Genomic DNA, 57,671 nt, shown 5'->3' with positions numbered 1-57,671 from the left:
CACCCCAGCCGCATGGGCCGCCCGCAATGCCGCGATCATTTCCCGGCCGATTCGCGCCGCCTCCACCGGCGTCAATGACCCGCGCTCCTTCAGCAGATCACCCAATGTGATCGCCGGAACGTACTCCAACACGATGGATGGCAGACCTTCGTCCTCCACCACATCGTGCACCACCACCACATTGGGATGACTGATTCGAGCAGCGCTGCGAGCTTCTCGCCGCGTTCGCTCGAAAAGCATTTCCACATCCTCATCTTCGGATTGCAGATGGGGCGGGTGCAGTCGCTTCACAGCCACCAGGCGTCCGAGCATTTCGTCATCGGCCCGCCAGACGGTACCCATGCCGCCGCGGCCCAGTAGCTCGACGAGCCGATACCGCCCAGCCACCAGGCGTCCGAGGTCGGACATTGCGCGATACTCCTTGGTCATCCGTGGAAAAATTTCGCCGGTCGGCGGGGATCATGAAACGGCGACAACCTGCACCTCCGGCCGGCCTCAGGAGCGGTCGCGCCCAGAGCCGCTTTACGACCTCGCCGGCGACAACAGGGCCTACCACCTCATACGGCACGCTGCCGTCCTCGCCCAGGATTCGCTCGGGTTGAGCCAGGCCGACCCCTCCAGCGTCAGCCCGCAGGGTCTCGAGCTGAAGGGATCCGTCGCAGGCCAAGAGCAACCCCAGCTTCTTGAGGAGGGCGGTGAGCACGTCGGGTTCCGCCCTGCCGAAGTGGCCGGCCTCGAGATCGTTCCGGAGGACGACGTCCAGTGGCACAACTCCGTGCGCCTTGCGCAGCGCCAGCAGATGCGTGGGCACGGGCGCCTTGCACTTTGCGGTGCATTGACCGTGCCACCTGCGATCCCACTCAGCTTGCGGGAGGGGCGGTGCCTCTCGCGTCTGCTCGTCCAGCGCCGATTCGTACTGCGCATACAGCAGGACGGTGAGAGCCGGTGGCGGACCTGCGAGGTGACCCTGAGCAGGCTGGAGAGCTTCGGGCATGTCAAGAACCCGTACGTCACTGAATCCTCCGCGACCCAAGGCTTCAGCCATGCAAGAGGTGGCTTTGCAACGCTCCTCGTGGGGCGAGGCATCCGGATCCATGACCAGCCTGAATCTGCCGGATGGGGCGAGTCCGGTCCGCGAGGCTGAAACTGTCGACGCGACGGTGTCGGCTATGGGGTCGACGAACACCCGCGGCTCCTTGCCTCCGGAGGGCAGGACCGTGGCCGCCGGACCAGCCGGTGGTCAGCGTCAGCAGGGTGGCACGGAGGATCCGAGGCTCCAGGGCGGGGAGCCTCGCCAGCAAAGCTTTCCGTCGTCATATGCCCCTGCCGCCGGCACTCACCGCGAGAAGTGCCGCGGATCGTGCTCTTCCTGCATTCATCTTGTGTCACGCGCGAGAGTTGTCCGGCGTTCTGAAGGGTGCAGCCTCCGGATACGCGTCATCCGCCTTCTTTGCGCCGCCATCGAGAGTTCGACAAGCGCCGAAATTCAACAACACGTCATTAGACACTAGCCAGCCCGACTGGCCCGTAAATAGTACTTCTGCGCCACCTGCAGCCGGTCCCGCGCCGGAACGGGGCGTGGATCGGCCGGCAGGACGCGTGCTGTAGTCGTACCGCACAGACGGTATGCCGAATTCTGTCGTCGATGCCGGCCCGGCGGCACTTCTGACGCTGCACCAAGGGCTGTCCCCCACATAGCTGCTGGTCTGCGGTTGCAAGCGGGCAAGCTCGGTGGATTGGCTACGCGGTCAGGCCGCCTTTTCGGCCATCGTGGCCGGGCCGAGGAGTTCCTCGAGGACGTCCTCCATCGTGACGTAGCCGAGGAGCGTGCCGTCGCTCCCGGTGACCGCGGCGAGGTGGGTGCCCGCGGCCCGCAGGGCGGTGAGCGTGTCGTCCAGCGGGGTGGTGGGGCGGAGCCGGATGAGGGGGTGGAAGGCGCTCCGGGGGTAGGGACGGTCGCGCTCGGCGGCGCCGAGGGTGTCCTTGATGTGGAGGTAGCCCAGGACGCCGCCGTCGGCGCCGGTGACCGGCAGGCGGGAGTAGCCGGACGCGGCGGTGGTCCGCTCCAGCTCGTCTGGCGTGACCCGCTCGCCGACGGTGACCATGCGGCCGGCCGGTACGAGGATCTCGCCCACCGGACGGCTGCCGAGTTCCAGGGCGTCGCGCAGGCGCTCGCCGCCGGTGACGTCGAGCAGGCCGGCGGCGCTGGAGTCCTGGACCAGGCGGGCGAGTCCGTCGTCGGTGAAGACGGCCGCGACCTCGTTCTTCGGCTCGACGCGCAGCAGCCGCAGCAGGGTGTTGGCGAAGGCGTTGATGCCGAAGACCACCGGGCGCAGCGCGCGGGTGACGTTCACCAGCGGCGGGCCGAGCAGCAGCGCGGCACGCTCGGGTACGGCGAGCGCGATGTTCTGCCAGGCCGCCTGGTCGGAGAAGTCGGTGCGGACTACCAGAGTGAGGTCGGCCTGAGGCAGGCTCCCCAATGAAGGTCTCCCTGACATGTTCCGGCGGTCCGGGGTGGCCCCCGGCCGGGTGCCTCCTACGTAGGTGCGGTGAAGGTAGTGAGCATCTCCGCAACACGGAAGCCCGCCGACGAGTAGACGTGCTCACCCATCATGCTTGAGTACAGGTACGCGGTGGCGGCGCCGACCTCGTGCCCCGCGCGGACGATCTCGGTCGTGATGGCCTGCCCGTAGCCTCGTCGCCGGTGGCCCGGCAGTACGGCGATGTTGAAGACACCCAGTAGATCGCCCGAGACCGCGGCCATTCCCGTCCCCACCGGAACGCCGTCGACCCATGCCAGGTAGTGGGTGATCCCCTCCACCTTCGACAGCTCTGGGGCAGCGAACATGGCGAACGCCTCGCGCGGTACGCCGAAGCCTTCCGCGAGCGCGGTCACGTAGAGGTCGAGCTCGTCGTCGCGTACGCGAAGCATCCGCAGGGAGTCGTTCATCGTCGGCAACGGTGCTCCGGCGTCAGGCCGCCTGATCATGAGCGGTTGCGCGGTGCTGGAGGTCAGGCCGTGCCGAGCCGCCATCTCCGTGACGCGCGGTCCCGGTATGCCGCGCACCTTGATGCTCCAGGGAAGGTCCGCCAGCCCGGCGCCGGCGGCCATCTCCTCGATGGTCTCCGGGCTCGGTTCGAGGTTGGGGCTGATGACCGAGTTGAGCGAGGCTACCGGCGCACCCGAGACGGCCAGGACAGTGCCATCGGGGTGTCGTCTGTTGCAGGCGGTTGCAACGGCCGACAGCACCTCGAAGACGGTCGTGTAGGCATACACGACCGGCCGGAGAGGGTCGTTCATCGGTGTCATGTCCACTTTCAGGGAGTTGAGCGTCGGTCGGAGCGCCGCGCCTGCCGGCCAGGACTCGTGCGGGAGAGCCGCCTTGCGGCAGGACGAATGCGTCCGTCGGAGCACGAGGAAGAGGGACGGCGGTCCCCGTGGGAGCTGCCGTACGAGTCTCGGCGCGGAACCTGCTCAAACCCATCACGTGGTGCCTGGGTGCGGATAGAACGTGGGCGCCAGCAGGCCCGGATATGGCGAGGCCGGCCTACGGGTGAACGCGCTGGCAGAGAGCCGTCGTCGCGACGCGGCGCGCACCAGGTCGGATTCCTGTGTCTCGATGGGGTATGTGGTTTGGTACGCAGTTCCCGGTGCCGTGAGAAGGCCATCCGCTCCGGCCGCGGCGTTTTGTGATGGGTCTCCTGATGGGTATTCGGGTTGCGCCCAGCCTGGGTGGGGCCGACGCGCGGTGTCGTACTGGGGTATGGAGTGGCGGTCCGGGTCCAAGAACCGTTCGGGGTGGCGGGCGCGTGCCATGCTGGGCCCTTGTCTCGGCACCGGTTGTGGCGCTCGTGTTCTACGTGCTTCCGGCGACGGCTTCTTACAGTGGTCGAAACACAGGTCCCGGCGGTCCATTGACCGCCCGGTGATCAAGAGCATCGAGCCCTCCGGCAGCCAGCCAACGCTCGGGCAGAGGTGCATTCCCGCTTTCACACCACCGCACAGAGGAACAGAGCCATGCCATCGGCGGAACTCGATTTCACCAGCGCTGTCTTTGACACCGAGCACATCACCCTTGGTGGTCAGCAGGAAACGATCGTCCGAGGTGGTCGGCACCTGTTCGGACGGCTGCCCGCCGCTTTCGAAGGGGTCAACCAGATAGCCGTCATCGGCTGGGGTTCTCAGGGCCCGGCCCAGGCGCAGAACCTGCGTGACTCCCTCGACGGCGCGGTGAAGGTCGTGGTTGGTCTACGAACCGGTTCGTCCTCCGCGGCTGCGGCTCGCGAAGCAGGGTTCACCGAGGAAGACGGCACTCTTGGCGAAATGTTCGAGGTCATCGCCGCATCGGATATGGTGTTGTTGCTGATCTCCGACGCCGCCCAGGCCGAGCTCTTCCGCGGGGTGTTCCAAGCGCTGCGTCCAGGTGCCACCCTCGGGCTCTCGCACGGTTTCCTGCTGGGCCATCTCTCCGCCGTCGGAGAGGAGTTCCCTCCCGGCGTGGACGTCATCGCGGTGTGTCCCAAGGGCATGGGCCCCTCGGTGCGCGCGCTGTACGTGCAGGGCGCGACCGTCAACGGGGCTGGGATCAACGCCAGTTTTGCTGTGCACCAGGACGTCAGCGGCCGGGCAGTTGAGCGGGCGCTGGGCTGGTCGGTCGCACTGGGCGCCCCCTTCACCTTCCGCACAACGCTGGAGTCGGAGTACCTGTCCGACCTCACCGGTGAGCGCGCGATCCTGCTCGCCGGCGTGCACGGCATCGTGGAGAGCCTGTACCGCCGCTACATCAGCCAGGGGATGACCGGCGCCGACGCCTACCGCCACTCCGTGGAGAGCGTCACCGGACCGATCTCCACGATCATCTCCACCAAGGGCCTCATCGGTGTCTACGAGCACCTCGACTCCGAGGGCAAGGCCGAGTTCGCGGACGCCTACGCCGCGGCCTACCCGGTAGGCATGGAACTCATCGCCGAGATCTACGACGAGGTGAGCCTGGGGAACGAGATCCGCAGCGTCATCCTCGCAGGGCAGCGCCTGTCGCGGTTCCCCATGGGCCGGATCGACCGGGCCGACATGTGGCGGGTAGGTCAGCAGGTACGGGCCGAACGAGGCGACCATGATGGACCCCTGAACCCCTTCACCGCCGGCGTTTTCTGCGGCGTCATGATGGCCCAGGTCGACTTCCTCATGGAGCAGGACCACCCGTACTCCGAGATCGCCAACGAGTCGGTTATCGAGGCCGTCGATTCCCTCAACCCCTACATGCACGCACGGGGCATTGCGTACATGGTCGACAACTGCTCGACCACGGCCCGCCTGGGAGCACGGAAGTGGGCGCCTCGATTCGACTACCTGCTGACTCAGACGGCCTACCCTGCGGTAGACAGCAAGGAGGTCGACCCGACTGCGTTCGACTCATTCGAAGGCCACGTCGTACACGACATCCTGAGCGTTTGCGCCAAGATGCGCCCGTCGCTCGACATCTTCGTCGCCTGACGTCGACGGTTTGCCGCCTTTGGCGTGGGTCGCGGGCGGCTGTGCGGTCGCCGAGAGACCTCAGTGCCCTCGTGTTCTGCACGCAGCACACGAGGGCAAGGTGAAATAGGGCGGCGCCGCTCGGAATCGGTTTCCCATAAACGTCGGAGGGTAGCAACACCGCCATGATCCGGCGAAGGCTGGAAAGGGCTACCGATCAGCCGTGACAGGCCCGGATTTCAAAGCTGGGTGCGGTGACGGGGCAGGGGTGTGAGTATAACGATCACATCGCGAACACGACACAACACGGATCACCCACACATCGCATACCATACCCAGGTGATCGTCCGCTTAATTGTCCAGAAGGTCCGCGTAAAGCTCTCCGGTATACTCTGCGAATGACTGATCAATTGGTGGGTGGAGCGCCCCAGGACTCCGAGCTGGTACGCGCCGCCCAAGCAGGCGACGCCGGCTCCCTTGGCCTGCTTCTCGCCAGGCATCAGGCATGTATGCGTGCCGTCGCTCTGGCCGTGCTTGGCCATAGCCAGGACGCCGAAGATGCCGTGCAGGAGGCGGCGATCATCGCCCTGCGCCGCATTGGCGACGTCAGAGACCCCAACGCCATCGGCCCATGGCTGCGAATGGTGGTCCGCAACACCTGTCGCGCTCAGCTGCGGAAAATGTCGGCCACACCCATGGCCGAACCTGTGAAGGCCGTCACCCGAGAACGGTTGTGCGATCCCTCCGATCCGGCGGAGATACTCGAAGAGCATGCAATGAGGGACTGGGTTTGGAGTGCCTTGGAGGACCTCCCCCCGAACCTGCGGCTTGTGACCATGCTGCGCTACTTCACCGACGTGCGTGCCTATGACGACATCGCGGCGGTGTGTGGCACGCCGGTCAGTACGGTTCGCAGTCGGCTCCACAAAGCGCGCTCCAAGCTGCTCGATGGGCTGCTCGGCTCTGCCGACCAAGTCCACCACGATGCCACTTCTCTGACAGCGGCGCACCACAAGTTGGCGGAAGACACGTTGGCGTCCGCGCGACAAGGCAAGCTCGCCTGCGTGCTGTCCGACCACTGGTCATCGGAAGCGGACGTGATATGGCCAACCAGCAAACGGACGGGCATCGACTACCTGCAGGTCGCTTGGGACAACAACGAGGCCATCGGCGTGCAGCAGCACCTCCGGAACGTGGTGGCCAGCAGGCAAGTAGCCATCTACGAAGCCGCTCTGATCAACCCCCCGGAGGATCCTTTCCACTGTCCGCCCGGGATCGTATGGGTGATGTCCCTGGCTGGGGGACGCGTGACGAAGCTGCGCTTGTACCACACACGCGCACTCTGAAAAGATCTTCGCTCCCGGAGTGAACTTACCCCCACCGCATCATGCAGGTGTGACTGCGAACAACGACAGCTCCCGAACCTCCGACGTCCGGGAGCTGCGTGCATTGCGGCGGACTGCCCTGTGAGCAGTGTGCGTCAGGCACTGTCAGCGGATCGCACCGAAGAACCCCACACGGGCCATTTCCAAGGGCCGTCTTCACAGGGGCGTCCCGAACCAGGGGCAGCCCGAGCTGCGTCTGCACCGCCCACGCGCTCCCTGAAAAGATCTTCGCTCCTGGAGCAAACTTTTCCGCCCCCCACCGCATCATGCGGGTGTGACTGCGAACAACGACAGCTCCCGAACCTCCGACGTCCGGGAGCTGCGTGCATTGCGGCGGACTGCCCTGTGAGCAGTGTGCGTCAGGCACTGTCAGCGGATCGCACCGAAGAACCCCACACGGGCCACTTCCAAGGGCCGTCTTCACAGGGGCGCCTCGAACCAGGGGCGCGCCCCGAAAACGCTTGACGCACAGCTGGGCAAGCTGCGCGGAAGCAGTCGTGGGCCGGCGCGACAGAGAGCGTCGGAGTTCGCATTCACCGTACTGGCTGTACAGACAACTATGAGAAGAGAAACAGGCATGAGCAGCACCGTGCCGGTCCGCGAGGCCGAGCAGACCGAGATCAAGGCGTACGTGGACTTCGTCACGGGGGCGCCTGCGTCGGTACGGGAGGCACTGGGCGTCGGTTCGTTCAGCGTCGGGTCCGTGCAAGCGATGGCGATGCGCGAGGATCCGAGTGGATTCTTCAATCGGGCCGGTGGCTTCGGTACGGACGCGCCGGTCGACGTGAACGTCCTGGCGCAGGTCCGTGACTTCTACCGCAGTCAAGGCGTGTCTCAGGGCAGGTTCGTGATCGCGCCGCAGCTACTGCCGGCGGACTGGGAAACGATCGTCGGCGAACTGGAGCTGACTCCCGGAGGTCGGATCGTCAAGCTTGGCTGCGAGACGAAGAGCACACAGTCCGCCCACGACGGCATCGCGGGACTCGACCCGCGTCTACGCGTTGCCAAAGTGGAGCCTCGCCATGCCCATGAGTGGGCCACCGTCATGATCGCGGCGTTCGGTATGAGCGGGACCGGCCTGATCGACGTGGCCGCGTCGTGTGTGGGCAATCCCGATTGGCAGCAATATGCCGTGTGGGAAGGCGAGCGGATCATCGCCGTCGGAAGCCTGTTCGTCAACGGAGATTGTGCCGATATGTTCGGCGGAGCCACACTCCCGGAGAGCCGGGGCCGCGGAGCTCAGTCCGCGCTACTCGCCATCCGCGCGCAGGCAGCTCTCGCCGCAGGCTGTCGGTGGCTGGTGGCCGAGACCGGAGCGGAAGGTCCTGGCGAACACAACTCCTCGCTTCACAACATGCGGCGAGCAGGATTTGAGCCGATGTACGACCGAATCACCTGGCTGTGGCGCAAGTGACCCTGCTCCGGGGATTAGGCGGTCACGCCGAACCGCTCGAACCTCGGCATCGGCTTGCGGGCCACAGAACGCTGTGCCCGACGCCAACCACGCTGCACATGGCAACACCAGGAGAAGAGATGAGTACGAACGAGTACAGCCTGTTGGAACTGCCCGCACGACTGGCACCCTCCATCAGCGCAGCTGCCCGCCACATGGAGGCAAGCCGGGCCCTGCCCGAGAAGCTGCTTCACGAGTTGCGCGATCACGGAGCACTCCGCATGCTCACCCCGCGCGAGTACGGCGGGTTCGAAGCCACCTTGGAGACGGTGCTCAAGGTGTACGAGACGCTCGGTCGCCTGGATGCGTCGGTAGCCTGGACGGTATGGAATGCCAACTGGGGATTCCTCGGTGCACTGCTCGACCAGGCGGGCAGCGACCAAATCTGGGCAAGTGGAGATGAGCCCATCTTCGCCAACTCGGGATCACCCGGAGTCGCAGTACCCACCGACGGTGGCTATCGCGTGTCCGGCACATGGAAGATCGTCAGTGGTATCGGTCAGGCCACCTGGCTCGCCGTGGTCGGCGCGGTCGTCGAGGACGGCAACCAGCGTATGACGGATCGAGGAACGCCGGACGTCCGACTCTTTGCACTCCGCCGAGGGCAGTGGGAGATGAAGGACACCTGGAACGTCAGCGGCATGCTCGGTTCGGGCAGTAATGACGTTGCCGTTCACGACGCTTTCGTCCCGGACGAACTGGCCGCCGGCTTGGACGAGCCGGCTCGCATCAACCGTCCCCTGTACCAGGGGTTCATCCCCGCGCTCGTCCTTCCCGGGTGTACCGCCGTCGTCTTGGGCATGGCGCAGGCAGCCATCGAGGAGACGGTCGCCCTGGCTGTGTCCAAGAAGACGCCCAGCGGTCGGACACTTGCCGAATCCGCACGCGTCCAGGCGGTGATCGCCCAGTCGGAGGCCGCTCTTCAGGCAGCGCGGCTCTTGCTGCACTCGGCAGCTGCAGCGATGTACACCGATCGTGAGAGCTCTGAGCCTGTCACCCTCGGGCAGCGCGCGTCCCTTCGTGCCGCGATGAGTCACGCTGCACAGGTCAGCAGGAAGGTCTTGCTGGACATGTACGAGCTCGGCAGTTCTTCTTCCCTCTACCGAGGCAATCCCGTCGAGCGGCTCTTCCGGGACGGCATGGTCGCGCTTCAACACGCCAACCACTCCGCGGACCTCTTCGAGGCGGTAGGCCGTGTACGGTTCGGCTTCGCCCCCGGGCGACAGCTGTTCTGACACTAGCTGTACGGCCTGGAACGAATTGACCGCAGGCATCAAGGCCACAGCCGGGCGCGCCGGAACGGAGGTGCCGCCCGGCCTTGGCCTGCCCGCGTGGACCAGCCTGGCCCGGGGACGCCCTGGGCGGTGCCGGTGCCGCGAATGTCATCGGTGTGGGCACTGACTTCGCGACGGGTGGCCCAGCCGATGACCGGTTCCACCAATCTCCCATCGTCGAGGGCCTGTAGACCATCGCCAACATCAGCGAGCCTTGGTCTGAGGTCGGCACCCTCGCCGGCATCGGCCTGGCCTTCCGCACCAAGGAAGACCGCCACGACGTCCTCAACGACCTCCAGCACCGGACGGTGGCGGCCGAGGTCGTGTCTTTCCTGGAGACCCTTGCGACGACCTGCTGCCGCTGACCACGGTGCAATTCAGCGCCTGGTGACGGGCCGACACTCTCCACGAAACCACTCCACCCCGACCGCAAAATGGAAGGTTCTCGCATGGCCGCCGTCCTGTCCGTCTCCGGAAGCCCCTCCCCGACCTCCCGCACCAACCGTCTCCTGCGTCATCTGGACGATCGCCTGCGGCGGCAGGGACATGAAGTAACCCCGCTGGAAGTGCGCACGCTGCCCGCGGAGGCGCTGCTCGGCGCGGACTCCCGCCACCCCGCCATCGTAACCGTCGCGGAGCAGTTCACGCGAGCGGACGGGATCGTCATCGGGACGCCCGTGTACAAGGCCGCCTATTCGGGCCTGCTGAAGTCGCTGCTTGACCTACTGCCCCAGTACGCCCTGAGCGGCAAAACCGTGCTCCCTCTCGCCACGGGTGGCAGCATCGCCCACGTCCTGGCCATCGATTACGCCTTGCGCCCGGTTCTCAGCTCCATGGGTGCCTCCCACATCGTGCCCGGCTGGTTCACGCTCGACCGCGACATCGCCAGCGAGGAGGGCGTACCGGTCCTCGCACCCACATCCGCCGAGGCACTGGGAAACGTCACGGACCAGTTCTCCGCGGCGCTGAGCGGTCGGGCTACGACGCGCGCCTTCGTCAGCGGGTCTGCACAGCCAGTGGTGTGACTCGGGTCGTGTGAGTGACCGGTGAAGGCGGTCACCAGTAGCCGGGTAGCCGATCTGCAAAACGCGCCTTGGAGATGACCCCGTGGTAACGGGACCGAGACGGACCGCGCAGCCGATGACGGCCGACGTGGTCGCCAGCACGCTCCACGCCCGCCGGTCCGGCAGTAGACGCCGGTGCGGCAGGGAGGGGCGTCGGGCGAAGGTGTTCGCGAAACGGGGCTGGGCCTCGTCGAGAACCTATGGGTCCCGTGGGCCGGGATGGGGAGGCACGTGGTCTCCTGTCTGCTGGGGAATCTGCGCGGCGGAAGCTTACGGCGCGTGTCCGCCCATCGGTTTCGGGCAGATCAAACAGTAGTTTTGAATTTCACCAGGTGTGTCAGCGAATGATCGAATATGCGCCGACACTGTGACCAGAGGATCTCGTTCAGTATCATAATCTTTACGTCATACGCTTGAGCGAGTCCGACTGCCGTGAGGGCGGGGCGGACATTCACGCCCGGCACGATACCGGCGGAGCCGGCGGATCAAGCCCATCGTGGCGCGGACATGGCACTGTCGTCATATTCGAGGACGGGCGCTGCGGGAAACGCTGTACATAAGCATCAGTCGGCCCGTGGACGACCATGTAACTATTTTCGAACCCGTCCACGCCGTTGAGATACACATCCTCTCGGCGCACTGCTGGGGGACCCGCACAAAGGACACGCTGTGGATATCCGCGGAACTGATGGTTGGGCAGTCGCGCCGGGCGGCTGGACGGGCGGGAACGGGCGGTCCATGTGCCTGTTCCAGGTCGATCGCAACCTCGTGATCGATCAGCGCCGCGACCGAGCCGTTCCCGTCGGTATCACCGCCGCGGACTTCGCGGGCACAGCGCTCGAGCACTCCGAGGACCACGCCGGCCTCGTCGAGGACCGTTCCGTGCTGCTCGCCACGTTGAGCGCCCTCCCGTCGGCCCACCGCGAGGGCGTCGTCCGCGTCCAGGTCACGGACCTGAGCGGAGCCCACGCCGTCACCGGCATCGGCGTGCCGCGGAGCACCGTCAAGTCCCGTACCCACCATGGCGTTCGGGCCCTGAGGGCAGAACTCGCCCGCCGCGGCGTGGACGGAGTGGCCGCGTGAACGTTCCCCCCGGCTGGACCCGGCTCATCGGACTCATCGGCCTGTTGATCCTCGTCGTCGTGCTGGCGCACTGGATCGTCCGCCGCAAGGGCGGCTGGGGCGCGCTGCGCCGCTGCGTCGTACGCGAACTGACGACGACCGCCGACGCCTTCGCCACGCCCGTCTGCACGGAGCTGCGGCACCGCCGCGGCCTGCGGGTGCTCGCCCGCCTACTCCGCGACGCCTCCGGTTGGACGGACGCCGCGACCGCGCTGCGCCGCGCCGCCGCCGAACATCCCGGCGTCCGGCCGTACGCGACGCTCCTCGGCACCGACGCCGTCGGAGTCTACGTCCCCTACGCCCGCGCCGGGGAGGGCGCGCTACCCGAACCGTGGGTCCGCGACGCCGCCGAACCGCGCTTATGGTGGATCGGCCGCACAGACCTCGGTACCGCACCGGAGACCGGACGCAGCGAGGCCCCCGTCCTCGTCTGCCTCGGCCGGTCCGGCACCAATGTGTTGCTGTTCGACCTGACGGCCGTTCCCCCGGAGGTCTCCGTCACCGGTGAACCGAGCACCGCCCGCGCGGTGCTCCAGGCCCTCGCCGCCCAACTCGACGCCCGCCTGCCCGCGGGCCGCGTCGTGGTCGGCGCCGGGGTGCACCCCGAGCACCAGGGTCCCGACGACGTCTTCGAACGGCCCGGCACCCGCTACGGCGTGAGCGCCGGGGCGCCGGAGCGCAACCGGCCGGCCGGCGTGCGCCTGCTCACCCTCGGCGTGGCCCGCCACAGCACCCTGATCCTGGAAGCGGACCGGGACGGCCACCTGCGCCTGCACGGCGACTCGCCCACCCTCACGGTCGACGCGCTGCCTCTGGCCCGTGCCGTGTCCCGGCTGGTGCACGCCCTGCCGCCGGTGCCCGAGGACGACGAGGGTGCCGGCCCTCACCCGCCGAGGGCGCTCCACGGCCCGTCGGCCGACGACGACCTCGTCGAGTCCGGGTACCCGTCCACCCCCATGGGGGTCTCCGCGACCGTTCCCCGCCCCGAGCCCGGGGCGGCCCCCGCCGCCCGCGAAACCGGCGACGAGGACGACCTCGCCGAACCGACCGCATTCGGACCGGCGGGCGTGTCCGCCACCATCACACGCTCCTCGTCCTCGTGACGCCCGAACTGGGAAGACCGTGAACCTCACCATCACCACCGTCGACGGCGCGGACGGTGCGCGCCGCGACCACCTCGTAGGGCTGCCACCGCGCACCACCGTCGCGGACCTCGCCGAGGCCGTGGACGGGACGCGCACCCGTAACCTCTACCTCGACGGCCGCCGGCTCGACCCGGACGCGCCCGTCGCCTCGACGGGACTGCGCGAAGGCGGCGTCCTGGGCCTCGGCACAGCCGGAACGGACCCCGACCGGGTACGCGCCGACGCCGGGCCCGTGCTCGCCGAGGTCCACGTGGTCTCCGGACCGCAGGCCGGACGCACTTGGCTGCTCGCCTTCGGCAGCCACGAGATCGGCTCCGGACCGCTGTGCGCGATCCGCCTCGAAGGCCATGGCGTCCCCGAGGGCGGGCTGTGGGTGACGGTCGGCGCCGACGGCTCCGCACACTGGCACCGTACCCGTACCGCGCCCGGCGACGAGGTGCGCGGCCGGGTCGCCGCGCCCCCGCCGGACGGCGCCGTCACCGCGCTGCGCCGCACCCGCCCGCAGCGGGTCACCACCGAGCGGACCGCCGCCCCGGGACAGCCCGTGCCGTGGTCGCCCGGCGAGGACCTGACCGTGGGCTCCGTCCTGCTGCGGATGAGCGCGCCGGTCGAGGCCGACGCCGCCGTCAGCCGGTCCGCGGACGGCTTCGGCATCGACTACAACCGCCCGCCCCGCATCGCCCCGCACCTGGACGGCGAGCGGGTCCGGCTGCCCTCGCCGCCCGCGGCCCCGGGCAAGCGCCCCTTCCCCACGGCCATGATGATGCTGACCTCGCTCCGCACGGAGTGACGCCCGTTCCGCGGCCGGCACCGGGTGCCGGCCGCGGAACGCGCCCCGGCGACGACGAAGGGCCGGGCGGGGAACGATGCCCCGCCCGGCCCTTCGCGTGCGGCCGCTACTTCTTGAAGTTGCTCGCGACCTGGGTGTCGAAGTCCTCAGCGCCCTTGGCGATCGAGGTGAACGCCTCGCCGAAGTTCTCCAGGCCGTGGATGGCCTGGGTGAGACTGCCGGTGAACTGCTCGTAGGCGTCACGGATGGCCGGGCTGGCCTGAGGCGCCCAGCTCGGAGTCGAACTCCCGGAACGCCACGCCGACGGAGCCGAAGGCCGAGGCGAGCTCCTTCATGCCCTTTCCAGCGCGCTTCATCGTGCTGCCGGCGTTGCTGTGGAAGAGCGACGTAGCACTGGCCGCGCCCGCGTGGCCGAGGATCGACTCCGCCTCACCGTAGCCTGCGCTGAGCCGGCCGAAGGTGCCCTTGTTGATGAGCGGGTCGATCTCGCCCGCCAGGACCTCCAGACGCTGCTTGGCATCGTTGAGGACGTCGTAGTCAATTTTGATCTCGGGCACAGGGACCTCCGGACGAGCGCTTCTTCGAACTGCGGACGGCATGATTCGACGCCTATGTGCTGCGACGATCGATGCGCGGAGTTGGCCTCACGAGGTGAGCGTTTCCGCTGCTCGTCCGGAGGAGGCCGTCAGTGGACGGCGGTGACCGGCAGGTCCCGCTGCACGCCGGGGTCGCCGGCGTCGGCGGTGTAGTCCTGCTGCGCCGTCTCGTCCAGGCCTTCGGGTGCCTTGACGGCCCGAAGGACGAAGGTGAGGACGACGGTGACCACGACGTTGAGCACGAAGGCGGTCAGGCCGATGTAGCCGATCTGGCCGATAACCGGGATCGTGTCGGAGGACCCGCCGAAGTGCTTCTGGGCGGGGCTCGCGACGCCGTAGGCGACCCAGGTGCCGTAGACCATGCCGACCGCCCAGCCGGCCAGCAGCGCCCAGCGGTGGAACCAGCGGGTGAACAGGCCGCCGACCAGGGCGGGGAAGGTCTGCAGGATCCAGATGCCGCCCAGCAGCTGGAAATTGATCGCCGTCGTCTTGTCCATGGTGAGGACGAAGACCAGCGCGCCGACCTTGACCAGCAGCGAGACCACCTTGGAGACCTGGGTCTCCTGCGCGGGGGTGGCGTCCGGCTTGAGGAAGTCCTTGTAGATGTTACGGGTGAACAGGTTCGCCGCGGCGATCGACATGATCGCCGCCGGCACCAGGGCGCCGATGCCGATCGCGGCGAAGGCCACGCCCGCGAACCAGGACGGGAACATGTTCTCGAACAGCTGCGGGATCGCCAGCTGCCCGTTGTAGCCCGTGATCCCCGCCCCGACACCGCTGGCCAGCGCCATGAAGCCGAGCATCGCCAGGAGACCCAGCATCAAGGTGTAGAGCGGCAGGACGGTGGTGTTGCGGCGGATGACGTCACGACTGCGGCCGGAGAGCACCGCCGTCACCGAGTGCGGGTACATGAACAGCGCGAGCGCCGAACCCAGCGCCAGCGTCCCGTACGCCCACTGAGCGGTGTCGCCCGGCGCCAGGGATCCGCGCGGCTTGCCGGTGGCGGGGCTGACCTGGGAGTAGGCGTCGCCGGCCTTGGCGAAGATGTGGTCGAAGCCGCCGAGTTTGATCGGGATGTAGATGATCGCCACCGCGATGACGATGTAGATCAGCGTGTCCTTGACGAACGCAATCAGGGCCGGCGCCCGCAGACCGGAGGAGTAGGTGTACGCGGCCAGCACACCGAAGGCGATCAGCAGCGGCAGGTCCTTGACGAACCAGTTGGACGACTGGCCGCCGCCCACGCCCATCACGTCCAGGACGGCCTGGATGCCGACCAGTTGCAGCGCGATGTAGGGCATCGTGGCGAGGATGCCGGTGACGGCCACGGCGAGCGACAGGCCCTTGGAGCCGAAGCGTCCGCGCACGAAGTCGGAGGTGGTGACGTAGCCGTGCTTGTGCGAGACCGACCACAGGCGCGGCAGGAAGGTGAAGATCAGGGGGTAGACCAGGATCGTGTACGGCACGGCGAAGAAGCCGGCCGCGCCCGCCGCGTAGACCGCCGCCGGGACCGCCACGAAGGTGTAGGCCGTGTAGACATCGCCGCCGAGCAGGAACCAGGTGATCCAGCCGCCGAAGCTGCGGCCGCCCAGGCCCCACTCGTCCAGGTGCAGCGCGTTCTCCGCCCTGCGCCAGCGTGCGGCCAGGAAGCCCAGGACCGTCACGGCCACGAAGAAGAATATGAAGACGGCGAGAGCGACGCCGTTGACTCCGTCCTTCACTTCGATCCCTCCTTCCGTGCCCGCTCCTCACGACGGACCAGCACGTACGCGGCGTACGTCAGCCCGGAGGACAGGAACACCCACAGCATCTGGTACCAGTAGAAGAACGGGATGCCGATGAACTCCGGCGTCAGCTTCGCGTACGAGCCGACCCAGAGCATCGCGACAAAGGGGATGACGAGGCAGACACCGGCGATCACGCGGGGGGTGGTGACCACCGGTGGCCGGACCGGAGTTCCGGATGGTTCGGACATTGTTTTTCCTCGATCTTTCAGCACGTCAGAAATGCCGCGCGGGGGGACGGAAACACCCGGCCGTCATCCGATGCGGCCCGGGTGCGGGATGTCACGCGTCTCCCGGAAAACGGACGGCGGCTTCGACGCCGTGAAGGATGCCGGGGAGCGACGGCCCAACGATGGCCGGACACGTGGGAGCGGCACATGGTGTGCCAGCTTTCACCGTAGTGATTTCCCCCTCGACGCCATTGAACGAGGGCGACAATTCCGTTGATCTTCCGTGCCATCGCTCCAGCCACGCGACGCGTGTGCCGAAGGGTCAGCCGGCACTCCACTTCTGGTTGTCCGCACCCGTACAGGTCCACAGCCGCAGCGTCGTGCCGTCGCCTCCCTGCGCGTCCGTGGTCTCCACGCACTTGTGGGCCTGGAGGTTGACCAGGTCGCGGGCGGGGTTGAGCCGGAACCTCTGCGACGCGGCGCCGTCGCAGGCAACCAGTCGGACGGCCGCACCGTCGGCCGTGGATCCGCCCGCGACGTCCATGCACCTGTCCGCGATCCGGATGCTCCTGTCCTCCGCCACGATCAGCCATGACTGCCCTGCACCGGCCGTGCAGTCCCGGAGCGTCAACGTCGCGCCCTCCACGGAGCCCGCGTCGATGCACCGTTGGGACGCGTGACTGCGGATCACCACCCCCGGAACCGCCGTGTAAGAGGGCTCCGCGGAGGCGGGGACCTCGTCGTTCTCCGCTCCGGGAGCCGCCTCGGGCTCCTCGGGCTGCTCGGGATCCCGTCGGGACGGCGGGGCGACGCTCTCAGCATCTCCCGCGGACGACTGCCCCGGGGTCCTTCTCGGGGACGGTCGCGTCACGTTGAGGGGGCTCGCAGGCAGGGCGCCGCCAGGGGAGGAACCGACGCCCGGCGCGGAACCGGAGCGAGGGGCGGCCGTCGAACCGCCCGCGCCAGAGTCCGAACCCCGCATCAGAAAGGGAACCAGCAGCAGGCCTGCCACCAGGCAGGCGAGCGCCAACAACAGTCGACGAAGCCTGCGGCGGCCACCGAGGCCAGGGTCGGCGGCAAGCGGGGTCCCCTCCCGGTCGGCGTTCCCTTGCGTTTCGGCTCCGGGTACCGGATCGTCCTCGGTCGCGGGCGTCTCGGGGTACGAGGCGAAGGCGAGCCCGGCCACGAATCCGTCCGCATAGCCGGACGGTGAGTCCCCGGACGTGTCCTCGGGTTCGGCGGGCAGAGCGCCGGCCCGCCTGGCGCGCATTGTCGCGATCCGGTGCGTAGTCCAGTCAGGGGGGTTCCGACTCCCGCCGGTGTCGGCGTCGGCGATCGCGTTGGTTCCCCGCGGCCGCCGCGGCAGAGGCGTGGGGCCGGGGCGGTGCACGGCCCCTGCCTCGGCGTCCGCAGCCGTCGGCTCGTCAGGAGAGGCTGCCATTGCGTCCTTCCAGCATCAGGGGGCGAGGGGGCTCCGCCACGGGGCGGGCGCGGGCGGCGCGGCCGCTGTCCGCCTGCGCCTGCCCCGATCCCGACGTGAGCCCGGTCCGGAGACGGCCGCGCCGGACCACGAGCAGGGCATGGCCGGCCCGCCGACCACACGGCCGACAGCACCGCTCCCACTATCCCCGGGCCCGTCGCCGCCCCATAGAACGCGCGTGCCGACCTGGCGCCACCGTGCCCCGGAAACCGGCTCGCCGGCGCTTTTCCGGCCTCCGGGTGAAAGGCCGGGGACGCGGCCGCCGGGGCTCCCGCCTTCCCGCGGCGAGATCGGCTTGACCCGTCGGTACCGACGGGCCTGGCAGCTCACTGGAAAGGCAGTGAGGTCCGCGGCCTGGGACGACCCCCGCCATGCGCCAGTATGCGCGCGCGTATTCCAGGCTCGTACAGGCGAATCGGTTCATCGATGAGGTTGGTCACACGCAAGAAAGAAGTAGCCAACTCGGCGTCCTCAGCAGCAGCTGTCCGCAGTGCGTCCGAGTACTGTCCTGCTTCCATCATGAAACTGGTTCGGATTCCCTCCACTTCCGGGAACCGAAGCTCTGCTGACAGGGCGAGACCCCAGCACCGTCCGGCGATCTCGGAAGCTGCCTCTGAGAACCTGCGCTCGATGTCATCCCGTCCGTCCCGTAGGAGTTCCAGCAATGACCGCCCCTGCAGTGCTGCCACTGACATTCCCTGCCCGAAAAGGGGATTCAAGCTGCACAGGGCGTCACCCATGACGAGATAGCCGGCTGGGGTATTTTCCAGTGGCGAATAGTGGCGGCGTACGCTTGCAGGGAACCGCATTTTGACCGCATCACCAAGTGGCGTGCCGTGCCGGATGACCTCCGCCACTTCAGGCGAGGCAAGTTCGTCGGCATAGGACGCCATGCCGTCTGAATCCAACGGCGGTTGGGTACCCGCCCAGCCACCCACGGACACTATGAGCTGGTTGGCTTCCTGTGCGAGCACAAAGCCGCTGCGCAGCTGCCCTGGATAGGGTGCCACCGAAACGCCCAGCAGACGCCCGCCGATGAACTGGGGTTCACGCCGGTACAGACGCGAGACGTAGGTGATGCCTGTCCGGACCCTCTCCTCCTTCGGCCGGGGGTAACCGAGTTCAGCGAACCAGGCCGGAGTGTGGGAACCTCGGCCGGACGCATCGACGACCAGATCCCCCTGCACAACCACTTCATCGCGCGTTTGCCCGTATCGGACGCGGACGCCCGTCACCCGTGTACGCTCGCGGTCGGTCCGCAGTCCCGTGACTGTCGCGTGATCTCGTACGGTAACCCCGGGGAGCGCGCTGGTCTGCGCGCGCAGTGTGTGCTCGAGCAGAACACGACTGGCTCCGACGCCGGTCATACCCGAATGCCCAGGTCTGAGCAGGCGGCCATCGAAATACCAGTGGAAATCCTCTTGCACGTCGCCATGAAGAGCGCCGGCCCTGGCCAACTGGTGTGTGAAGCCGGGGAACAGGTCCTCGAACACGTCGCGTCCACCGGCGAGCAGGCCGTGCACCTGGCGCCCCTGAGGCACTCCAATACGCACGGTCGGCTCAGCGGGAAGATCATCGCGGTCGAGGACGATGACCTTCTCGAATGAGTCACTCAGTGCGCGCGCTGCGACGAGTCCGGCGATCGACGCTCCGATGACGATGGCGCATCCCTGTCGCGTGTGCATGGTGTTGCTCGTTCCTCATTTCTCAGTTTCACTGCATTTCTCTCCAGAGCTCTGCCAGCATTGCTCAGCAGTGAGAAGTTTTGACTGGGCAGAATTTAACAAAAGTCGACCTGACTCTAGCTGCCGCGAGCGGGTGAGAATAGAATCAGTGCGCCATCTTGGAATGTTCGCAGTGCGGGATCCGACGTTCTTGGCGGGTTCGCCGGCCGGGGCCCTTCGGGGCCCCGGCTGCGTACTGGTGAGCGCGCACATGGCGGCGTCCACCAGCACGGCGTGGGGCAGGTCTTTGTCGGCATCGGCCTGGGCCGTCAGCGCCGTGATGCCCGCTGCACGGCTCGATCCGTGTCCGCTGCCGTGTCGTTCGGCACATCAGGAGCAGCGACCGACCGGTCGAAACGAAACCGCCTACTAGCCTCGCGCTTTCACGGAGTGGGCTGTCCAGCAGGTGATCAGGAAGCAGGGGAAGTGCCTCTGACCGGCGTGAGCAGGGATTGGCCAGGCCATCACAGATTAACGGGTGCTTCTTGAAGATTGTCGTGAAGGGGCGCGAGATGCCGCTTCAGTGTCTTCGCTATGTAGACGACCCAGATGGAACAACTCGCAAGGAGCACTATGTAAAAGCTGTAGAAGCCAGAGCCGACTATCAGGCCGGCGATCGCAGGGCCGCTTGCCAGGGCCACCTGCTTCACCAGGGCGAAAGCCGAGTTGTACATTCCCATCCGATCCTCGGGAGCGAGATCGGCGATGATCGGGGACAGGGTGGGGGAGAGCAGCGTCTCACCGAACCCAAAGATGCCATACGTTGCGACGACGAGGACGGTAGCTGTCACTGCGCTGGCATGCAGTAGACCAGCCAGACCGGCAGTCAGCCAAGCCACCGTCCAGATGATCCCAGTTGCCTGTATCGCTCGGGTTCGTGGCATCCGATTCACCGTGCGAAGGACGAGGAACTGTGCAACGACGATGACGCCGGTATTGGCTGCTTCCGCGATACCGAGAGTCAGCGGCTGAACGTGGGCCGCTTCGGTCGCATAAGCAGGAAGACCTGACGAAATCTGCCCATAACCGGCGAAGAATATAACCCCGCCTAGAACACACAAACACAGCATCGCCCGGTCCGCGAAAACAATCCTCAGGCCGTCCCGAGTCGGATTTTCCCGGCGGAGTGAGGACTCAGGGGTGACTGCGCCAGTGCGGATGGTCACGGTCAACAGACTCAGAGCCAGATAAAGAACGGCTTCCACGGTGAATAGAGTCGTAAAAGTCTCCGGGCGCCCCAAATCAACTGTGGCACCTCCGACCAGTGCGCCGGCGCCCAGGCCCAGGTTGATGATGAAGGCTTGGGTCGCGAATGCCCGCGCTCGCGTCTGTGGCGTCGAAGCGAGCATCACCAACGTCGCGTTGGAGGGCTGAATCGCGGAGACGCCGGCGCCCATCATGGCCGACGCCGCAATCGCCTCAACCGCAGAAGTGACGTGGCCGAACAACAACGCGCCCACGGCAGTCGTAAAGGCGCCGGCTGCCAGCACGCGTGCCGGTCCTCGGCGGTCGATGAGCCTACCGATCAACGGCAGAAGGCAGAGTGCAGCCACGGCGAAGGAACCGGACGCCACTCCAGCTACCGCATCGCCCAGTCGCCGAACGTGAGCAACGTACACGAAGAGAAACGGTCCAGTGAAACCGGTACCGAAGGCAATCAGCACGGTCCCGGCTTGAGCGCGGCGCAACACCTTTTTCGTTGACGCTGTCACGCGTTCCCTTTCCAGTGAATGAGTCCCGGGATCCGCTTTCCCGGTAGATCAGAACGAGTCGAAATGCCACTCCGGAACCCCTTGAGGGGAACCCGGCAGCAGTACTCCGACCTGCATGTTCAGCTCCCCTCGCTGATGCCTGCAAACATCGTTGCCGATTCTGGGAACGTGACTTCAGACCGAAAGATCGCAGCGATCTCCATCGGGGCCTGGTCGAACCGGCCTGCAGCCTCATTTGTTGGACGAGCAGGTCGCCGCGTTCCGAAACCGGCCGCTGGACGTCGGCCCGTATGCGTTCGTCTGGCGACGCACTCACCCAGAAGGTCCGAGAGGGCGGTCGGACCATCAACATCCACGCTGATCACGGTCTGCGTCGACGTCGGCGGGCACCGCGAGATCCGTGGCCTGGATGTCGCCACCGTCGAGGACGGCGCCGGCCGGCTGGCGTTCCTGCGCTCGCTGATCGGCCCGCGGCCTGCTCTCACAGGTCCCGAAGCCGACCCAGCCATGGGTGGCCACGCTGCTGCGAACGGTCTTCGAACAGCCCGACGCCTGCCGCAGCAAGCCTTGATGCGGCAGGGACTGAACACTCGCCGGCATCTTCCTGGACCGCACCGCCGTGATCCGCCCTGGGCGGGGCCATCCTGGCCGAACAGAACGACGAGTGGACCGCGTCCGCGGCTGCATGGGCCGCGACCCCCTCGCCAGAGCCCCTCCACCCGAACGAGTCAGAAGCCGGCGGCACCGTCCTGCCTGCCGAACACCACTACATCGGACGTGACCCGAGCATCTTCCCTGACCTCACAAATGAGGTTCAGCATGACCGTCGACAAAAGACGGACCTTCTCACCCGGCTTCCAAGGACGGCCGCGGAACCCCGGCAGGCGGCTGCCGCCGGGACAGTTTGAGGTTTACGACTTCCCGGTGCTCTCCGCCGGCCCCACGCCCCGCGTCAGCCGCGACACCTGGCGGTTCACGGTGACGACCGAAACGGGCGCCGAGCACACCTGGTCTTGGGCGGACCTAATGAGCCTGCCCTCCGAACGGCCCACGGTCGACCTGCACTGCGTCACCAAGTGGTCGAAGTTCGACACCGACTGGCAGGGCGTCTCGCTGGATCTCCTTCTCACGGATGTCGAGACGGCCGCGGAGTACGCACTGATCCACGCTTACGGCGGCTACACGACAAACCTTCCTCTGGAGGACTTGCTGGACGGCCAGGCGTGGATCACCTACGGCTACGACGGCGAGGATTTGCCGCCAGAGCACGGAGGACCGGCCCGGCTCGTTGTGCCGCACCTCTACCTGTGGAAGTCGGCGAAGTGGGTGCGCGGGATCCAACTTCTTCTGGAGGACGAACCGGGGTTCTGGGAGAGCGCCGGCTATCACGACTACGGAGACCCATGGCGCGAACAACGGTACCAAGGCGACTAAACGACCGGCTGCGCTGGAGAACAGCCACGCTGTCCGAGCGCCGGCAGGAGACACCGGCGGCGAGCACCCTGGTCCTGGACGCCCCCGAATGGCCCGGCCATCTGGCCGGTCAGCACGTGGATGTGCGGCTGACGGCAGCCGACGGCTACAGCACCCAACGAAGCTACTCGATCGCCTCCGCACCAGGATCGGAGCAGGTCGAGCTGACCGTCCAACGCGTCACGGACGGGGAAGTGTCGCCGTATCTGGTCGACGTATTCCGTTCCGGTGACTCGGTGGAACTGCGTGGGCCGATCGGCGGATGGTTCGTGTGGCGCCCGGAACAGACCGAGCCGGTGCTCCTGGTCGCGGGCGGCTCAGGACTGGTGCCGCTGATGGCGATGATCCGCGCACGCCGTGCTGTCGGCGGCCGGGCGCCATTCCGGCTGATCTACTCGGTACGAACCCCCGAGGACCGGCTTTACCAGACCGAACTGCAGCACACGGAGCCTGGGTTGGTCGTGACATACGTCTACACACGGACCGCCCCTGAGGGTTCACGGCGTCCACCGGGCCGACTGCGTGCCGAGGACCTCGAGGCGGCGGGCTGGCCGCCCGACTTCGAGCCGACCGTCTATGTATGCGGGCCGGCCGGCTTCGTCGAGTACGCGGCCGACGAGCTTGTCGGCCTCGGCCACGCCCCTGCACTCGTCCGCACCGAACGCTTCGGACCCAACAGAGGCTGACCTTGCTGCAGTACCTCTCGACGACACCCGGCGACGCCCTGGCGGCTCCCATACGAAGGGCTTCGCTTGGGACGTGACCGCAGCTGGCACTACCCGCACTGGCTGAGGCCGTGTAGGAGGTGGTGCCCGGCTGCGGGTCCACCTTCACGACCCCGGATCGCGTCCTGGTAATGGCACCGCGCCGACGTTCACCCACCGATCGCTAACAGCCTGACATTGACGTGCAGAAAGCCGTGGCCAGCTTGAGGACCTCCGGGTCCCCCCGCAGCCGCCGATTCGCCCGGCGCAGCGCGGCCAGCTCCTCACGCTCACTGCTGGTCAGGCCGTCCCGTTCGCCTGTGTCGACCTCGGCCTGCTTGACCGAGTCCCGCACCGCGGTGTCGGTCAGGTCGAAGTCCTTGGCGACCTGACCGACCGAGCGATCCCCGGGTCGGCACAGCTCGACGCTCTCGGCCTTGAACTCCGGCGTGAACGGGCGGCGAAGGCGTGGCTTCTTCTTGCTCACGCTGTCCATGCTGGAAATCCTCGACCACCCGCGTGCCGGGCTGAGCGACAAACGGCCGGTGCGCCCCGGGGCGGGTGCCGGCGGACACAGGGCCTTGGTTGGTGGCACGGCGGAGGGGAGAAGCCGGTTCGGGTTTTCTGCTCGTGTCGGGGCCGGGTCGTTTGCCGGGGGCCGTGGGTGGGTGGATAGTGCCAGAGGTGCGTCCGGCGGTTGGGTCGACGCGATCGTGTGGTGTCCCGGTCTGCGGCAGCGGGCGGGGGTACCGGCGCCGGGGTATGCGTGATCATGTCGATCCTGCTGCTCGTCCCGATCAACAACCGGGGTAAGACGTGGATGCCTGAGAACCGGCCCGCCGACTGGTAGGAGCAGATGAACCGCTGGGACCGCTACCAGTACGTCTGCGTCGTCGCCATCATCGCCGCCTTCGCCCTGCTGGTCGCCGCTCTGGGATGAGCCCGCGGGCCGGCACCGCGTTGGCGGCGCACGCCCCTCATTGGGCCGGGCGGTAGCCGGTGCAGGGCGCCTGCTCGCTGGGCCTGCGGGGGTGGTTCCATCCAGGGGTTGGATGTCGGCTGTTCCCGGCAGGAATTGGGCGGTCAGGCGGGTGGGCTCTGCGATCTCCGCCGCTTCGCGGCCGCAGCCCTGCGCCTGTTCGCCGCCACCGCACCCTCACCCGCGCCCCCGCCGACGCCGTTCGGCTACACCGCGCCCTGCGAGTTCGAGCAGCAGCCGCGAGGCGTAGCCACCACCGACTCCGATCCGCGGTCAGTGCCCCGGCCGTAGATCGGGGACCGTCCGTCGTCGGAAGGCGCCGAGGGTCGCAGCCCGGCGACGGACATCCAAGACTCCCGCTGCCCGGAAACCCCGCCGTGCGGATGCGGGGATGGCCCTCGAGGGAACGAGCCACCGGGCAGCGGGCCAAAGCGTCGTTGGTGTACAGCCCCTCGCTCTGGGTCCACTGCGGAGGGGTTGCAGCCGCCTCATCGGCCGCGGACGCGTATGCCGTCACTGGATAGGTGCCGTCCCGGTAAGCATCACCAACTCGGGGTAGGCCAACGGCAGTACGGGCACTTCAAACGTCGTCCTGCTCACGGGATCGGCGCCGCTTCGGCCGAGGGCGGATGTAGTCGATGATGTTGTGTGCAGTCGCCACTGCGCCTGCTACGAACATGAGGGCGGAAAGCATCCGCAGCACCCCCTCGCCCCATATGGCCTGGTGGCCGAACCAAGTTAGTGCGATGCAGGTGATTAGGCCGTCGCCAAGTTTTCTCAAGCGCGGATCCATGCGCACTCCCGAGTCAGCACGCCCGCCAACCGGGCTCCTGAGTGTGGCATGGCCCCGCCCGCTTTCCTGCCACCACTCTCCCCAGCTCCCATCCCGCCACCACGTCGGCGGCCGCTTTCCCACTTGCCTTGCCGCGCCCGGCCAACGGCCCAGGAGAAACCCTCGTGTCCGAGCCTGCGATCTTTCATCCCCCGACTCCGTCTCCGGCACCGACGATCGGCAGCGTCGTGCGGTACCGCCTGTCGGCCGATGACGTCCGCGCTATCGCCCGCCAGCGGGACGAGACCGGTGCCCGCGGCAATCCTGTCTGGGCCGGCTGGCAGTACCCCGCGGTCATCGTCCGCGTCTGGGGCGACACCCCCCAGGCCGCCTGCAGCCTCCACGTCCACCTCGACGGCCCCGACCTGTCCTGGGCGACCTCCCGACACCTCGGCGACCAGAACGGCAACTGTCCTGGCCGCCGAGGCCGGGCGCCTGATGACCGCGTTCGGCGCCTACCTGGCGGAGCGCCCGGCCTGCGAGGCCGAGCTTCGCGCCCCGGTCACGCTCCGGATCCTGAAGGAGCAGGGAGACGTACGCCCGACGGAGCGGTCACGTTCGAGCTCGTCGCTGACCTGTCGCCCGTCCACGACCACGTCGCAGCACACCTGGGGGTGAGCGATGGGCGGCAGGCCAGTCGTCGGTGACGTTGTCCACTACCAGGCCTACGGCGCCCACAAGCTCTCCACGCTTGCCGGCGGCCAGCCGGCCGGGTCCACCTCCAGCCCGAAATGGACCTTCAGATGGTCGTCCTCGATGCCCGTCACCACACCATCATCCCCAGCTGCGGCAATGATGGAAAACGATCAGCTCACGAACGGGAAACGATCTCCAACCCGTCGCATCCGCACTGGTCAGACCGACTCGTGAACGGTCCGTCGCGTGGGGAGACAACGCAGGCTTGACGGTTGTGCGCACGGCGAGCCGGGTCTGGCGGGGGTGCCGTTCATGGGCATGGGTGAGTTTCCCGCCAGTTGGTGCGGAGGCTGGTGTCGAGCTGGGTCTCCCATTGCGCGAGCGTTTGGCACTGCAGTGGCGTGCGCCGGTTGAGGGCGGCGTCGGCTTGGGCGAGCGAGGCGAGGATCCTGGCGTGGATGCGGTGCGTGGGTTCCTCGGTCAGGGGTGCGCTGGCGTTGCCGTCGGGGCCTGGCCGGCGCTGTGGTGGTGTTGTGCTTTTGATTTTGGCCAGGGCGTCGCGGAATGCCGCGTTGGGTGGAACCCCTGGTGGGCTGGTGATGTGTGTCTGTTCCGGCTGTTCCGGCTGTTCCGGCTGGTGGGGCGCTGGGGGTGTGGCGGCATCGCGAAGGTGGCGGGTGATGTAGGCGGCGGGGGCGTGGGGGCGCCAGGTGAGCCACCAGGAGTGCAGTTCCGCCGCGATGTCGTGCCGGGTCAGGCCGGCTGTGATCAACGGGCGCAGGGCGTAGGCGAGGCGTCGCAGGTGCTCGCCTTGCGTCCAGGGGACGCGGGGCCGGATCCAGGCGGCGATGGCGATGCTGTGGGCGGTCTGCGCCGGCGTGAACGATGTGGTGCGTGGAGCGCGTCGTTCCGGCTTGCCGGTGTAGTTGTTCTTCTCGTCTACCTGAGCTTTCTGTCTCTTGGGGTACTGCTTACGGGAAGGGGTGCAATCGGTGGTGCGTGCTGCGGTGTGCTTGCGGGCGCCGGCCTCGGCGATGGCGCGGGCGCGGCCCTGGGGGGTGTAGCCGATCAGGCGGGCGGTGTAGCCGTGCCCGCAGATGCGGTGGCCCATGGCCTGGTCCCAGGCTGGGGGAGCGGTGGCTGCGTAGATGGTGGCGGTGCCGGACCATCCCGGACGCCCGGATTTGCGGCGCGTGTTCTTGCGGCTGCCGTGTTCGACCCATACCAGGAGCCCGAGTTCACGCAGGTATTGGACGTGCTCTGCGAGGCGGCGTTTGTCGAGGCCGAGGAGGGCTGCACGGCGGTCGCGGCCGTAGAGGACGTGCCCGTTTGGGTTCATGTCGCCGGCCAGGGATTGCGCGACCCGCAGGGTCGTTTCGTTCGCTTGGGGGTGCACTCCTTCGTTAATGGCCCACTGGGCGGCGGACAGGAAGTCACGTGCCCGCACGCTGCGGGAGGCCGTGGTGGGTATCTCCTGGTGGGCTTGCGTGAGGACGAGTTGCGTGGTGCGGCTGCCCGAGTGAGCCGCGGGGGCGGGGGTTGTGGCGGTGGTGTCGTCTGCCGGTGTGTCCTGGTGGTGGACGAGGGCGTGCTGGATCTTCAAAAGTGGCGCGCCCTCCGCGGCGCGTGAGGCAACGTCGCCGGCGGTGCGCACTGGCGGCCGCCGGCGTTGTTGGTGCATGGAAGGGAAGCCCCGCGCTTGCTGCAGGCGCAGGTGACAGGGCTGGGCGGCCGAGGTACGGGAGCCTGATCAGGACGCTGGCACCGCGTCGGGGATCACGGGGCTGAGCGGGGTCGGTCGTGCCAAGGGGGTGAACGGTGGATTGCCTGGCTGTTCCGTCCGGCGGGAATGAATGCGCAGCCTTGGGTGGTCCCCGGCTGGTGATGGGCCGTGCTGGTGCCCACAGGCGGGCTGGGGCACGGCTTCATGCCGGGGTACCGGAGCTCTGCCGGTGTTCGCATGACGCCGCCGTCACGATGCGCCGTGAGGAAGCGACCTGCAGCCCGCAGTGCGGGACAGCGCCAGAAAAGGACGTCAGCTTTTTCCCGTGCGATGGAAGTTGGTCCTGTGAGCACGTGCTGTCGGCTCGCGCGCTGCTGGGCTGGGCGCATGATTTCGTGCAGACCGGTCAGCAATGGCTCGGCGTGCAGGTATTACCTGAAGGACGTCGTGGTCGGAGACATGCATCGCTCGCCCGGAGTGCCTTTGGACACGGCGCAGGATCTGGCGGGTGTGCCACAGGGACAGTGGTTGGGCCGGGCGCTGTCGTGGGTCGGACTGGTCGCCGATGAGGCGGTCACCCAATCAGAGATGATGAATCTGTTCGGCCGAGGCCGTCACCCTCGCGCCGAGAAGGTGATCACAGACCGGCTTGCGGAAGGCGACTGACCAGCGAAGGCAGATCGGGCGGCGCGGCTGGGCTACCGGGTGCAGAAGTTCATGGCGATCGACTTCGTCTTCCGGCCGCCGGGAAGCATCCAGATCCTCTGGGCGCTGGCGGATCCGCACACCAGGCGCGTCATCGAGTTGCTTCATCTGCAGGTACTTCGCGAGGTGATGACGCGGGAAGTTGAGGAGAAGCTGCTGATCGTGCGGGTGGGGAAGGACAGCGTTCGTCAGCTGGCCCGGCCGGGCGTGATGGCGGCACGCTTTCGCCACTACGCCTCCCGGACGGGCGGGCCGCTGCTTCACGATCACGTGTTGATGTCGGTGAAGGTCAAGCGGACTGACGGAGGGTGGGGCACTTGTGTAGGTTCGCGTGCCGCGTGTCCCTTTCTCATTGACCGTGACCCACGTCCGGCCCATAGGACAGCGCGGCGAGACGAACTATCGTCTGATCGTTCACTCGTCGTGGTGCTGATCTCGGTCTCGATCTATGCAGTGCCTCCCTCCAACATCGTCCACCAAGCGCGACCACGTCGTCCACGAGTCCCGGCTTGAGCTGACACGGCTGCTCTACGCCGACTTCGATCAGGACGTGACGGCCGTCTTCGCCCGGCCGTTCCTGCTCCCACCCACCGTCGACGGTCGCCGGCGCTGCCACACACCCGACTTTCCAGGTGTCGGCCGTCCCCGACGACGGCGTCGAAGCCGTCGGCAAACGCGCCCCACTGATCTGCTGGGTCGAGCAAGAACCTTGCGACCGCAGCCTGCCGTTCTACTCATGGCGCCCTCCGGGCCGTCCCGACCATGAGCAGGTGGACACCCGATGCCGACCGCGTCGTCCCTACGGCGAACCCCATCGGCCCCAGCCGTCGTCGGCTACGTCCGCGCGGCCGTAGGACAGAGCCCCGTCCCGCAGATCAACAGGCTCATGCGGACCGGCGTCGCCGAGGCCGGCCCGCTGCCTCGCAGTAGCCGCGGAAAGGGGTGTTCCGCCGACCGTGGAGACGCAAGCCAGTAGCCTGATCGAGCGGAGTCCTGAGACATGGGGGTGGTGAGTGCAGGCGCCTGCGACCGTCGTGCAACTCGCTCTGCTCGTCCTTCTGGTGCTGCCCGGGGTCACCTATCAGTTCGTCCGGGAACGCCGCCGTGGTCCGGTGCCGGGTGAGCGTGATCTGGGTGAGCGGGTGTTGCGGGCGATCGTCGCGTCGATCGCGCTGGACGCTGTGTACGCAGTGGTGGCGGGGCCAGCGCTGGTTCGCCTGGCTCGAGGCGCCAGCGGCGGCTGGGACGGCTTCGTGGACCGGCCGCGAGTGGTCGGCTTCGTCGCCGTGGTGCTGTTCCTCGTCGTGCCGGCCATGGCGGCGGTCACCGTTTCCCTGGTGGATCGGCAGCGGCGCAAGGCTCGGTTCCTGCGCACGCCCAGCGCCTGGGACCACGCATTCCGCGACCGCGAACCATGCTTCGTGCGCGTGCGGCTCAAGGACGGCAACTGGGCGGGCGGCTGGTACGGGAACCGGTCGTACGCCTCCTCGTACCCCCACCCGGCCGAGCTGTACCTCGAATCGGCGCGCGTGATGGGTGCCGACGGGGCGTTCGGTGCGCGCGTGCGTGGGACGGCGGGCCTGCGGCTGCGGGCGGATGACTTTGACGTGCTGGAGTTCGTCGAACCCGGAGAGCCGGTGACCGTGCCGGAGGAGGAGCGATAATGGCGCACGAACCCGTGCCCCCGCCGGAACCCGATCTTTCGCCTGAAGAGTTGGCACTGCTGCAGGAGGCCGCGGAACGCGGCTACACCCCGAAACGCACGGTCGCCGAGCCGGATGAGGCGCCTGGCGGCCCGGCTGGCACCTCGAACGGCAACGAGGACTGACGGGTGGGAGGCGGGCCCGTGAACGGCCTGGCCGAGCGGTTCTGGGAGGCGTTCCACGTGGCCCGGCACAGCGCGGACCCCGCGTCGGTCGAGAAGGCGATCGACCTTGGCCGTGCCGTGCTGGCCGCGGAGGACGTGGCCGAGCGCCGCTTGGTCCTGTCCAATCTCGGGGGCCTGCTGCAGACCCGCTACCACCAGACCGGCGACTTCGAGTTCCTGCAGGAAGCCGTCCGCAGTGTCACGGAGGCTTACTTCCTGGCATACGAAAGCCCGGAGGACTCGGCCAGCTACGCCAACAACATCGGCATGCTGCTGCATACCGCGTTCCGGCAGAACCAGGACCGCGGAACCCTGGCCGACGCGCTGGAGTGGAGCCGGACGGCCGTTGACGAGGAACCGTCCACGGAGAAGGCGTTCTACCTGGGTAACCTCATTGTCGCGCTGCGGACGGCGTTCACTGTGACGCAGGACCTCGCCTCCCTGGCGGAAGCCGTGGAGCACGCGCGGGCCGCCGTCGAGTGCTCCTCCGATGACGTGCTTACCGCGAGGAGTCTGCACTTCCTCGCCGTGGTCCTGCGCGACTGGTCCCATGAGACCGGGGAGACCGGTGTCGTGGAGGAGGCTGTCGACGCCGCGCGGCGAGCGGTGGAGCTCACGCCGGCCGGGTCGTCCGACGTGCTCGACCGGTTGAAGAACCTTGCGTACCTTCTCGACGACCGCTACCAGGCTCGCGGAGCGCGGGATGATCTGTCCGAACTGCTTCGGGTCCGGCAGACGCTGGTGGCCCACACCCCGGTCACCGATCCGCGGCACTCGCAGAACCTCGTCGAGTTGACGACCGCGGAACGAGACTGGGCCGCGCTCACCGGCGAGCGCCCGAAAGGGACCCCCGACTGGGAACGCGCCGACACCGAAGCCGAAGCGTGCGGCCGCTACGCCGCCGAGTTCGAGCTGACCCGGGACTCGGCCCTGCTCGAGCGGGCGATCGAGCTGGGACGCTCGGTGGCGGCGGCAACCCCCGCCGGGCACCCACGCCGCGGCGTGCGGCTGGACCACTTCGCTGCGGCGCTGGCCACCCGCGGTGAAGCGTTCGGGGACCGCGTCGCGCTCGCGGAGGCCGTCGTGATCGAGCGGGAGGCGGTCGCGTGCACATCCGCGGGGAATCCGCGGCGGGTCCAGTTCATGGGCAACCTCGCCGTCAACCTGCACGCGTTGTTCCATGCAACCGGAGAGCTGGCTCACGTCGTAGACGCGATCGACGTTGCTCGCCGTGCCGCCGAGGTCACGGCAGGGCAGGACCGCCACCCGTATGTACTCGAGATCCTCGCCGCCGTGCTGCACACCCGGTTCCGGGTGACCGGCGAACTGCAGGTTCTGTCAGAGGCGGTCGACCGCGCGCGGGAGTCCGTCCGCCTCGGCGCGAGCCTCGTCCCCGGGCAGGCCCGGCGGCTCTCCAACCTTGGCGCCATGCTGTCGGACTGTTTCGTCAGGACGGGCGAGGCGAGCGTGCTCGACGAGGCGATCGACGCGCACCGCGCGGCCACGGATGTGACGGCGGACGGCGACCCGGACCGGGCAGTGCGGCTGGCCAATCTCGGCGGTGTGCTGGAGATGGCGTACGAGAAGTTCGGCGACCGGAACGCGTTGCGGGACGCCATCGCCGCGCGGCGCGCGTCCGTGGCCGCGACTGCGGAGGACAGCCCGCACTGGCCCCGGTACACCTCGAGCTTGGCCGCTGCGCTCGGCGACTGGTGCACGAACCCCGTCGCACCCGCCGTCGCGCGACGGGAGCCGCCGGATCCGCAGGTCCTCGCCGAGGCGGTCGGCCTGGCCCGGAGTGCGGCGCGGAGGCCCGAGCAGGACGCCTATTGGCGGGCGAGTTCACTGACCCGCGTCGCCGACGTGCTAGCGCTCGGCTTCCGGCACCTCGGCGACGGCGACGCGTTGGCCGAGGCACTCGGCTGCTATCGGGAGGCCGCGGCGTCTGCCGGATCGCCGACGGCGAGTCGGGCGGAAGCGGCGGACCGGTGGGGCGGTCTGTCAGCCGAGGCGGGGCAGTTCGACGTGGCCGCTGAGGGGTACGCCGCCGCGGTCCGGCTGCTGCCCCGGCTTGCCGGGCGCCGCCTGGGCCGCCAGGACGCCCAGTACTGGCTCGGCCGGTTCGCCGGGGTTGCCGCCGACGCGGCTGCGTGCGCGCTGGCCGTCGGCGACGAGGTGAGCGCGGTGACCCTGCTTGAATCCGGGCGCTGCGTGCTCGCTGCCCAGGCACTCGACAGCCGCAGCGATCTTTCCGGTCTGCGCGAGCAGGTACCCGAGCTGGCCGAGCGCTTCCGGACGCTCACCGCGGAGTTCGAAACCGACACCGCGAGCGACCGCGTGGCGCTCGCCGACGAGCTCGACGCGGTGACCGACCGGATCCGTGCGCTGCCCGGGATGAAGCGGTTCCTACAACCGCCGCTGCTCACCGACCTCACCGCGCAGGCGCACGAGGGCCCGATCGTGTACATCAACGTCAGCCGGTACCGGTGTGACGCGCTGATCATCACTGCGGACGGGGTCCGGTCACGCGCGCTGGACGGTCTGAGCGAAGAGACCGTGAGTCACCGCGTACGCGCTCTGCACACCGCGTTCACGGAGGGGCGGCTGATCGCCGAGCAGGCGATCCATGACACGCTCGAGTGGCTGTGGGACACCGTCGTGGGCCCTGTGCTGGGCGAACTGGGGCTGACGGCGGAACCGGCGGCGGATGGTCCGTGGCCAAGGATCTGGTGGGCCCCGGTCGGATCGCTCAGCCTGCTCCCGCTGCACGCCGCGGGCCACCACCGCGACGGCGGACCTGTCCTCCTCGACCGCGTCATCTCCTCGACGACGCCGACGATCCGCGCCCTGAAGCACGCCCGCGCGGGCCGCCGCGACGACCGGAACGAGCCGCGGCTGCTGGTGGTCGCGATGCCGCACACCCCGGACGCCCCGGACCTGCCCGGCACACAGGCCGAAGCCGACCACCTGGCCGCTCTCATACCCGGCGCCACGCTCCTGGTCGGCGCGGACGCGACTCGTGACGCCGTTCTCGACGCATTGCCGGCCAGTAGCTGGGCGCACTTCGCCTGCCACGGGTACAGCGACCCGGACAACCCTTCGGACAGCCACCTCGCGCTGCACGACCACGATCACACGCCGTTTCGGGTGTTGGACATTTCCGGGCTGCGCCTGCGGAACGCGGAGTTCGCTTTCCTGTCGGCCTGCGACACGGCCCGCACCACCGCGCGCCTGTCCGACGAGGCGATCCACCCGTTGGCGGCTTTTCAGATAGCCGGGTTTTCCCAGGTGGTCGGCACACTCTGGCGCGTCGACGACGCCGTGGCACCAGCCTTCAGTCAGCAGATCTACGGCGAGTTGATCGCGGATCGATCCGGTGCGTTGTGCGCGTCGGCGGCGGTCCATCGCACGGTCAGGCAGCTCAGGACGAAGTATCCGAACCTGCCCTCGGTGTGGGCCGCACACGTCCATGCCGGCGCCTGATGACGCACTCTGTCGTATCGGAGGTTGGCCCACAGTCGACTCGGCCAAGTGCGTCGGTAGCTGTCTATCACCGGCATCCGCTCATGGCTCCCCTTTGTGTCAAGCCGTGGGCTCAGTTTTGATCTCGGGCCCGAGAGCCGCTGAACGAGCTGCGGACCGCCGCCACACGGGCCTTCGAGGTCGTGCTCGGCGCTGCAGCCGCCACGTACGAGACCGGTGTTTTGCACCTGACGGAGTCGTACGCCACCGCCGAAGTGCGGTTTCATCAGTGACGCCCTCCACACATAACGCGCGCCTGGCTACGTGCAGTTCTCGGAGCTCTGCCGCGCAGCACGCGTCTGCCTGGCACGCTAGCGGCGTGGTGTACGTCGTGACCGTAGATACCTCCGTTCCTGCGGGAAAGCCGGAGATGGATCCCCTGCACCGGACGGGGGCTCTTGCCCTGTTCGATCAAGGCTTCGATGCCGTGGAGGCGATCGAGGGTCCAGACGGCATGGAGGTCGATCTCCTCGACCGTGTCGTGGCAGTCCACCCCGGTGGGGCAATAGTCAAGGTGTTCGTGGACGGCCCAACATTGGTGTTCGCCGAGGAGGCCGTGCGTTCTCTTATTGCTGGCTTTGTCCACGAGAACGGGCTCTGGCCCAAATTGTGTGGAGCGGTTACTCTCCGTCGCGGTCTTCGGGCATGCGCTCAGTCGGTGAAATTACCGGTTTCGGACGGTACACGTGGTGGGCCGTGGTCGACGAGCCGCAGGAGCTGTGGGCTTGGCATGTCAGAAGTGGCCAGTAGCCTCAGGCGCCATGGGCATACAGATTGATGTAGTGGCGGGTTACCCGATCAACGATGAGATGGAGAGGGTGCTCGGGTTGGCCGAGGCGGTCGGCGAGCCCGTCTCTGTCACGTTCATGTGGGAGGGGCGTGAAGAGTCGGAACGCGCGGTGCTGGTGCCCGCGGCCACGCTGGCGCTCTGGGAGCACTGGGCCCCCGCCGCGTACCCGACGAGTGGAACTGGAGACGAGAACCAGGCTGTGGCAGAGGAGCCGGAACTGGCCCATCCAAAGGAATTCGGCGCGTTCACGCTCTTTCGTCGTCGCGTAGGAGGGCGTACGGCGGTTGCTCGCAAAGGCGTGGTGGTCGCCGAGCTACTGGACCCCCATGAGGCTCACTGGCTCCAGGAGAAGGCCCGCAATGTCCGCCAAGGCTTCATGAATCCGAAGCAGAGGGCGGCGTTCGAGGACTTCCTTGCCCGGCAGGCATCCCTCGATGAGCAGTGACGCGCCGACTCGCACTTCGTGGCCTTGTAGTGGATCTGCGGCTTTTGTTTGCTTTATATGATGTACTGACGCCTGGTCACGCCAATATGACTCGTTTGCGAAGGAGTTCGAACCCTGCGCGGCCAAACATCTGGCGCTTGAGCATCTTGATGCGGTTGACGTGTCCCTCCACGACACCCGAGTTCCAGGGTTGTGTGAGGCCGGCGGTGACGGCGTCGAGGCCGCGTTCAAGGTGGTGGGCGAACCGGCTGAGACTGATCAGGTCGGTTGTGGCTCTGGCCGATTCGATCCACTGCGGGAGATAGTCGCCTTGCAGGTGGGTGACCATGTGGGCGAAAGAGCGCACGTGCTCGACGAGGGTTGTCAGCTCAGGGCAGTTCGCCAGCGCGGCCTTGAGCTGGAGCCGGTCATTTTCGGTCAGGGCGTCGGGGTGCGTGAGGATCCAACGCGTGACGGCACGGGGGGATGGGGGCCGAGGCCCAACCGGCTGGGGCTTGCCGCGCAGTACCCGGCTGACGTAGTCGCGGACGCTGTTGTAGCCGCGTGGATAGCCCTGCTCGCAGAGCTCCTCCCACAGTTTCCACGCGTTGGTGCAGCCCTCCTGCCAGCGCTGGTCGAGGTAGACATCTCACGATCCCAAGTCGTCAAGCCGCTGAGGTCAGTTCGCGGGGGAAGGCGATGTGTTCGTCGAACAGTTCGCCTGCCTGAAGGCACCGGTAGAGTTGGCCGATCATGCGGTTGAACAGGTGTCTCTGGGCGGCCGCGTGCCAGTCTCCTCGCTCACGTCGACGCCGGTAGTGGGCGTCCGCGCCGGGTGAGGACCGCAGAGCGGAGAAGGCCCACAGGTAGCCGGCATGGTTAAGCCGGTCGTTTTTGACCATGCGCCGCCCGACGTGGTGTTTCTTCCCGGACGCGCGGGTGACGGGGGCAGAGCCCGCATAGGCCTTCATGCCACGTGCGTCTGCGAAGCGCTGGCGGTCATCGCCGATCTCGGCCAGCACCCGGGCGCCGAGCTGGACCCCGAGACCGGGGAAGCTCAAGAGGACTTTGGAATCCGGGTGTTGGACAAAAGACTCGTCGCCCGCCTCGGCGAGCTCGTCAGCAGCGAGGCAGGCGGCTTCCAACTGCCGCAGGAGGGCGAAGGCCTGCTTGCCGAGTGCCACTTCGACCAGTTGTGGCTGACTCGCGTAATCACCGCGGAAGACCTCGCGGAGCCGGTCAGCTTCTGGGTTCGTCCACCGATGGGCCGCTCGCGTTTGGCGCCTGGTCCTGCTGTGGTTGTGGGGCATGCGCTCGTGTCGGGCGTGGTGCCCGGGGGCGGGGCTGGCCGCTGTAAGGGGCTTGCCGGCGGGGTGGCTTGTGTGGTGATGGATGCCGACGGTTGGGGTGGCGGGGTGATCCCCGGCTGGTGCGGGTGGGTGTCGTTCGCACCTCTAGCACTGTGGCGGTCGGGGTGGCGGCGGGTGAGGCCGGTCCCGTCGTGCGGCACGCCATGCGTGATTGTTTTCCGGGGTGGGGGAGGCTGGCGGGCTGGGCCGTAGCGGGGGGTGTTTGCTGTGATGCCGTGGCGGGGTGGGCATGACGGTGAAGGGCATTTCCGCGGGGAACTACCCCTATTACCGGCGCAATATCGCCAAGTGCGATGGGGCGTGCGGTGGTGGGGTGGCGGTGTCCTCGAGCACGCCCGGGGTGCCGGTGGGGCGGTGGCATGGGCGGGGTGCGGCGGTGCTGGGGCTTGCCGGTGAGGTGAGCGAGCCGCAGATGCGGGCGTTGTTCGGGCTGGGGATGCACCCGGACGCCGAGGCGATCCTGACGCGCGAAACACGGGCCGGCGCGTCGAAGAAGCGGGCGTGGGATGCGGCGAAGCTGGGCCCTGCGCTACCGGAGCTTGCCGAAGGGACCCCGCTGGACCGTCAGATCGAGCAGGTGCTGCAGCACGAGAGTGAGCAGTTGTGCCGGCCGCTGACCGGGGCCGAAACGAAGAACCTGAAGATGCAGGTTGCAGCGCAGGCGTTCCGCGCCGAGTACCGGCGGGCGCCGGATGACGGGAAGGAACTCGCCCGGTTCCTGGCCTCTCGCACCGGAAAGCAGCGCCAGGCGCGTACCGGGTATGACCTGACGTTTTCCAGCGAGGAGCTGTCGCTGCTGTTCGCGCTGGGCGACGAGCAGGTGCGCCAGGTCGTGCTGGAGGTACTGCAGCAGGCCAGGACCGAGACGGTCGCGTGGATCGAGGACCATGCGCTGGCGGTGCGGAGAGGGACCGGCGGGAAGGCACAGCTGCGGGCGAGGCCCGGTGTGCTGGCGACGGTGTATCTGCACTACGAGTCCCGGGCTGGGGATCCGATGCTGCACGAGCATGTCGTGATCAGCCCCCGCGTTCTGGGCCCTGACGGGAAGTGGCAGAACCTCGATGCCCGCCTGTTGTACCGGGAGGTCGTTTCAGCGTCGGAGCTGTTCAATCAGCGGGCCCTGGAGCTGCTCTGTGGGCGGTTGGGGTTGCGGACCGAGCCGGTGGAAGTGACGGCCGGGCAGCGCCCGGTGATGCAGGTCGTGGGCATCGACGTGCGGCTGCGGCAGCTGTTCTCACAACGCGGGACAGCGATACGGGAGGTGGTTGAGGAACTGGAGGCGGACTACCGGCACCGTCATGGCCGGCAGCCCGGTCTGGCTGCCCGCAAGGGGCTGCAGGAGCGGGCGCGGGTCTCCACGAAACAGGCCAAGCGAACAGCGCGGTCGCTGGACGATCTGCTGGCCGGCTGGCGGCGGCGGGCGATCGCGGCCACGGACCAGGCGACGGTGGACGGCGTTGTGCGGGCGGCGCAGACCGCCGCCCGCACCGCCGGTGAGGCAGCCACTGCGCGCGGCGCCGGTGGGGCAGCCGCCGGGATGGCTGCCGACCCGGAAGGGGCTTCCGGCGCCGCCGGTGAACAAGCTCCCGGTACGGGGGCGGAGGTCGTAGGGGCGGGTGGTGACGGTGTGGTGGAGGTGGATGTGGTGGGGGCGGCGGCGGTGGTGCTCGCGGAAGTGTCCGCGTACCGCACGACGTTCCGTCGTCGGCATGTGCTGGCGGAGGCCCGCCGGTATCTCATGCGGACGCTGGCGGGGGCGACCGCGCCGCCTGGTGTCGCTGATGCGATCGCCGACCGGGCGCTGGCCGGGGCGGAGTGTGTGGAGTTGACTCCGCCCGATCTTCACCCCGGGCTGCCTGAGCTGACCCGCGCGGACGGCGAGAGCGCCTACCGAGGGATCGGGTCGCGGACCTACACCACCGCCTCGCTGCTGGCGGCCGAAGAGCGGCTGGTGGCCGCAGCCGGCAGGGGTGTGGTGGCGCCGGTCGGCCGGGAGATTTTCGCCCGGGTGGCCGAGGAGCACGGTGGCGGGCTGGATGCCGGGCAGCGTGAGCTGGCCGCGGCTTTCGCGACCTCGGACAGGCTGCTGCTGGCGGGTATCGGGCCGGCCGGGTCGGGGAAGACCAGCGCGATGCGGCTGCTGGCTCGCGCGGTGGACGCGACGGGCGGCCGGCTGGTCCCGCTGGCGCCTTCCGCCTGCGCCGCCGCCGTATTGGGCACCGACCTCGAGCGGTCCGCGCACACCCTGCATTCCTGGCTGCGCGGGCGTGAGCGGGCCGCCCAGGGCCACCTGGTGGGGGAGGATTTCGGTCTGGGGCCGGGTGATGTGGTCGTGGTCGACGAGGCCGGTGCGGCCGGTACCCGCCTGCTGGACCGGGTGGTGGCCGATGCCGCCGCGGCCGGGGCGGTGGTGCGGCTGCTGGGCGACCCGCGCCAGTTGGCCGCGGTCGAGTCCGGCGGCGCGCTGCGCCTGATCGCCTCGTGCGGGGGAGTGGTCGAACTGGACCGCCTGCACCGCTTCCGCACCGACGGTGAGGCCGACGCGTCGCTGGTCTTACGCGACGACGACCGCCCGGAGCAGGTGCTCGCCTGGTACCGGGGGCGGGGCCGGATCACCGCCGGCACCCCTGGTGCGATGCAGCAGGCCGTGCTCGACGCGTGGGCCAAAGACACCGTGGCCCGGCGCAGCACGGTGATGACGGCCGCCGACACCGCCACCGTTTCCGCGCTCAACGCCCGGGCGCAGGTCTGGCATCTTTCCCGCGGCACTGTTACGGCCGGACCCGCAGCCGTCCTGCGTGGGGGGCTGCGCGCGTATGCCGGCGACATCGTGGTCACGCGCCGCAACGACCGCCGCCGGATCGTGCGTGGCGCCCGCGATTTTGTGAAGAACGGCGACACCTGGACCGTCCAGACCGTCGAGCCCGACGGTGCGCTGATTGTCCGTCACACGATCCATCGCGGCCGTCTGCGGCTGCCGGCCGGCTATGTGGCCGCGTACTGCGAGCTCGGCTACGCCTCCACCATCCACCGCGCCCAGGGCATGACCGTCGACACCTCCCACGCCCTGGCCACGCCCGCCTCGGCTCGTGAGGGTGTCTACGTCCAGCTGACCCGCGGCCGGCACACGAACCGCCTCTACCTGGCCCTGGATTATGACGGCCAGGACGTTGCGGGGGTGCTGGAGACGATCGCGGCCCGGCGCGGCACGCAGGTGTCGGCGACCGAGACCACCGCCGAACTGCAGCAGCGAGCCATCGACCCGGCCACGCTGGCCGCGCAGTACGCGGACGCCGCCGCCATGGCCACCACCGCCCGCCTGACGGCCGTGCTGGAGCAGGCCCTGGGCGCGGACCGGGCCGCCGTGGTCCTGGCCGCGGACACCTTCCCCGCCCTGACCCGCGCGCTGCTGGATGCCGAACGCGCTGGATCCGACCTGCCCGGCCTGCTCGCGCAGGCCATCACACCCGGCCCGAGCACCACCGGCGACGGCCCGGACAGCACCGACGACGGCTCGAACACCACCGGCGACGGCCCGGACAGCACCGACGACGTCCGGGACTCCACGGAGGATGGTGGAGGCTCCGCGGGCGGCGCGGGCCTCGCCGGGCGCCTGCTCCGCCTGGCGCGTGCCGCGCGGGCCGGGCAGGCGGGTGTGACGGGTCCGGCCGGGCAGGCCCCAGCCGCCGCTTCGGCGGCCCCAGTGGCCGTTTCCGCCTCCTCGGCTGCGGCTGGGCTGGCCGTGGTGCCGTCGTACCGGCTGCACGCGCTCATGGCCAGGGCCGCATCTTTGCGTGCGGCGGCCCGCAGTGAACTGCAGGCCGCCGAAGCCGCCGCCGGCATGCTGCCGGTCCCGGTCACCACCGGCAGCGGCCGTACCCATGCGGCCTGGCCGCACCGTCCCTACGGTCCGCTGGCCCGCACCGAACTGGACACCCACCTGACGGTCGTCCGCGCCGTCTGCCGGGATGCCGAACGCACCGGCACCCACCTGTCGCCGGCCGCCTCGAACACCGTTGCCGCGCTGACCGCCGAGGACGCCCTGCGCCGTGCTCTGCCATGGCTGGACGCGGCGCGCGAGGACCGGCAACGTGAGCACACGCCCCGCCTGTCGCAGTCCTCGCTGGCCGCGATACGCCGCCACCACAGCGCCCGCGCCTTCGACACCGATCAGCGGCTGCGGCACGCCCGGACCGTTCTTGCCGGGGCCGATGCGCTCAGCGACGCCTTCCACGCCGAACTGAGCCGCCGCGCGGGGCTGCCAGACCGGCGCGCGCAGCGGCCCTGGCACCCGGCCGACCTGCCCGACTGGGTCGCCGACCGCACCGCGCAGGACCACCCCGGCACCCCTGGCCACTGGCGCCGCCACCTGACCGAACGCCACCGCATCCTGACCTGGGCCCTGGCCCAGCGCGGCCGCACCCTGGCCGGGGCGCCCCCCACCTGGGCCCGGCCGCTGGGCCCGCCCCCGCCCGCCGACTCCATTGAACGCCGCACCGCCTGGGAGCTGACCTGCGCCCTGACCGAGCTGTGGCGCACCCGCCACGCCATCACCACCGTTCCCGGTCTCGGCCCCCGCCCCACCGACCCAGCCGACGCCGCGGCCTGGGACGCCATGACCTCCCGCATCCGCGCTCTGACCCCCGCCCGGCTTCCCGCCCGCACCCAACCACCGGGCGTGCTCGCCTTGGTGGTGCCGCCCGCACTGCCCGCACCCCGCGTACTGCCCGTACCGCCTGCTGGCCCCGGCCCTATCCCGCCACCGAAGGTTGCGGCCCCGGTGGTGCCGCCCCCACCCCCCGTACTGCCCGTACCGCCTGCTGGCCCCGGCCCTATCCCGCCACCGAAGGTTGCGGCCCCGGTGGTGCCGCCCCCACCCCCCGTACCGCCTGTCAGTCCACCGGCTGGCCCGGCTCCCACCGGGGCCCCGCACCTCACTCAGCCGCCCCCTGTCCCGGGCGGCCGTGACGGCCTGACCGTGACCCACGCCGTCCGTGCTGTCCAGGCTGCCGTGTTGGCGCGTCGTGCCCTGACCGCCGCTCTCACCGGCGGGCCCGCTCCCGAACCCTGGATCGAGAACATCACCGCCCCAGGCCGCGACCACGCCGGCGAACAGCATGCCTACACTCGTCTCATCACGGCCATCGCGGACTACCGGCGGCGCCGCGACCACGCCGGCCCGGACGTCCTCGGCCCCCGCCCCACCGGCGATGACGGCCGGGAATGGGACCACCTCACCGACGCCCTCAACGCTTACACCCAATCCCGCATCCAAGCCCGCCTTGACGCCCTGCGCCGGCGCAGCGCCGCCGCACCGCAGCAGCCCTCCCCTGCGCCCCGGCTAGCGGGTCCACCACCCGGCTCGCGGGCGTCTGACACCCGCCCGGTTCCGCGGCGGCACCTGTGACCCCCGCCCAGTGCCTGGCCGGCCGTTGTCTTCACCCTCGACTGCCGAAGCCGGGGTGTGGGCCTTGGGACGGGCCGTTGAGGTGAGGGCTGCGGTGTCATGGTGAGGGATGGCGGTTCGCTGCGGTGGTCGCTGGCCGCGGAAATTCCTGCAGCAGCGGCAGCAGCCACGACCTGTCGCCGCCCTCGTCAGCGTCACCGGCTGCGTGCGCGGCGCTAGTGTCGGATTCCGTCGAGCGGGATGTTCTCCAAGGCGGCGTTGCGGGGCTTGGGATGCCGCTGCAGGGCGGGCGTCCCATCTCTCGTGCGGCTGGTGCACTGCTGGGGTGACAACGACCTTCAGAACCTATGTATCGGCCCGTGATGGCCACTGCCGTCAGGCCGCGATTCGCGCCCCGGGTGCAGATGTCGCCCGCACCCGCCTCGCATGTATGGCAATCCGTTCTCACACCTGGGCAAGGAGTCTGCGGTGAACAGCCTGCTCGACCAGTTTTCTCAGCACCCCCTGGCTGTCGGCCTGTTCGTCCTCGCGCAGATCACCACGGTGACTCTGGCTGCCGTCATCTGGCGCCGCCGGCTGCGGGTTGCGGCTGCGCAGCCGCAGCCGCAGCCGCCGAATGCGCGGTCCACCCGCGGTAATCACGGCCGGGCGGGCGCCAAGCGGAAGCCGACCGGTGACAAGTCGGAGGACGACGAGTCGAAGCCCGTTGACGGCAAGCGGCATCCGGTTGCTGTGGTGGTGGCTGCGCTGGCTGCTGCCGCGTGCACTGCTTACAGCGGCGACACTTCCTGGCGGTTCGCCGAGGAGCACCTCGGCATGCACTCCCTGCGCGAGCGCGGCTTCCTGTTCTTCGCCGGCGAGCTTGCACTGTTCGGCTGCGCACTTATGGCGCGCAGCAACATGCACTACAAGAACAAGCCGGGTGCGCCCGGGATGCTGGTGTGGCTGATCACCACCGTCCAGGTCATCCCCGCCTACACCGAGAGCCCCGACATCTGGGGAGGCACCGTCCGGGCCTTTGTCGGGCCGGTCCTGGCCGCCTTGCTGTGCCACCTCGCGCTCGGCTTGGACCTGTGGCACGCCAAACCCGGGGCCCAATCCAACAGCGTCCCGGCGGTCATCGTCCGCGAACTTCGTGAGCGCATGCTGTCCCGTCTGGGCCTGGCCGACCGCGGCCGTAACGCCGCGCAGATCGCGCGCGACCGCGCCACCCGCAAGGCCGTGCGCCTTGCGGCATTGCCGGAGCCCCCGCGCTGGTTGCCAAACGTCAGGAACCGGCGGCTTGGGGCCGCCGTCGCCCGCGCTGAGGTCGGACAAGACCCCGAGCAGCGCAAGAAGTTGCTTCGCCTCCTTGCTGTCCGGCGTCACGCGGGCGAGCTCGCCACCAGAGAGATCCCCTCGCCCTGGGACGATGCGCTCCGCGAGGTCTTTCCCGGGCACGCGGCAGTCAGCCCTGCCCTGTCCGCAACGCTGGGTACGCTCGCGCACCAGGACTTGAGGCGGATGCAGCCGCTCGACGCCATCCGCACCATCGTGGACGCCTACCCGTATGCATCCGTGGTCGAGATCGCAGCCCGGTGCGGCTCGGCCGGCGTCAGGGTGTCGGAAGCCCTCATTGGTGTCGCCCTCGACCGCGCGAACACCGCACTCAAAACTGCCGTAGCGGATGCCGGGAAGGAGACCGTGCCCGACATGCAGCCAGCGCCCGGCCCGCAGCCTGCCGTTGCAGCCCCGCCCCGCACGGAGGCCGTGCACGCCCGCATCCCGGCCCAGCCGCACCCGGCGGCTGCGCAGCCGGGTGCGGACAGCAGGGCAGATGCGCAGCCGCATGCAGCCGACGACGAGGCGGATGCGCAGCCGCACGCCAAGGCACCCGCCCCGGATGCGGATGCGTCGGGGGTCCGGTCCGGCCCGGACAGGGACGAACTTTTGGGGGAGGCGCGCCGTCTTGACTTAGTCGTCCGCGCCGACGGCGGCCGCAACGCATCGAGGGGCGTGTCGCTGCGGCAGCTGCAGAGGCAGCTGCACATCGGTCAGCGTCGCGCGCAGCGCCTGCAGCGTCTGCTCAAGCAGGACCCGCAACAGTGGTGACCCCCGGGCCGGAAGCTCTTGAGGCTGCTTGTCCTTCCCTGAGACCGCGGTTGAGATCTGAGTGTCTGATGGGTGGGCGTGCGTGCTGGTTTCAGGCGAAGGCGGTCTCCGCGAACGAGATCCCTCCGCGCTCGCTGTGTGAGAGGTCAAGCCGCTGCGCGTGCTGGGGTGCCTGCCGTACGTACTGGCGGAATCCCGTGGCCCGGAACGTGAGGTCGAAGTAGTGACCTTCGATGTGCCATTGCGGGTCGGCGTAACTGTCCTGTGGGGTTGAGCGCCGAAGATGGTCGATGTCGAGGCTCAAGGCCATCTGCTTGAAGTCGAGGTCGCCCTCGACGTCCCAGACATCGTCGAACACGAGCGTGGACGGCGCGATCCAGAAGCTGAAGTGCGCCTGTGGGGCGACCGGACGCACCCAGCGGACGATGTAGTCGATGTCCAGGAGCAGGCGCGGCAGCGAGTCGTCGGAGGCACCCGGCTGCACGCAGAGTCCGTGGATGGTGCAGTCATGCCATCCCATCGCGTCGAAGTCGGCGTCGCTCCAGATGCTTTTCGTCAGACCGGATTCCGGGTGAGTGCCTGCGCTCATGGCGGCATCCAACCAGAACGGGCAGGTGAAGGCTCAGCTGGTTGCCTTCCAGAGCGGTCGCGGGCGGGGGCGTGTCACGGGGTGGCCGCCGGTGTGACCGGCCGACCATGGTGCCCATCATCGCTCAGACCGGGTAGGGCTGCTTGAGGTGTCCGGTTGGGCTTCGGCCGGACGTGCGCGGGTGCGGCCGGTCGCATTGCCGACAAGCATGCGGCGGACGAGGTAGTCAAGGCGTCCGGCACGGTGCTGTTCACGGTGCAGAACCGACTTGGGGGGTTGCATGTGTCTGGCGCAGCTGGCCGCAGTGAAGGCGATCACGACGGAGATCGACGGGTCGGTATCAGCGGCATGACGACGCGCTAGGGTGCAGCTCAACTCAACGGCCCAGCCGTTCCACAGATGTGTCGGTTACTGAGTCACTGTGTTGAGACGTCAGCGTTGTCCACACCTGGCATCCTAGCTCCACGCTGTACCACCCTGGGGGGAACTGGCCATGACCGAAGCCCGTATTGACACTGTCGACACCGACACCGACACCGACACCGACACCGACACCGACACCGACACCGACACCGACACCGACGGGGATGACGATGCCGACCGGGAAGCTGTCGAGCACGAGCGTGAAGAGATACGGGAGTTCGTCAAGGGACTGAGCGCGGACGACATCAAGTCGGGCAGCTGGTTCGCCAAGCTCAGCGCTCAGGCCCTGAGCTCCTACACCGACAAGGTCGACTGGCAGTACTTCCAGGAGCGGTATGAGGGCGTACCCGCGGATGCCATCGTCGATCAGCGGATGAAGATGGCGGCTCGGTACGCCGCGCTTGAAGGCGGGCTGTCTGCCGGGGCCTATACGGCGGCCGTCGTGGCCACCCTCGGAAGCCTTGGTGGTGCCTCGCCGGCGACTGTCCCGGCCGCCGTCGCAACAATGATGGTCGACGTCGCGTTCATCACCCGGCTCCAGCTGCGCCTGGCCTACGACGTCGCAGTCCTCTACCGGGTCCCGCTCGACCTGTCCGACCCCGAGGACATGTGGAAGCTCATTCGAGTGGCCTTCACGATCAAGAGTGGGGAAGCGGTCCGGGAAGGCGCGATCAAGGTGGTTCCGGCCCTCGTGCGGCCGCTGATCAAGCGTTTCTACTCCAGAGCGGTACTGGCTGCCGGGAGGGGGCTCCCGGTCGTCGGGAAGTTCCTCCTGCAACGCAACGTCATCAAGATCGGTATCCCCCTGGTCGGCGTTCCCCTTGCGGTGGTGCTGAACCGCTATACGACGCTGCTCGCGGGACGGCACGCGCAAGCCGTCTTCCGGAACGAGGCGCGGGTGATAGAACTCGCCGAGGGCCTGAGCAAGCGGAGCCAGCACCCGCAGTTGATGCTGTGGGTCGCGTGGCTCGTCATCATGGCGGACGACAAAATCGCCGACGATGAGGCGCTGTTGATCCGGCACTTGGTCAGGGTGGTGCGGGATCACCATCAGGTGGTCGACGAACGGCTCGCTCACCTTGTTGACATGGACCCCGCCGAGGTGTGGCGGCGCATAGACGCCGAGTCGGGGGATCTGAGCGACATCCTCGATGCGGCCGACCGGGTGGCCACTGTGGACGGTGCCGTCAACGCGTCCGAGAAGGCCGTCATCTCCGAACTTCGAGATCGCTGCCTGCGCGCCTGACGCCGTCACGCGCCACCTCCCCCCATGGCCGAGGCTTCCGCCTGACCGCTTGGCTGGCAGGGGTTGGCGAGCCGAGTCGTGCTGGGCGCGGCTGCGGCTCGGCGCGGCATGAGCGTCGTGCGGCTGCGGTCCAGCTCTCCTGGTGCTCCTTGTCGGCAGGTGGGGGCCTGACCCATGTCACCGAGCGTGGGGCCAGGAGACGTCGTGGCGGCCGTCGAGGGTGATGGTGATGCGGAACTGGTTCAGGGCGGGGGATCCGTCGTGGCGCCAGCGCAGGAGGTGGTCTTCGATGGGGTCCCAGAGGCGTTCGGGGCCCTGCCGAACGCGCTGATCATCCTCGTGGGCGGCTACTCGCCGACCGGCACCTGGGGCACGTACACGATCCCGGCGTCCTTGGTGTCGAAGGACACCTGGGGCAGGGCCCGGGCGACCACGGCCAGCGTGCCGTTCATCTCCCCGATCACGGGCGACGTTCTGGCCCCCGACGGCACGGTCCTCGGCAACCTGGGGCCCTGGATCACCGGCAGCGGCCATGTCACCGCCACCAGCGGCTTCGGCAATGCCGACTGGGCCATCGGCTCGAGCACGGACGCCGTCCACCCGACAGATCAGGGGCACGAACACATCGCCCACATGATGTTCGACGCCCTCGAGCTGATCCTGGCCGCCTGATGGCGCTCCTCACCAAGGCCACCGCCGTCGGCACACCAGGGGAGATCCGCACGATCGTCCCGGCTGGCCCCGGGTGGCGGGTACTGGTTACCGCGCCCGACGGCACCGACGCCATTGGGCGTGCCCTTTCCCAGCGCTGTTGTCGCTTGGGCGCACATCGCGGACGCGCAGTGGGCGGGCGGTAGCCGCCTCGAGCCGGTCTTCCTCGCCGACGGACGCACTTGGACACCTGACCAGTTCCGGGCAGCGTACGGCGCAGTGCTCGAGGTCAGCGTGGCCGCTGGTTTCCCCGGCTGAGTGGCGAACTGGTGTCAGGCGTTGGCTGCTTCGGCGAGTCGCCGTTGGACCTCCTCGATGAAGAACAGAGGTGCGGTCGCGCCCTGGTAGGGATGGGAGTAGTGGCAGTGGCCTGTCTCCTCATCAAATCGGAAGTACGCCGTCCACGTTCCCCTGCCGGAGTTGGATCGGATCTTTGCTTCCACGTTGAAGCCGCTTGTGGAAACACTCTTGATCTTCCACACGCTTTCTGCAGCAGCGCGCACGATGGCGGCGAACTCAAGCTCCGCGGGTGTCGGAACCCTGGCATCGAGTGACTCGTCGGTCTCGACGTCCTGGGTGGCGTAGTTCTTCTGGGCGAGCTTGATGAGCAGGCTGCCGACCGCGGCGACGGCCACGGCGCCGATGCCGAGGAGGATCTTCTTCCTCTTGGACAGGGGCTTGGCGGTCTCGACGGAGGAGGCGTTTTCGCCGTCCTCGTCGGGGGTGCTCGGGTCGGGCACGGCGGCCTCCCTTTCCGGTTCAGAAGATCGGCCGCCAGAGTAATTGGCTCGGTTCTCGTATCGCTACGGCACGGTGTCGTCTGGGGGTATCCGTCCTGGTCAGGGGCCGGGCCGGGAGGGACAACGGCGCCATGCCTGTCTGCCGTTGTTATAAGAGAACCGGGCCGTCGAAGTGCGCCAGCGCTATGACGTCGGGGTCAAGGCCTCGAGGCGGAGCGCGGCCACGGCTTCCCGGAGAGCGCGGCCGTCCAGCCGGTTCCACCAGTCGCCGTAGCGGACCAACTCGGCATCGCCGAGGCCGCGCAGCCGGGACGGGCCGGAGGCGAAGAGGATGCTGCGGTCGCGAGGGCTGTGCCCGGTCTCCCGGCACCAGTCGTGGAACGCGGCCAGGTCCCGGGCCAGCACGACGGTTCTGACGGGTGTGCGCTTCATGCCGTCACCGTAGGCGCGTTCGAGGGCCAGCATTCCCCTGCTCGCCCGCCGGGGCGGGGATGAGCAGGGGATACCGCACCCCCTCCCGACACTAGCCTGGGAATTGATCAGAAACAGGTGTCAATAGCTGCGATTCCAAGGCGGAGAAGTGACGTGAGCGGACCGAGGGATGCCGGTAACGGGACAGGACCCGACATCACGGTGCGCACCTACGACGTGCAGCCGCACCTGGGCCGTCACCTCGTGCTGGACCCGCGCACCCTGGACTACCGCCGTCCGTACGTCGGTCAGACCCTCCACACTGCCGACTGGGAACCAGCGCTGCCCGTCCTGGACCAGACGAACCTGCTCACCCAAGGCGTCCGCACCTCCCTCCTGTTCCACGGCGTGGACGACGTCGATGTCCTCGGAGCGTGCAACGCCGGCACCGCCGCCCTGGCCGCGATCCTCACCGCGGAGGAGGCCAAGGCCGCTGGCCTCGACACCACCGACCCGGTCGCCGCCGAAGAGTTCGCGATCGAGCTGTACGCCGCCGCCACGACCTGCGACCAGTGGCACGACCTGACCTGGCCCTCCCAGGACTGCGGGTCCTCGAGCCTCGGCGTCGCCCAAGCCCTCAAGGCGCGCGGCCTGATCGACCAGTACGGCACCGGCACCACCGCCGCGGAACTGTGCGCGCTCCTGCAGACCGGCCCGGTCGCGATGGGCATGCCCTGGCACGACGCCTTCACCAACGCCACCGAGCACGCCCTCCTGGACGACCTGACCGGCTGGGAAGACACCCCCGTCATGGGCGGGCACGCCGTGTGCGTCACCGCCCTCGAGCAGATCGGGCGCGACGAAACCGGCTCCCTGGTCCCCGCCCGAACGATCGTCCGCGTCCGGAACTCCTGGGGCACCACCTTCGGGGACCACGGTTCCTTCCGCATGTCGCTGGACGTCTACCAGCGGCTGCGCCGCGAGATCGACCTCATCCAGTTCCGGAGGAACCCCCGATGACGCAGTACCACGTCGCGGTCGACCACCTCGATCCCGACGACCGCGAGCTGACCACCACCTACCTCGGCACCTGCGACCAGGCCCACGTCGACCAGGTCCGCGCGATCGCCGCCCTGCCCGAGTCCGAGCGGCACCTCTTGCCGTACCGGCGCATCCCCGACGCGTTTTGTGTCCTTCGCTCCGACGGTGACTTGGACGTCTACTTCCCGGTCGACGCCGAGCCGTTCGACATTCGCGTCCCCGACCCGAGCGCGCTCCTGTACGACGACCGGGACATGCCGGAAGCCGGGTACAAGGTCACCGGCCCCGCCTACATCGACGGCGCGGTGCGCTTCGGTGACCAGGTCATCGGCGGCGCCATGGACCACCCCGAGTCCGGGCCCCGGTTCACCTGGCACAGCACCGAGTCCCCCGCCGGCAGGTCGTACTTCAACAGCGTCGCGGCGTACCTGATGCGTGTCGCCTCCGAGCCCCAGGTCATCTACGACCCGGTCTCCGACTCCCTCGGGCAGTTTGGCCCGCTCACCCAGAGCGCCCGGGCCCTGCAGAACGACGGCTCCCGCCGCACCAACCGGGAAGGCCTGGTCAACATCCAGGTGGAGGTCCTCGCCTACGCACGGTCGCCGTGGACGAAGGGCTTCGACCCGGCAATGGAGCCGAACTTCCGCAAGCTGCTCGCGGCCGGGCGCGCTTACGGGATCCCCGACGTCTGGCCGGCCGGGAACCCGCCGAAGTCCCCGGGTGGCTCCTACCCGCGGCCGCGCGGCACCTGGCAGTCCAAGCCGGGCCACTACGACCACGGCCAGGTCCCCGGCAACTCCCACACGGACTTCGGCGCGTGTGACACCGCGATCGTGCCGGGCAAGGCCACCTCGAGCCCGAAGAAGCACCCCCCGACGCCGAGCAAGCCGGCCACCCCGGCCAGCCCCAACGCCTTCCCCGGCGCCAGCCCGTTCGGCCCCGGCGCGAACAACGCCTACGTCACCCGCCTCGGCAGCATGCTCGTGACCCGTGGCGGCGCTCGCTACTACAAGGTCGGCCCCGGCCCGAAGTGGGGAGACGCCGACCGCGCCGCCACCCGCGCGTTCCAGCTCGCCCAGGGCTGGAAAGGCCAGGACGCCGACGGCATCCCCGGCCCCAAGACCTGGGACCTGCTCGTCACCGGCAAGGGCAAGAACATCCCCCCGCTGTACGAGCCGTACCCGGGCGCCACGTTCTTCCGCACCGGCCGACACTCCGCGGTCGTCACCGCCATGGGTAAGCGCCTGGTTGCCGTCGGCTGCGGCGCCTACAAGCAGGGCCCCGGCCCCGACTGGACGTCCGTGGACGCCGCCTCGGTCAAGCGCTGGCAGAAGCACCGGGGCACCCCGCAGACCGGCATCCCGAGCACGGCCGACTGGGACGCCCTCAAGGTCCCCAATGTCTGACCCCGCCCCTCGCACCGCCCCACCTCACAGAAGGAAGCACCCCATGCCCACGAACCCCGTGCTGCTCTTCGGACGCGACGCGAGCCCGCCGCCTGGCTCGCCCTGATCAGCATCCTGGTCAAGCTCGGCTCTGCGTACGTCTGGCACGCCACCGTGGAGCAGCAGGCACTGGTCAACACCGTCGCCGCCTGCGTCGTGGCCCTCGCGATCGCCGTCATCGCCAAGGACAGCGTCGGCGCTGCCCTGTGCAACCTCGCCCAGGCCGGCGTCGCTGCCCGGTGGGCTTCGGTCTGCACCTGGACGCCGACCACCAGGCCCTGTGGCTGTCCCTGGTCTCCATCGGGATCGGCGCCTGGACCCGCACCCAGGTGACCGCGCCCGTCCAGGCGAACTACACCCGAGCCGCCTGACCCTCTCGCGAACGGATCCCCGGTGAATGAACGCGACCATCACCCTGGTCGGCTCCCTTCTAGCGTTCGCGGGGTGCTGGCAACAGCGGTGGTCGCGGCACTGGGGAAGCGCGGGGAACAGGCGCTGACCGGTCTCGGCGCGCTGACGGACCAGCTCCAGGAGGAGCTGACCGCCAAGCGCGCCGAGATCACCGAGAAGAACGCAGCCCTGGCGGAGAAGGACGCGGCACTGGCCGCGGAGGCCGCCCGACGCGCCACCGCCGAGGCGGAGACCGCCCGGCTGCGCGCGCAGATCACCCAGATGGGAGGAACTCCGACGTGACCCGCAACCAGCGGGCCCTGGCCAACCGCTGGCGCTCGATCGCCACGGCGTGCGCGATTGTCGCCCTGTTCGGTCTTGGGCCATCATCTGGGCGCGGATCGACGCCGAGTCCAGCCGCGCGGACCAGTTCGCCGCCGAGGCCGACCGCCGAGGCACCGCTGTCACCACTCTCGCCGACGACGTCCGCGCCCTACGCGCCCAGATTCGGGCCCAGGGCAACACGCCCATAGCGCCAGACCCTGGCGACGCCGTGGAAGGCCTGGACGATCGCGGGACCGTGCCGGTGCCGTTCCCCGTGCCCGGCGAGAAGGGCGACAAGGGAGACAAGGGCGATCCCGGTGACCCGGGCAAGCCCGCCCCAACGCTTACCCCCGCGCCCGGCGCCTCCGGCCTGCCAGGGCAGGACGCCACCGGCGCCCCGGGCAAGGACGGCCAGGACGGCCAGGACGGGCGAGACGGCGCCGACGGCCAGGACGGAGAACCGCCCGCCGGCTGGACATGGAACTGGACCGACCAGCTCGGCGGCACCCACACCTACTCCTGCACCCCTGCCCCGGACTTCGACCCGGACGCGCCCCGCTACCAGTGCACAGTTATCTGAATCAACTCCCCCCGTTGATCGACGTGATGGTCAATGCGATCGACGAGGAGGAACACCTTGGAACTGCGACAGGAACTGATCGAGGGGCGGGCCGAGCTGCCCCGGTGGGGGCCGTTGTCCCCGCTCGGGGCGTCCACCCGCCGTACATCGTCGTGAACGCGTACGACGACGAGATCGAGGCGGCTACTACCTACCTGCGGGATCTGGCACTGAACGACTGCAGCCCGCTGACGGTACGCAGCTACGGGTACGGCCTGCTGCGGTGGTTCCGGCTGCTGTGGCTGCTGGGGGTGGCATGGGAGAAGGCGACCGAGGCCGAGGTCGCGGTGCTGGCGGGGTGGCTGCGGACGGCCTCGAATCCGCAGCGGCAGCGGACTCAACCGGGCGGACACATGCCCGGGTCGGTGAACCTCAGGACCGGCAAGCCGACGCTCCGTGCCGGATACGCGCCCAGGACGATCAACCACGCATTGTCGGTGGTCAGCGGCTTTTATGGGTTCCACGCCCATCAGGGCAACGGGCCGGTGGTCAACCCCGTCCCCATCTCGCCTCAGCGTCGACATGCCCTTGCGCACCGGAGCCCGTTGGAGCCGAGGGCAGTGGTGGGGCGGGCCCGGCTTCGGCAGAAGGTCTCCGACCGGCCGCCCCGTTCGATTCCCGACCGTCTGTGGGACGAGCTGTTCGATCGCATGGGCTGTGAGCGTGATCGCGCCCTGCTGGAGTTCTACGTCTCCAGCGGCGCCCGCGCGGTCGAACTGCTCGGGGTGGGGGTGAACGACATCGACTGGGCCGGCCAGCGGATCTACGTGATCTCCAAGGGCACCCACGAGAGGGAAGCGGTTCCGGCCTCGCCGCAGGCGTTCGTCCGGCTGGCCCGGTATCTCGACGAGGCGGGCACGCCATCACGGGGCGAGTCGGTCTGGCGAACCCGTCGCGGGAGCGATCGCCAACTGTCCTACTGGGCGATGCGCCGGATCATGCAGCGGGCGAACGAGCTGCTGGGCACGAACTGGACCCTGCACGATCTTCGGCACACGGCGGCGTCCCGGATGGCCAACGGCGGGAAGCTCACCCCGGTCGAGGTCCAGGCGATCATGCGGCACGCAAACATCCAGACCACCAGCCGCTACCTGACCGCGCGGGTGGAGGAGATGTTCGACAAGCTCGCGGAGCACTACAGCACGCCGCGGCCGACGACGAGCTACCCCACTGGGTACTCCGCGGATGACATCAAGGCGGTGTTCGGTGGCTAGGTCCAGCGCGACCACCGGTGTCAGCCGTCGGCACGGGCCCGTCGTTGAGGGGCTCACATTCCCCAGTCGCTTCGTGGGCGGTCCGATGAAGCCGCAGCCGGCGGTCTCGGAGCCGCCGCCGCGACCGCACGGAGAACTGTCTGCAGCGTCGATCAACCACATCTCCAAGCTGGCCTTCGACGTCTGGGAGGACGCTTCCACCGTCACCCGGCACCAGCGCGCCCAGGCAACCCGCGGCATCCTTCAGTACCTGTCCACCCACCCGGGCCAGACCTGGCAGGAGCGGTGGGACGCCAGCCCTCTGGGCAAGGGGCTGATCAAGGCGAACAGTCTTGGTGCCCGCAGGTCGACTGGCCTCGCGGTCACCCCGGGGGTCCGCACGCTGTTCTGCCTTCGCGTCGTCCAGCCCATGATGCTCGCCTTCCGGCAAAACCAGCTGAACAACTTCACGTCCTTGTTCATCTCCGCGCAGAACGACCCGCTGTTGGTCACCTTCGAGGAGCACATCGCCGCACAGGAGCTGCGGCTCAAGCACCAGCGGGAGGCGGTGCTCGACATGTGCACGCTCCTGACCTACCAGGGCGTCGCGCTGGCCGACGTCACGCCGGGGTCGATCCTCCAGTACGCGCACGACAACCGGCTGGCCCGCTGCCGGCTCCAGCCCGGACAACCGGCCTCAAACCGCCTCTTCGGGCACGGGATGTGGACGGCGCTGATCACGATGGGGCGGTTCCCGGCCTCCACGCCGACGACGATGCGGGCGGCGATGATGCGCGGCCAGCGGACCATCGAGGAGCTCGTCGATCAGTACGGGATCCGCGACCAGGCCGTCCGCGGCCTGCTGATCGACTACTTCGGCCGGCGCCGAGCCGATCTCGACTACTCCAGCCTGAAGCAGCTCGCGCTCCTGCTAGTCAAGCACTTCTGGGTGAAGGTCGAGCAGCTCAACCCCGGCCAGCAGGGACTTCGGATCGCACCGGACCTCTACACGCGCTGGCGCGAGACGATCCGCCTCAAGGACGACGGCACCCACCGGCGGGGCCAGGACGACATCGTCATCTCGGTCCGCAGCTTCTACTACGACCTGCATACCTGGGCTGCAGCCGAACCCGAACGCTGGGCGGCCTGGGTCGCACCGTGTCCCGTCCCGCCCGGCGAGTTCCATGGCCTGGGCGTCCGCCGGCGGAAGGGAACTGAACGCTCGGCGGACCGCACCCGGCAGCGCCAGCCGCTCCTGCCCGTCTTGGTTGACCACGTCGAGTCCCGCTACGACCATGCCCGGCTCCTGCTCGAACGCGCCGACCAGGCCGCCGACGGGGAGGAGTTCACCTTCGCCGGCACCGCCTACCGGCGGGTGATCAGCGAATCGGACCAGAAGCAGCTCCGGCACGGCGACGCCGTTCCCACCCGCGTGCTGGACCTGGACTCCGCTGAACTGAGGCACATCGGCACGGAGGAGGCCGCCTTCTGGGACTGGGCGGCAGTGGAGACCTTGCGGCACTCCGGCGTACGCATCGAGGAGCTGTGCGAGCTGACCCACCTCAGCATCCGCCAGTATCAGCGCGCGAACGGCGAGGTAATCGCCCTGCTCGTCATCGAACCGTCCAAGACCGACCGCGAGCGCGTCATCCCGATGTCGGCCGAGCTGTTCCACGTAATCGCCTCGATCATCCGGCGCCACGGCCGGCGAGGAAGGCCGATTCCGCTGGTCAGCCGCTACGACCCGCACGACAAGGTCTGGAGTGCGCCGATGCCGTTCCTCTTCCAGCGCCAGAACGGAGCGATCGGGTCGAAGATCTTCAACCCCGGCACCATCCAGCAGATGATCAGCCGACGGTGCGAGGCTCTCGCCGAGACCCACCCCGGGTTCCGCGGGCTGAAATTCACCCCGCACGACTTCCGGAGGATCTTCGCGACCGAGCTGGTCAACAGCGGTCTGCCCATTCACATCGGAGCCGCACTGCTGGGTCACCTCAGCATCCAGACCACCCGTGGCTACGTCGCCGTCATCGACGAGGACGTGATCCGCCACTACCAGGCCCACCTCCACCAGAGGCGCCAGGTCCGGCCCTCCGAGGAGTACCGGGACACCACCGAGCAGGAGTGGACCGAGTTCGAGGAGCACTTCGACCGCCGCAAGGTCGAGCTCGGCTCCTGCGGACGCCCCTACGGCACCCCCTGCCAGCACGAACACGCCTGCATCCGCTGCCCGATGCTCCACGTCGATCCCAAGATGCTCGCCCGGCTCTCCGAGCTCGAAGCCGACCTCCTGCAACGCAGGACGCAGGCCGAGGAGGAAGGCTGGATCGGTGAGATCGAGGGCATCGACCTCACCCTCACCTTCCTCCGCGCGAAGCGCGACGAGACCCAACGCCGAGCCCAGCGACCGGCTGTCCACCTCGGCATCCCCGCCCGCCGCCGCCCGCAGGAGTCCGAATGACGTTCCCCAGACCGATGCCTCGAAGCAACGAGCTGTCACCGAAGGATGACGCTCACACCCCGTTCCTCGAAGATCTCCAGGAGCAGGTCGAACAGCCCAAGCTCGCGATCACCGGCGGGCACGCGTTCCGCCAACCGCGTTCGAGCCTCGGCAGAGAACTCCCAGTGCAAGGTGAACGGAGTGGTCGCGCCCCAGTCACCTCTCAGACAGTCGTCCAGAGCGTCCAGGTTCCAGCCGAAGTATCCACCGGGCCCGTTGATGGCCTCCCCGATCGCGCAATAGAAGGTGTCCCGGTCAACGATGTGTCGGCCATCCAAGGTGAACACCTGCCCGGCAGGCGCATCGGGTTTCCCCTGACGTTGGTACTCCCGGGACCACAGGGCCACCGACAGCCACGCGTGTCGGTCCTCGGGAGCGAGTTCGTGCCACATCCCGGTGTGGTTCAGATGACCGGTGCGGACCAGCTCCCACGGCCGTTCCGCCCCGGGCAGGGCGTTCTCGCACCAGAGCATCACCGTGAGGTCGACAAGACCGGCACCACTGGCGGACGGCTTGACGTCAATGACAGTGACCTCGTTGACGAAGTAGGACCCCATGGTGGCACCGTCACCGTCGAGGAGCTCGAACCAGGCGTTCCCCGCCACAGCACGCCGACTGCCGACGTGGTCAACGCACCTCAGTAGGCCACCCTGCGGGAGGCAACCCGCCAGGCGCACTCGGCGCGCTCCTTCCTCATCCGGCAGAGGCGTGAACAACCCCTCCGCTTCCTGAGCGAAGCCCCAGAAGTCGCTGTCGTCCTCGTCCGAGGTCAGCGCGTACTTCTGCCCCTCGCCACCCCGCCTTGATGTTCGCATCGCACCCCCATTGAGAGCGCCGATCTTACCGACGTGTGGGGATCTGCCCTGCGGTCGCCGGCGCCACCACCCCTGACCCCATCCCATCCATCTCGGAGGCCCTTTGACGAGTCACATACCCACCTTCACCCGTGAGAGTGAAGTGCAGAGAAGCACCGAGACGTCCAAGCAGGAACCCACACCGGACCCCAGTCCCAGCAACGGCCTGAACTTGCTCGGCATGGCCATCGACCAGCGCCGCCGCTACTGACCCTGCCGCGGGGGCCTGCACCGGCCGCACGGGCTGAGCCCTGCGCCCAAAGCCTCGAACAGGCTGATCGTTACCGGGCTCCCCGGGTGGCTGTTCAGCGTCCCCTGACGGCAAGGCAGGTTCGTCCCCGCGTGGTACAGGGTTCCGCGTCCCTGGTCACCGCTGGGCTTGTCCCACCAGGCTGACACGACCACCGTCGTATCCATCTGCTTGAGCTGCTCCTGCACTTGCTCCAGCTCAACCTGCAGCTGACGCTGGCGCGCGCCAAGCCGCGTGCGTACTTCGGTCAGAGTCTCCACGTACCCCTCGAACCTTCCTAGTCTTGAGCCGGCTCACGCAGGCCCTACGAGTAGTCGCCGGCGATGCCCTTCTTCACCTTCGACAATTCCGGGCCACTGTTGACCGCAGGTACCGGCCAGTGGAAGACCGCGCCGGATCCGTCGGTGTAGGACAGCGTCCCGCCGCGCTGCGCGTCGGTCAGGTCGAATACGAACGAGTCCCACTGATAGGTGCCGGCCTCCACCATGCCGCCGCCGTTGAACCCCATCGGCACGATGCTCGAGGCGTCGTTCTCACCCGCGTCCAGCGCCTGCCCGTCGGGCGCGATCCACTTCTACCCGCCGCCCTCTATGGGCGTGGATGCCGCGGCCGCCGTGGAGCCGCTGGCCCGGTCCTTCACGGTGACAATGGCGTACAGGCCCTTGGCTGCGGTGTAGCCCTGTGCGGACGTCGTGTAGAGCACGGTCGACGGCGTCACCTCGAGGTCCCCACCGCCCGGCCCGTCGATCGGCGACTGCGCGCCCACCGTCTTGGCGGTCTTCCCCCACGCCAGCTTCGTGGTTCCGGCCGTGCCGTCGCCGCCGGTGCCCGTCTTGTCGGCGCAGTTCTCCATCCACGTCGCCTGGTCCAGGCTCTGGTCGGAGCAGTTGACGTCCGAACCGGCGGTGCTTGAGGACGCGACCTTCGTGGGCTTCGCGCCCGGGCTCTTTGCGGTGTCTTCTCCAGTGCTGCCGCAGGCGGTGAGTATGGCGAGCAGGATGGCCGCGGCCGCAGCCATGCGGGTGGTGCGGATTCCCATACTGGTCCCCCCCAGTTGGTGCAGTGCGAACGTGCCACGGTAGATCGTCGTGAAGGGGTCGTGAAGGGGAGTGACCATCCTGTGACAGGGCTCCGACGTGCAACATCGCTCCCGGTGTCCGGCAGAAAGCGGCAATAAATAACAGGCCGAAAGCGCTGCACACGGTCCCGAGCGCCGCCGGTTTCCGCCGCAGCGCTCACA

General features: G+C 68.6%; 45 protein-coding genes and 5 pseudogenes (1 of these 50 running past the window's edge). 29 read left to right on the top strand and 21 right to left on the bottom strand.

Going from position 1 to position 57,671, the window contains the following annotated elements; genetic code table 11:
* Positions 1-429: the 5' portion of a serine/threonine protein kinase gene (locus tag OG937_10930; GenBank protein ID WUD72162.1), read on the bottom strand. It extends 1,179 nt beyond the left edge of the window; the window shows 429 of its 1,608 coding nt (coding positions 1-429); its start codon is at positions 427-429; its stop codon lies off the left edge, out of view.
* A 169-nt stretch (positions 430-598) separates the two neighbouring features.
* Between OG937_10930 and OG937_10925 the strand changes: the two genes are divergently transcribed.
* Entirely contained in the window at positions 599-1,144 is a 546-nt protein-coding gene (locus tag OG937_10925; protein ID WUD72161.1) for a hypothetical protein, read from the top strand.
* Positions 1,145-1,748: 604 nt separating this feature from the next.
* Here the strand turns inward: OG937_10925 and OG937_10920 are convergent.
* Positions 1,749-2,411 (bottom strand): annotated as a pseudogene (locus OG937_10920) (CBS domain-containing protein).
* 125 nt (positions 2,412-2,536) lie between these two features.
* Positions 2,537-3,301 (bottom strand): GNAT family N-acetyltransferase, encoded by a 765-nt coding sequence (locus OG937_10915; GenBank protein WUD72160.1) that lies wholly within the window; start codon positions 3,299-3,301, stop codon positions 2,537-2,539.
* Positions 3,302-4,018: 717 nt separating this feature from the next.
* Between OG937_10915 and OG937_10910 the strand changes: the two genes are divergently transcribed.
* From OG937_10910 to OG937_10870, 9 genes and pseudogenes are all read left to right on the top strand, one after another.
* Positions 4,019-5,494: a ketol-acid reductoisomerase gene (locus OG937_10910; GenBank protein WUD72159.1), complete on the top strand. Its 1,476-nt coding sequence runs from the start codon at positions 4,019-4,021 to the stop codon at positions 5,492-5,494.
* 377 nt (positions 5,495-5,871) lie between these two features.
* Complete coding sequence (locus OG937_10905; protein WUD72158.1) at positions 5,872-6,819, top strand: RNA polymerase sigma factor; 948 nt, start codon at positions 5,872-5,874, stop codon at positions 6,817-6,819.
* 616 nt (positions 6,820-7,435) lie between these two features.
* On the top strand, positions 7,436-8,272 hold the full coding sequence (locus tag OG937_10900; GenBank protein ID WUD72157.1) for an N-acetyltransferase: 837 nt from the start codon (positions 7,436-7,438) through the stop codon (positions 8,270-8,272).
* 119 nt (positions 8,273-8,391) lie between these two features.
* A complete protein-coding gene (locus OG937_10895; protein ID WUD72156.1) occupies positions 8,392-9,546 on the top strand; it encodes an acyl-CoA dehydrogenase family protein in 1,155 nt (384 codons plus the stop codon).
* 314 nt (positions 9,547-9,860) lie between these two features.
* Positions 9,861-9,976: pseudogene (locus OG937_10890) on the top strand (alpha/beta hydrolase).
* 58 nt (positions 9,977-10,034) lie between these two features.
* Positions 10,035-10,610, top strand: a complete 576-nt coding sequence (gene ssuE, locus OG937_10885; GenBank protein ID WUD72155.1) for an NADPH-dependent FMN reductase — start codon at positions 10,035-10,037, stop codon at positions 10,608-10,610.
* Positions 10,611-11,387: 777 nt separating this feature from the next.
* Complete coding sequence (locus OG937_10880; GenBank protein WUD72154.1) at positions 11,388-11,732, top strand: hypothetical protein; 345 nt, start codon at positions 11,388-11,390, stop codon at positions 11,730-11,732.
* Complete coding sequence (locus OG937_10875) at positions 11,729-12,874, top strand: hypothetical protein (GenBank protein ID WUD72153.1); 1,146 nt, start codon at positions 11,729-11,731, stop codon at positions 12,872-12,874. The genes OG937_10880 and OG937_10875 overlap by 4 nt, the downstream gene beginning before the upstream one ends.
* A gap of 19 nt (positions 12,875-12,893) precedes the next feature.
* Positions 12,894-13,706, top strand: a complete 813-nt coding sequence (locus OG937_10870) for a hypothetical protein (protein ID WUD72152.1) — start codon at positions 12,894-12,896, stop codon at positions 13,704-13,706.
* Between the two features lie 239 nt (positions 13,707-13,945).
* On the opposite strand, the gene OG937_10865 is transcribed toward OG937_10870, so the two are convergent.
* The 6 genes from OG937_10865 to OG937_10840 all read right to left on the bottom strand — a co-directional run bounded on the left by OG937_10865 (position 13,946) and on the right by OG937_10840 (position 21,124).
* Entirely contained in the window at positions 13,946-14,263 is a 318-nt protein-coding gene (locus OG937_10865; protein WUD72151.1) for a hypothetical protein, read from the bottom strand.
* Positions 14,264-14,391: 128 nt separating this feature from the next.
* Positions 14,392-16,023 carry a sodium:solute symporter gene (locus OG937_10860; protein WUD72150.1) on the bottom strand — a complete coding sequence of 544 codons (1,632 nt, stop codon included), beginning with the start codon at positions 16,021-16,023 and terminating at the stop codon, positions 14,392-14,394.
* Positions 16,020-16,277, bottom strand: coding sequence for a DUF3311 domain-containing protein (locus OG937_10855; protein ID WUD72149.1), 258 nt, complete (start codon positions 16,275-16,277; stop codon positions 16,020-16,022). Before OG937_10855 ends, OG937_10860 begins: the two co-directional genes overlap by 4 nt.
* 301 nt (positions 16,278-16,578) lie before the next feature.
* Complete coding sequence (locus OG937_10850; GenBank protein ID WUD78703.1) at positions 16,579-17,238, bottom strand: ricin-type beta-trefoil lectin domain protein; 660 nt, start codon at positions 17,236-17,238, stop codon at positions 16,579-16,581.
* An 824-nt stretch (positions 17,239-18,062) separates the two neighbouring features.
* Complete coding sequence (locus OG937_10845) at positions 18,063-19,421, bottom strand: FAD-binding monooxygenase (GenBank protein WUD72148.1); 1,359 nt, start codon at positions 19,419-19,421, stop codon at positions 18,063-18,065.
* Between the two features lie 503 nt (positions 19,422-19,924).
* Positions 19,925-21,124, bottom strand: a complete 1,200-nt coding sequence (locus tag OG937_10840; GenBank protein ID WUD72147.1) for an MFS transporter — start codon at positions 21,122-21,124, stop codon at positions 19,925-19,927.
* 286 nt (positions 21,125-21,410) lie between these two features.
* Between OG937_10840 and OG937_10835 the strand changes: the two are divergent.
* From OG937_10835 to OG937_10825, 3 genes and pseudogenes are all read left to right on the top strand, one after another.
* A pseudogene (locus tag OG937_10835) lies at positions 21,411-21,725 on the top strand (transposase).
* A 266-nt stretch (positions 21,726-21,991) separates the two neighbouring features.
* Positions 21,992-22,606, top strand: a complete 615-nt coding sequence (locus OG937_10830; protein ID WUD72146.1) for a sulfite oxidase-like oxidoreductase — start codon at positions 21,992-21,994, stop codon at positions 22,604-22,606.
* Complete coding sequence (locus OG937_10825; GenBank protein WUD72145.1) at positions 22,576-23,331, top strand: ferredoxin reductase; 756 nt, start codon at positions 22,576-22,578, stop codon at positions 23,329-23,331. The genes OG937_10830 and OG937_10825 overlap by 31 nt, the downstream gene beginning before the upstream one ends.
* A gap of 202 nt (positions 23,332-23,533) precedes the next feature.
* On the opposite strand, the gene OG937_10820 is transcribed toward OG937_10825, so the two are convergent.
* Positions 23,534-23,845 carry a transposase gene (locus OG937_10820; GenBank protein ID WUD72144.1) on the bottom strand — a complete coding sequence of 104 codons (312 nt, stop codon included), beginning with the start codon at positions 23,843-23,845 and terminating at the stop codon, positions 23,534-23,536.
* Between the two features lie 264 nt (positions 23,846-24,109).
* Between OG937_10820 and OG937_10815 the strand changes: the two are divergent.
* Positions 24,110-24,289, top strand: a pseudogene (locus tag OG937_10815) (DUF1772 domain-containing protein).
* Positions 24,290-24,908: 619 nt separating this feature from the next.
* Here OG937_10815 and OG937_10810 read toward each other — a convergent pair.
* The 3 genes from OG937_10810 to OG937_10800 form a co-directional block, all read right to left on the bottom strand.
* Positions 24,909-25,121 (bottom strand): hypothetical protein, encoded by a 213-nt coding sequence (locus OG937_10810; GenBank protein WUD72143.1) that lies wholly within the window; start codon positions 25,119-25,121, stop codon positions 24,909-24,911.
* A gap of 985 nt (positions 25,122-26,106) precedes the next feature.
* The gene (locus OG937_10805) at positions 26,107-27,399 is read right to left on the bottom strand and encodes a hypothetical protein (protein WUD72142.1); all 1,293 of its coding nucleotides are present in this window, start codon (positions 27,397-27,399) and stop codon (positions 26,107-26,109) included.
* Between the two features lie 702 nt (positions 27,400-28,101).
* The gene (locus tag OG937_10800; protein ID WUD72141.1) at positions 28,102-28,494 is read right to left on the bottom strand and encodes a hypothetical protein; all 393 of its coding nucleotides are present in this window, start codon (positions 28,492-28,494) and stop codon (positions 28,102-28,104) included.
* Between the two features lie 764 nt (positions 28,495-29,258).
* Here OG937_10800 and OG937_10795 point away from each other — a divergent pair.
* The 4 genes from OG937_10795 to OG937_10780 all read left to right on the top strand — a co-directional run bounded on the left by OG937_10795 (position 29,259) and on the right by OG937_10780 (position 34,848).
* Entirely contained in the window at positions 29,259-29,888 is a 630-nt protein-coding gene (locus OG937_10795) for a DUF6338 family protein (GenBank protein ID WUD72140.1), read from the top strand.
* Positions 29,888-30,052, top strand: a complete 165-nt coding sequence (locus OG937_10790; protein ID WUD72139.1) for a hypothetical protein — start codon at positions 29,888-29,890, stop codon at positions 30,050-30,052. The genes OG937_10795 and OG937_10790 overlap by 1 nt, the downstream gene beginning before the upstream one ends.
* A gap of 18 nt (positions 30,053-30,070) precedes the next feature.
* Entirely contained in the window at positions 30,071-33,574 is a 3,504-nt protein-coding gene (locus tag OG937_10785; GenBank protein WUD72138.1) for a CHAT domain-containing protein, read from the top strand.
* A gap of 800 nt (positions 33,575-34,374) precedes the next feature.
* Positions 34,375-34,848: a hypothetical protein gene (locus OG937_10780; GenBank protein WUD72137.1), complete on the top strand. Its 474-nt coding sequence runs from the start codon at positions 34,375-34,377 to the stop codon at positions 34,846-34,848.
* A gap of 76 nt (positions 34,849-34,924) precedes the next feature.
* On the opposite strand, the gene OG937_10775 is transcribed toward OG937_10780, so the two are convergent.
* Both OG937_10775 and OG937_10770 read right to left on the bottom strand, forming a co-directional pair.
* Positions 34,925-35,290 carry a transposase gene (locus OG937_10775; GenBank protein ID WUD78702.1) on the bottom strand — a complete coding sequence of 122 codons (366 nt, stop codon included), beginning with the start codon at positions 35,288-35,290 and terminating at the stop codon, positions 34,925-34,927.
* 202 nt (positions 35,291-35,492) lie between these two features.
* A pseudogene (locus tag OG937_10770) lies at positions 35,493-36,080 on the bottom strand (transposase).
* A gap of 346 nt (positions 36,081-36,426) precedes the next feature.
* Between OG937_10770 and OG937_10765 the strand changes: the two are divergent.
* Both OG937_10765 and OG937_10760 read left to right on the top strand, forming a co-directional pair.
* The gene (locus OG937_10765; protein WUD72136.1) at positions 36,427-41,604 is read left to right on the top strand and encodes a relaxase domain-containing protein; all 5,178 of its coding nucleotides are present in this window, start codon (positions 36,427-36,429) and stop codon (positions 41,602-41,604) included.
* Between the two features lie 468 nt (positions 41,605-42,072).
* Positions 42,073-43,695, top strand: coding sequence for a hypothetical protein (locus OG937_10760; GenBank protein ID WUD72135.1), 1,623 nt, complete (start codon positions 42,073-42,075; stop codon positions 43,693-43,695).
* A gap of 91 nt (positions 43,696-43,786) precedes the next feature.
* Here OG937_10760 and OG937_10755 read toward each other — a convergent pair whose 3' ends face one another.
* Positions 43,787-44,284, bottom strand: a complete 498-nt coding sequence (locus tag OG937_10755; protein WUD72134.1) for a hypothetical protein — start codon at positions 44,282-44,284, stop codon at positions 43,787-43,789.
* A 493-nt stretch (positions 44,285-44,777) separates the two neighbouring features.
* On the opposite strand from OG937_10755, the gene OG937_10750 reads away from it, so the two are divergent.
* Together OG937_10750 and OG937_10745 are read left to right on the top strand one after the other, a co-directional pair.
* Positions 44,778-45,953, top strand: coding sequence for a hypothetical protein (locus tag OG937_10750; GenBank protein ID WUD72133.1), 1,176 nt, complete (start codon positions 44,778-44,780; stop codon positions 45,951-45,953).
* Between the two features lie 204 nt (positions 45,954-46,157).
* Complete coding sequence (locus OG937_10745) at positions 46,158-46,625, top strand: hypothetical protein (protein WUD72132.1); 468 nt, start codon at positions 46,158-46,160, stop codon at positions 46,623-46,625.
* Positions 46,626-46,936: 311 nt separating this feature from the next.
* Here the strand turns inward: OG937_10745 and OG937_10740 are convergent, their stop codons facing one another.
* Both OG937_10740 and OG937_10735 read right to left on the bottom strand, forming a co-directional pair.
* Positions 46,937-47,404 carry a hypothetical protein gene (locus OG937_10740; protein WUD72131.1) on the bottom strand — a complete coding sequence of 156 codons (468 nt, stop codon included), beginning with the start codon at positions 47,402-47,404 and terminating at the stop codon, positions 46,937-46,939.
* A gap of 183 nt (positions 47,405-47,587) precedes the next feature.
* A complete protein-coding gene (locus OG937_10735; GenBank protein WUD72130.1) occupies positions 47,588-47,836 on the bottom strand; it encodes a hypothetical protein in 249 nt (82 codons plus the stop codon).
* 201 nt (positions 47,837-48,037) lie between these two features.
* On the opposite strand from OG937_10735, the gene OG937_10730 reads away from it, so the two are divergent.
* The 7 genes from OG937_10730 (at position 48,038) to OG937_10700 (ending at position 55,288) form a co-directional block, all read left to right on the top strand.
* A complete protein-coding gene (locus OG937_10730) occupies positions 48,038-48,835 on the top strand; it encodes a hypothetical protein (GenBank protein ID WUD72129.1) in 798 nt (265 codons plus the stop codon).
* Positions 48,832-50,262, top strand: coding sequence for a peptidoglycan-binding protein (locus OG937_10725; GenBank protein WUD72128.1), 1,431 nt, complete (start codon positions 48,832-48,834; stop codon positions 50,260-50,262). The genes OG937_10730 and OG937_10725 overlap by 4 nt, the downstream gene beginning before the upstream one ends.
* Positions 50,263-50,540: 278 nt before the next feature.
* Positions 50,541-50,672 (top strand): hypothetical protein, encoded by a 132-nt coding sequence (locus OG937_10720; GenBank protein ID WUD72127.1) that lies wholly within the window; start codon positions 50,541-50,543, stop codon positions 50,670-50,672.
* A gap of 73 nt (positions 50,673-50,745) precedes the next feature.
* The gene (locus OG937_10715; protein WUD72126.1) at positions 50,746-50,994 is read left to right on the top strand and encodes a hypothetical protein; all 249 of its coding nucleotides are present in this window, start codon (positions 50,746-50,748) and stop codon (positions 50,992-50,994) included.
* Between the two features lie 49 nt (positions 50,995-51,043).
* Positions 51,044-51,595 (top strand): hypothetical protein, encoded by a 552-nt coding sequence (locus OG937_10710; protein WUD72125.1) that lies wholly within the window; start codon positions 51,044-51,046, stop codon positions 51,593-51,595.
* 23 nt (positions 51,596-51,618) lie between these two features.
* Positions 51,619-52,848 carry a tyrosine-type recombinase/integrase gene (locus tag OG937_10705; GenBank protein WUD78701.1) on the top strand — a complete coding sequence of 410 codons (1,230 nt, stop codon included), beginning with the start codon at positions 51,619-51,621 and terminating at the stop codon, positions 52,846-52,848.
* 85 nt (positions 52,849-52,933) lie between these two features.
* Positions 52,934-55,288 (top strand): site-specific integrase, encoded by a 2,355-nt coding sequence (locus tag OG937_10700; GenBank protein ID WUD72124.1) that lies wholly within the window; start codon positions 52,934-52,936, stop codon positions 55,286-55,288.
* A gap of 35 nt (positions 55,289-55,323) precedes the next feature.
* Here the strand turns inward: OG937_10700 and OG937_10695 are convergent, their stop codons facing one another.
* From OG937_10695 to OG937_10685, 3 genes are all read right to left on the bottom strand, one after another.
* On the bottom strand, positions 55,324-55,884 hold the full coding sequence (locus OG937_10695) for a barstar family protein (GenBank protein WUD72123.1): 561 nt from the start codon (positions 55,882-55,884) through the stop codon (positions 55,324-55,326).
* An 851-nt stretch (positions 55,885-56,735) separates the two neighbouring features.
* Entirely contained in the window at positions 56,736-56,939 is a 204-nt protein-coding gene (locus tag OG937_10690; GenBank protein WUD72122.1) for a hypothetical protein, read from the bottom strand.
* A gap of 66 nt (positions 56,940-57,005) precedes the next feature.
* A complete protein-coding gene (locus OG937_10685) occupies positions 57,006-57,470 on the bottom strand; it encodes a hypothetical protein (GenBank protein ID WUD72121.1) in 465 nt (154 codons plus the stop codon).
* Positions 57,471-57,671: the final 201 nt, after the last annotated feature.

Source organism: Streptomyces sp. NBC_00510 (assembly GCA_036013505.1).
Taxonomy (GTDB): domain Bacteria; phylum Actinomycetota; class Actinomycetes; order Streptomycetales; family Streptomycetaceae; genus Actinacidiphila.
The sequence above is the reverse complement of the archived record's forward strand: the minus strand, read 5'-3'. Positions and strand labels throughout refer to the sequence as shown.

Excerpts from the sequence above, each read along its gene's own strand:
- OG937_10905 (WUD72158.1), top strand. The coding sequence starts at position 5,872 with ATGACTGATCAATTGGTGGGTGGAGCGCCCCAGGACTCCGAGCTGGTA.
- OG937_10900 (WUD72157.1), top strand. The coding sequence starts at position 7,436 with ATGAGCAGCACCGTGCCGGTCCGCGAGGCCGAGCAGACCGAGATCAAG.
- OG937_10845 (WUD72148.1), bottom strand. The coding sequence starts at position 19,421 with ATGCACACGCGACAGGGATGCGCCATCGTCATCGGAGCGTCGATCGCC.
- OG937_10685 (WUD72121.1), bottom strand. The coding sequence starts at position 57,470 with ATGGGAATCCGCACCACCCGCATGGCTGCGGCCGCGGCCATCCTGCTC.
- OG937_10830 (WUD72146.1), top strand. The coding sequence starts at position 21,992 with ATGACCGTCGACAAAAGACGGACCTTCTCACCCGGCTTCCAAGGACGG.
- OG937_10895 (WUD72156.1), top strand. The coding sequence starts at position 8,392 with ATGAGTACGAACGAGTACAGCCTGTTGGAACTGCCCGCACGACTGGCA.
- OG937_10700 (WUD72124.1), top strand. The coding sequence starts at position 52,934 with ATGAAGCCGCAGCCGGCGGTCTCGGAGCCGCCGCCGCGACCGCACGGA.
- OG937_10810 (WUD72143.1), bottom strand. The coding sequence starts at position 25,121 with ATGGATCCGCGCTTGAGAAAACTTGGCGACGGCCTAATCACCTGCATC.
- OG937_10735 (WUD72130.1), bottom strand. The coding sequence starts at position 47,836 with ATGAAGCGCACACCCGTCAGAACCGTCGTGCTGGCCCGGGACCTGGCC.
- OG937_10825 (WUD72145.1), top strand. The coding sequence starts at position 22,576 with ATGGCGCGAACAACGGTACCAAGGCGACTAAACGACCGGCTGCGCTGG.
- OG937_10850 (WUD78703.1), bottom strand. The coding sequence starts at position 17,238 with ATGCGGGGTTCGGACTCTGGCGCGGGCGGTTCGACGGCCGCCCCTCGC.
- OG937_10690 (WUD72122.1), bottom strand. The coding sequence starts at position 56,939 with ATGGGGTTCAACGGCGGCGGCATGGTGGAGGCCGGCACCTATCAGTGG.
- OG937_10725 (WUD72128.1), top strand. The coding sequence starts at position 48,832 with ATGACGCAGTACCACGTCGCGGTCGACCACCTCGATCCCGACGACCGC.
- OG937_10790 (WUD72139.1), top strand. The coding sequence starts at position 29,888 with ATGGCGCACGAACCCGTGCCCCCGCCGGAACCCGATCTTTCGCCTGAA.
- OG937_10755 (WUD72134.1), bottom strand. The coding sequence starts at position 44,284 with ATGAGCGCAGGCACTCACCCGGAATCCGGTCTGACGAAAAGCATCTGG.
- OG937_10820 (WUD72144.1), bottom strand. The coding sequence starts at position 23,845 with ATGGACAGCGTGAGCAAGAAGAAGCCACGCCTTCGCCGCCCGTTCACG.
- OG937_10780 (WUD72137.1), top strand. The coding sequence starts at position 34,375 with ATGGGCATACAGATTGATGTAGTGGCGGGTTACCCGATCAACGATGAG.
- OG937_10765 (WUD72136.1), top strand. The coding sequence starts at position 36,427 with ATGACGGTGAAGGGCATTTCCGCGGGGAACTACCCCTATTACCGGCGC.
- OG937_10750 (WUD72133.1), top strand. The coding sequence starts at position 44,778 with ATGACCGAAGCCCGTATTGACACTGTCGACACCGACACCGACACCGAC.
- OG937_10915 (WUD72160.1), bottom strand. The coding sequence starts at position 3,301 with ATGAACGACCCTCTCCGGCCGGTCGTGTATGCCTACACGACCGTCTTC.
- ssuE (WUD72155.1), top strand. The coding sequence starts at position 10,035 with ATGGCCGCCGTCCTGTCCGTCTCCGGAAGCCCCTCCCCGACCTCCCGC.
- OG937_10880 (WUD72154.1), top strand. The coding sequence starts at position 11,388 with ATGTGCCTGTTCCAGGTCGATCGCAACCTCGTGATCGATCAGCGCCGC.
- OG937_10910 (WUD72159.1), top strand. The coding sequence starts at position 4,019 with ATGCCATCGGCGGAACTCGATTTCACCAGCGCTGTCTTTGACACCGAG.
- OG937_10695 (WUD72123.1), bottom strand. The coding sequence starts at position 55,884 with ATGGGGTCCTACTTCGTCAACGAGGTCACTGTCATTGACGTCAAGCCG.
- OG937_10855 (WUD72149.1), bottom strand. The coding sequence starts at position 16,277 with ATGTCCGAACCATCCGGAACTCCGGTCCGGCCACCGGTGGTCACCACC.